63 protein-coding genes and 1 tRNA gene (2 of these 64 cut by a window edge) are annotated in these 54,569 nt (G+C 73.0%); 35 read left to right on the top strand and 29 right to left on the bottom strand.

Annotation, left to right across the window (positions count from 1 at the left end; all coding sequences use genetic code 11):
• Positions 1-54, bottom strand: the start of a protein-coding gene (argS, locus tag ASG88_RS16285) for an arginine--tRNA ligase (protein ID WP_056888487.1). It extends 1,617 nt beyond the left edge of the window; 54 of the gene's 1,671 nt are visible here — the first part of the coding sequence; its start codon is at positions 52-54; the stop codon falls past the left edge of the window.
• Positions 55-159: 105 nt separating this feature from the next.
• Here argS and ASG88_RS16290 point away from each other — a divergent pair.
• Together ASG88_RS16290 and ASG88_RS16295 are read left to right on the top strand one after the other, a co-directional pair.
• Positions 160-235: transfer RNA gene (locus ASG88_RS16290), tRNA-Arg, on the top strand.
• Between the two features lie 117 nt (positions 236-352).
• A complete protein-coding gene (locus ASG88_RS16295) occupies positions 353-1,747 on the top strand; it encodes a choice-of-anchor P family protein (protein WP_056888488.1) in 1,395 nt (464 codons plus the stop codon).
• A 14-nt stretch (positions 1,748-1,761) separates the two neighbouring features.
• Here ASG88_RS16295 and ASG88_RS16300 read toward each other — a convergent pair whose 3' ends face one another.
• Together ASG88_RS16300 and ASG88_RS16305 are read right to left on the bottom strand one after the other, a co-directional pair.
• Complete coding sequence (locus ASG88_RS16300; RefSeq protein ID WP_056888489.1) at positions 1,762-2,667, bottom strand: LCP family protein; 906 nt, start codon at positions 2,665-2,667, stop codon at positions 1,762-1,764.
• Positions 2,664-3,278 carry a hypothetical protein gene (locus ASG88_RS16305; protein ID WP_056888490.1) on the bottom strand — a complete coding sequence of 205 codons (615 nt, stop codon included), beginning with the start codon at positions 3,276-3,278 and terminating at the stop codon, positions 2,664-2,666. Before ASG88_RS16305 ends, ASG88_RS16300 begins: the two co-directional genes overlap by 4 nt.
• 230 nt (positions 3,279-3,508) lie before the next feature.
• Between ASG88_RS16305 and ASG88_RS16310 the strand changes: the two genes are divergently transcribed.
• The gene (locus tag ASG88_RS16310; protein ID WP_200956484.1) at positions 3,509-7,258 is read left to right on the top strand and encodes a multifunctional oxoglutarate decarboxylase/oxoglutarate dehydrogenase thiamine pyrophosphate-binding subunit/dihydrolipoyllysine-residue succinyltransferase subunit; all 3,750 of its coding nucleotides are present in this window, start codon (positions 3,509-3,511) and stop codon (positions 7,256-7,258) included.
• 9 nt (positions 7,259-7,267) lie between these two features.
• Positions 7,268-7,444, top strand: a complete 177-nt coding sequence (locus ASG88_RS23570; RefSeq protein ID WP_199907450.1) for a DUF6104 family protein — start codon at positions 7,268-7,270, stop codon at positions 7,442-7,444.
• A gap of 17 nt (positions 7,445-7,461) precedes the next feature.
• Here ASG88_RS23570 and ASG88_RS16315 read toward each other — a convergent pair whose 3' ends face one another.
• Entirely contained in the window at positions 7,462-7,668 is a 207-nt protein-coding gene (locus ASG88_RS16315) for a hypothetical protein (protein WP_056888492.1), read from the bottom strand.
• A gap of 90 nt (positions 7,669-7,758) precedes the next feature.
• Between ASG88_RS16315 and ASG88_RS16320 the strand changes: the two genes are divergently transcribed.
• Together ASG88_RS16320 and ASG88_RS16325 are read left to right on the top strand one after the other, a co-directional pair.
• Positions 7,759-8,403 (top strand): TetR family transcriptional regulator, encoded by a 645-nt coding sequence (locus tag ASG88_RS16320; RefSeq protein ID WP_056888493.1) that lies wholly within the window; start codon positions 7,759-7,761, stop codon positions 8,401-8,403.
• Between the two features lie 21 nt (positions 8,404-8,424).
• On the top strand, positions 8,425-8,943 hold the full coding sequence (locus ASG88_RS16325; RefSeq protein ID WP_056888494.1) for a nitroreductase family deazaflavin-dependent oxidoreductase: 519 nt from the start codon (positions 8,425-8,427) through the stop codon (positions 8,941-8,943).
• Positions 8,944-8,956: 13 nt separating this feature from the next.
• Here the strand turns inward: ASG88_RS16325 and ASG88_RS16330 are convergent, their stop codons facing one another.
• From ASG88_RS16330 to ASG88_RS16350, 5 genes are all read right to left on the bottom strand, one after another.
• Positions 8,957-9,652 carry an SDR family oxidoreductase gene (locus ASG88_RS16330; protein WP_056888495.1) on the bottom strand — a complete coding sequence of 232 codons (696 nt, stop codon included), beginning with the start codon at positions 9,650-9,652 and terminating at the stop codon, positions 8,957-8,959.
• A complete protein-coding gene (locus ASG88_RS16335; protein WP_056888496.1) occupies positions 9,649-10,617 on the bottom strand; it encodes a zinc-binding dehydrogenase in 969 nt (322 codons plus the stop codon). The genes ASG88_RS16330 and ASG88_RS16335 overlap by 4 nt, the downstream gene beginning before the upstream one ends.
• 107 nt (positions 10,618-10,724) lie before the next feature.
• Positions 10,725-11,726, bottom strand: coding sequence for a serine hydrolase domain-containing protein (locus tag ASG88_RS16340; RefSeq protein WP_056888497.1), 1,002 nt, complete (start codon positions 11,724-11,726; stop codon positions 10,725-10,727).
• A gap of 32 nt (positions 11,727-11,758) precedes the next feature.
• Positions 11,759-12,934 (bottom strand): NADP-dependent malic enzyme, encoded by a 1,176-nt coding sequence (locus ASG88_RS16345; protein ID WP_082600572.1) that lies wholly within the window; start codon positions 12,932-12,934, stop codon positions 11,759-11,761.
• A gap of 19 nt (positions 12,935-12,953) precedes the next feature.
• Positions 12,954-13,346, bottom strand: a complete 393-nt coding sequence (locus ASG88_RS16350; RefSeq protein WP_235534885.1) for a S24/S26 family peptidase — start codon at positions 13,344-13,346, stop codon at positions 12,954-12,956.
• 50 nt (positions 13,347-13,396) lie between these two features.
• Here ASG88_RS16350 and sodN point away from each other — a divergent pair, with 50 nt between their 5' ends.
• From sodN to ASG88_RS16365, 3 genes are all read left to right on the top strand, one after another.
• A complete protein-coding gene (gene sodN, locus ASG88_RS16355; RefSeq protein WP_056888499.1) occupies positions 13,397-13,798 on the top strand; it encodes a superoxide dismutase, Ni in 402 nt (133 codons plus the stop codon).
• A gap of 118 nt (positions 13,799-13,916) precedes the next feature.
• The gene (locus ASG88_RS16360) at positions 13,917-14,351 is read left to right on the top strand and encodes a hypothetical protein (RefSeq protein ID WP_056888500.1); all 435 of its coding nucleotides are present in this window, start codon (positions 13,917-13,919) and stop codon (positions 14,349-14,351) included.
• A gap of 97 nt (positions 14,352-14,448) precedes the next feature.
• Positions 14,449-15,201 (top strand): RNA polymerase sigma factor SigF, encoded by a 753-nt coding sequence (locus ASG88_RS16365; protein WP_235534886.1) that lies wholly within the window; start codon positions 14,449-14,451, stop codon positions 15,199-15,201.
• A gap of 18 nt (positions 15,202-15,219) precedes the next feature.
• Here ASG88_RS16365 and ASG88_RS16370 read toward each other — a convergent pair whose 3' ends face one another.
• Positions 15,220-15,600 (bottom strand): hypothetical protein, encoded by a 381-nt coding sequence (locus ASG88_RS16370; RefSeq protein ID WP_056888501.1) that lies wholly within the window; start codon positions 15,598-15,600, stop codon positions 15,220-15,222.
• A gap of 205 nt (positions 15,601-15,805) precedes the next feature.
• On the opposite strand from ASG88_RS16370, the gene ASG88_RS16375 reads away from it, so the two are divergent.
• Positions 15,806-16,057 carry a WhiB family transcriptional regulator gene (locus tag ASG88_RS16375; RefSeq protein ID WP_056888502.1) on the top strand — a complete coding sequence of 84 codons (252 nt, stop codon included), beginning with the start codon at positions 15,806-15,808 and terminating at the stop codon, positions 16,055-16,057.
• Between the two features lie 4 nt (positions 16,058-16,061).
• Here ASG88_RS16375 and ASG88_RS16380 read toward each other — a convergent pair whose 3' ends face one another.
• Entirely contained in the window at positions 16,062-17,531 is a 1,470-nt protein-coding gene (locus ASG88_RS16380; RefSeq protein ID WP_056888633.1) for a sensor histidine kinase, read from the bottom strand.
• 68 nt (positions 17,532-17,599) lie between these two features.
• Here ASG88_RS16380 and ASG88_RS16385 point away from each other — a divergent pair, with 68 nt between their 5' ends.
• Genes ASG88_RS16385 through ASG88_RS16400 form a run of 4 tightly spaced genes read left to right on the top strand, consistent with a single transcriptional unit; the run spans position 17,600 to position 21,040 of the window.
• Positions 17,600-18,454, top strand: coding sequence for a DUF2785 domain-containing protein (locus tag ASG88_RS16385; RefSeq protein ID WP_056888503.1), 855 nt, complete (start codon positions 17,600-17,602; stop codon positions 18,452-18,454).
• Between the two features lie 15 nt (positions 18,455-18,469).
• The gene (locus ASG88_RS16390) at positions 18,470-20,179 is read left to right on the top strand and encodes an acetolactate synthase (protein WP_082600573.1); all 1,710 of its coding nucleotides are present in this window, start codon (positions 18,470-18,472) and stop codon (positions 20,177-20,179) included.
• Between the two features lie 13 nt (positions 20,180-20,192).
• On the top strand, positions 20,193-20,675 hold the full coding sequence (locus tag ASG88_RS16395; RefSeq protein ID WP_056888504.1) for a GNAT family N-acetyltransferase: 483 nt from the start codon (positions 20,193-20,195) through the stop codon (positions 20,673-20,675).
• Positions 20,672-21,040, top strand: coding sequence for a thioesterase family protein (locus ASG88_RS16400; protein WP_056888505.1), 369 nt, complete (start codon positions 20,672-20,674; stop codon positions 21,038-21,040). The genes ASG88_RS16395 and ASG88_RS16400 overlap by 4 nt, the downstream gene beginning before the upstream one ends.
• A gap of 62 nt (positions 21,041-21,102) precedes the next feature.
• On the opposite strand, the gene ASG88_RS24230 is transcribed toward ASG88_RS16400, so the two are convergent.
• From ASG88_RS24230 to ASG88_RS16425, 6 genes are all read right to left on the bottom strand, one after another.
• On the bottom strand, positions 21,103-21,177 hold the full coding sequence (locus ASG88_RS24230) for a 50S ribosomal protein bL37 (protein ID WP_369759046.1): 75 nt from the start codon (positions 21,175-21,177) through the stop codon (positions 21,103-21,105).
• Positions 21,178-21,276: 99 nt separating this feature from the next.
• The gene (gene rsrA / locus ASG88_RS16405) at positions 21,277-21,546 is read right to left on the bottom strand and encodes a mycothiol system anti-sigma-R factor (protein WP_056888506.1); all 270 of its coding nucleotides are present in this window, start codon (positions 21,544-21,546) and stop codon (positions 21,277-21,279) included.
• Positions 21,543-22,187 (bottom strand): sigma-70 family RNA polymerase sigma factor, encoded by a 645-nt coding sequence (locus ASG88_RS16410; RefSeq protein ID WP_056888507.1) that lies wholly within the window; start codon positions 22,185-22,187, stop codon positions 21,543-21,545. Before ASG88_RS16410 ends, rsrA begins: the two co-directional genes overlap by 4 nt.
• A gap of 127 nt (positions 22,188-22,314) precedes the next feature.
• A complete protein-coding gene (locus ASG88_RS16415; RefSeq protein ID WP_321163830.1) occupies positions 22,315-22,968 on the bottom strand; it encodes an alpha/beta family hydrolase in 654 nt (217 codons plus the stop codon).
• Complete coding sequence (locus ASG88_RS16420; protein WP_056888508.1) at positions 22,965-23,726, bottom strand: SOS response-associated peptidase; 762 nt, start codon at positions 23,724-23,726, stop codon at positions 22,965-22,967. Before ASG88_RS16420 ends, ASG88_RS16415 begins: the two co-directional genes overlap by 4 nt.
• 63 nt (positions 23,727-23,789) lie before the next feature.
• Entirely contained in the window at positions 23,790-24,536 is a 747-nt protein-coding gene (locus tag ASG88_RS16425; protein WP_157559787.1) for a hypothetical protein, read from the bottom strand.
• Between the two features lie 163 nt (positions 24,537-24,699).
• On the opposite strand from ASG88_RS16425, the gene ASG88_RS24090 reads away from it, so the two are divergent.
• From ASG88_RS24090 to rsgA, 4 genes are read left to right on the top strand one after another with little or no spacing between them, the layout of a single operon-like run.
• Positions 24,700-26,541 (top strand): sigma-70 family RNA polymerase sigma factor, encoded by a 1,842-nt coding sequence (locus tag ASG88_RS24090; protein WP_162259861.1) that lies wholly within the window; start codon positions 24,700-24,702, stop codon positions 26,539-26,541.
• A 52-nt stretch (positions 26,542-26,593) separates the two neighbouring features.
• Positions 26,594-27,124, top strand: a complete 531-nt coding sequence (locus ASG88_RS16435; RefSeq protein ID WP_056888511.1) for a DoxX family protein — start codon at positions 26,594-26,596, stop codon at positions 27,122-27,124.
• Between the two features lie 20 nt (positions 27,125-27,144).
• Positions 27,145-28,425 carry a 3-phosphoshikimate 1-carboxyvinyltransferase gene (gene aroA / locus ASG88_RS16440; protein ID WP_056888512.1) on the top strand — a complete coding sequence of 427 codons (1,281 nt, stop codon included), beginning with the start codon at positions 27,145-27,147 and terminating at the stop codon, positions 28,423-28,425.
• Positions 28,422-29,423, top strand: coding sequence for a ribosome small subunit-dependent GTPase A (gene rsgA / locus ASG88_RS16445; protein ID WP_056888513.1), 1,002 nt, complete (start codon positions 28,422-28,424; stop codon positions 29,421-29,423). The genes aroA and rsgA overlap by 4 nt, the downstream gene beginning before the upstream one ends.
• Before the next feature lie 6 nt (positions 29,424-29,429).
• Here rsgA and ASG88_RS16450 read toward each other — a convergent pair whose 3' ends face one another.
• The gene (locus ASG88_RS16450; RefSeq protein WP_056888514.1) at positions 29,430-29,897 is read right to left on the bottom strand and encodes a DUF2231 domain-containing protein; all 468 of its coding nucleotides are present in this window, start codon (positions 29,895-29,897) and stop codon (positions 29,430-29,432) included.
• A 41-nt stretch (positions 29,898-29,938) separates the two neighbouring features.
• On the opposite strand from ASG88_RS16450, the gene hisN reads away from it, so the two are divergent.
• The 3 genes from hisN to ASG88_RS16465 all read left to right on the top strand — a co-directional run bounded on the left by hisN (position 29,939) and on the right by ASG88_RS16465 (position 31,743).
• The gene (hisN, locus tag ASG88_RS16455) at positions 29,939-30,838 is read left to right on the top strand and encodes a histidinol-phosphatase (RefSeq protein ID WP_056888636.1); all 900 of its coding nucleotides are present in this window, start codon (positions 29,939-29,941) and stop codon (positions 30,836-30,838) included.
• Between the two features lie 82 nt (positions 30,839-30,920).
• Positions 30,921-31,352 carry a CBS domain-containing protein gene (locus tag ASG88_RS16460; protein ID WP_056888515.1) on the top strand — a complete coding sequence of 144 codons (432 nt, stop codon included), beginning with the start codon at positions 30,921-30,923 and terminating at the stop codon, positions 31,350-31,352.
• Positions 31,353-31,374: 22 nt separating this feature from the next.
• Complete coding sequence (locus tag ASG88_RS16465; RefSeq protein WP_107765253.1) at positions 31,375-31,743, top strand: FKBP-type peptidyl-prolyl cis-trans isomerase; 369 nt, start codon at positions 31,375-31,377, stop codon at positions 31,741-31,743.
• A gap of 25 nt (positions 31,744-31,768) precedes the next feature.
• On the opposite strand, the gene ASG88_RS16470 is transcribed toward ASG88_RS16465, so the two are convergent.
• The gene (locus ASG88_RS16470; protein ID WP_056888517.1) at positions 31,769-32,050 is read right to left on the bottom strand and encodes an RNA-binding S4 domain-containing protein; all 282 of its coding nucleotides are present in this window, start codon (positions 32,048-32,050) and stop codon (positions 31,769-31,771) included.
• Positions 32,051-32,054: 4 nt separating this feature from the next.
• Positions 32,055-33,326: a DUF445 domain-containing protein gene (locus ASG88_RS16475; protein WP_056888518.1), complete on the bottom strand. Its 1,272-nt coding sequence runs from the start codon at positions 33,324-33,326 to the stop codon at positions 32,055-32,057.
• 86 nt (positions 33,327-33,412) lie between these two features.
• Here ASG88_RS16475 and ASG88_RS16480 point away from each other — a divergent pair, with 86 nt between their 5' ends.
• The 3 genes from ASG88_RS16480 to ASG88_RS16490 are packed head-to-tail and all read left to right on the top strand — an operon-like array spanning position 33,413 to position 36,945.
• Complete coding sequence (locus ASG88_RS16480; protein ID WP_056888519.1) at positions 33,413-33,808, top strand: adenylyltransferase/cytidyltransferase family protein; 396 nt, start codon at positions 33,413-33,415, stop codon at positions 33,806-33,808.
• A gap of 51 nt (positions 33,809-33,859) precedes the next feature.
• Complete coding sequence (locus ASG88_RS16485) at positions 33,860-35,311, top strand: MXAN_6640 family putative metalloprotease (protein WP_056888520.1); 1,452 nt, start codon at positions 33,860-33,862, stop codon at positions 35,309-35,311.
• A 44-nt stretch (positions 35,312-35,355) separates the two neighbouring features.
• Positions 35,356-36,945 (top strand): MXAN_6640 family putative metalloprotease, encoded by a 1,590-nt coding sequence (locus tag ASG88_RS16490; protein ID WP_157559788.1) that lies wholly within the window; start codon positions 35,356-35,358, stop codon positions 36,943-36,945.
• Between the two features lie 9 nt (positions 36,946-36,954).
• Here ASG88_RS16490 and ASG88_RS16495 read toward each other — a convergent pair whose 3' ends face one another.
• A complete protein-coding gene (locus ASG88_RS16495; RefSeq protein ID WP_157559789.1) occupies positions 36,955-37,551 on the bottom strand; it encodes a TetR/AcrR family transcriptional regulator in 597 nt (198 codons plus the stop codon).
• 28 nt (positions 37,552-37,579) lie between these two features.
• Between ASG88_RS16495 and ASG88_RS16500 the strand changes: the two genes are divergently transcribed.
• The 5 genes from ASG88_RS16500 to ASG88_RS16520 are packed head-to-tail and all read left to right on the top strand — an operon-like array spanning position 37,580 to position 42,132.
• On the top strand, positions 37,580-38,830 hold the full coding sequence (locus ASG88_RS16500) for an acyl-CoA dehydrogenase family protein (protein WP_056888522.1): 1,251 nt from the start codon (positions 37,580-37,582) through the stop codon (positions 38,828-38,830).
• Between the two features lie 49 nt (positions 38,831-38,879).
• Entirely contained in the window at positions 38,880-39,644 is a 765-nt protein-coding gene (locus ASG88_RS16505) for an SDR family NAD(P)-dependent oxidoreductase (RefSeq protein WP_056888523.1), read from the top strand.
• Positions 39,641-40,723: a phosphotransferase family protein gene (locus ASG88_RS16510; protein ID WP_056888524.1), complete on the top strand. Its 1,083-nt coding sequence runs from the start codon at positions 39,641-39,643 to the stop codon at positions 40,721-40,723. Before ASG88_RS16505 ends, ASG88_RS16510 begins: the two co-directional genes overlap by 4 nt.
• Complete coding sequence (locus tag ASG88_RS16515; RefSeq protein WP_056888525.1) at positions 40,720-41,376, top strand: histidine phosphatase family protein; 657 nt, start codon at positions 40,720-40,722, stop codon at positions 41,374-41,376. The genes ASG88_RS16510 and ASG88_RS16515 overlap by 4 nt, the downstream gene beginning before the upstream one ends.
• A 9-nt stretch (positions 41,377-41,385) precedes the next feature.
• Positions 41,386-42,132 (top strand): SDR family oxidoreductase, encoded by a 747-nt coding sequence (locus ASG88_RS16520; RefSeq protein ID WP_056888526.1) that lies wholly within the window; start codon positions 41,386-41,388, stop codon positions 42,130-42,132.
• 85 nt (positions 42,133-42,217) lie between these two features.
• Here the strand turns inward: ASG88_RS16520 and ASG88_RS16525 are convergent, their stop codons facing one another.
• The 5 genes from ASG88_RS16525 to ASG88_RS16545 form a co-directional block, all read right to left on the bottom strand.
• Positions 42,218-43,057 (bottom strand): glycosyltransferase family 2 protein, encoded by an 840-nt coding sequence (locus tag ASG88_RS16525; RefSeq protein ID WP_056888527.1) that lies wholly within the window; start codon positions 43,055-43,057, stop codon positions 42,218-42,220.
• On the bottom strand, positions 43,054-44,091 hold the full coding sequence (locus tag ASG88_RS16530) for a glycosyltransferase (protein ID WP_056888528.1): 1,038 nt from the start codon (positions 44,089-44,091) through the stop codon (positions 43,054-43,056). Before ASG88_RS16530 ends, ASG88_RS16525 begins: the two co-directional genes overlap by 4 nt.
• Positions 44,088-45,167 (bottom strand): glycosyltransferase, encoded by a 1,080-nt coding sequence (locus tag ASG88_RS16535; RefSeq protein WP_056888529.1) that lies wholly within the window; start codon positions 45,165-45,167, stop codon positions 44,088-44,090. The genes ASG88_RS16530 and ASG88_RS16535 overlap by 4 nt, the downstream gene beginning before the upstream one ends.
• Positions 45,164-46,270 (bottom strand): glycosyltransferase, encoded by a 1,107-nt coding sequence (locus ASG88_RS16540; RefSeq protein ID WP_235534887.1) that lies wholly within the window; start codon positions 46,268-46,270, stop codon positions 45,164-45,166. The genes ASG88_RS16535 and ASG88_RS16540 overlap by 4 nt, the downstream gene beginning before the upstream one ends.
• Before the next feature lie 63 nt (positions 46,271-46,333).
• Positions 46,334-48,466 carry a DEAD/DEAH box helicase gene (locus ASG88_RS16545; RefSeq protein ID WP_056888530.1) on the bottom strand — a complete coding sequence of 711 codons (2,133 nt, stop codon included), beginning with the start codon at positions 48,464-48,466 and terminating at the stop codon, positions 46,334-46,336.
• A gap of 322 nt (positions 48,467-48,788) precedes the next feature.
• Here ASG88_RS16545 and ASG88_RS16550 point away from each other — a divergent pair, with 322 nt between their 5' ends.
• The gene (locus ASG88_RS16550) at positions 48,789-49,601 is read left to right on the top strand and encodes an MBL fold metallo-hydrolase (RefSeq protein WP_056888531.1); all 813 of its coding nucleotides are present in this window, start codon (positions 48,789-48,791) and stop codon (positions 49,599-49,601) included.
• Between the two features lie 51 nt (positions 49,602-49,652).
• Here ASG88_RS16550 and ASG88_RS16555 read toward each other — a convergent pair whose 3' ends face one another.
• Positions 49,653-50,678, bottom strand: a complete 1,026-nt coding sequence (locus ASG88_RS16555) for an NADP-dependent oxidoreductase (RefSeq protein ID WP_082600578.1) — start codon at positions 50,676-50,678, stop codon at positions 49,653-49,655.
• Between the two features lie 69 nt (positions 50,679-50,747).
• Between ASG88_RS16555 and ASG88_RS16560 the strand changes: the two genes are divergently transcribed.
• Complete coding sequence (locus tag ASG88_RS16560; RefSeq protein ID WP_056888533.1) at positions 50,748-51,215, top strand: PPOX class F420-dependent oxidoreductase; 468 nt, start codon at positions 50,748-50,750, stop codon at positions 51,213-51,215.
• A 135-nt stretch (positions 51,216-51,350) separates the two neighbouring features.
• Entirely contained in the window at positions 51,351-51,791 is a 441-nt protein-coding gene (locus ASG88_RS16565) for an SRPBCC family protein (protein WP_157559790.1), read from the top strand.
• Between the two features lie 23 nt (positions 51,792-51,814).
• On the opposite strand, the gene ASG88_RS16570 is transcribed toward ASG88_RS16565, so the two are convergent.
• On the bottom strand, positions 51,815-52,501 hold the full coding sequence (locus ASG88_RS16570; protein WP_056888535.1) for a VC0807 family protein: 687 nt from the start codon (positions 52,499-52,501) through the stop codon (positions 51,815-51,817).
• A 206-nt stretch (positions 52,502-52,707) separates the two neighbouring features.
• Here ASG88_RS16570 and ASG88_RS16575 point away from each other — a divergent pair, with 206 nt between their 5' ends.
• The 3 genes from ASG88_RS16575 (at position 52,708) to ASG88_RS16585 (ending at position 54,392) form a co-directional block, all read left to right on the top strand.
• Positions 52,708-53,094, top strand: a complete 387-nt coding sequence (locus ASG88_RS16575) for a hypothetical protein (protein ID WP_056888536.1) — start codon at positions 52,708-52,710, stop codon at positions 53,092-53,094.
• Positions 53,091-53,834 carry a dienelactone hydrolase family protein gene (locus ASG88_RS16580; RefSeq protein ID WP_200956476.1) on the top strand — a complete coding sequence of 248 codons (744 nt, stop codon included), beginning with the start codon at positions 53,091-53,093 and terminating at the stop codon, positions 53,832-53,834. Before ASG88_RS16575 ends, ASG88_RS16580 begins: the two co-directional genes overlap by 4 nt.
• A 138-nt stretch (positions 53,835-53,972) precedes the next feature.
• A complete protein-coding gene (locus ASG88_RS16585) occupies positions 53,973-54,392 on the top strand; it encodes a hypothetical protein (RefSeq protein WP_056888537.1) in 420 nt (139 codons plus the stop codon).
• Here the strand turns inward: ASG88_RS16585 and ASG88_RS16590 are convergent.
• Positions 54,365-54,569 carry the 3' portion of a hypothetical protein gene (locus tag ASG88_RS16590; RefSeq protein WP_056888538.1) on the bottom strand. It continues 446 nt past the right edge of the window, so the window shows 205 of its 651 coding nt (coding positions 447-651); the start codon falls outside the window, past its right edge; its stop codon occupies positions 54,365-54,367. The two genes, ASG88_RS16585 and ASG88_RS16590, sit on opposite strands and share 28 nt — an antisense overlap.

Genomic DNA, 54,569 nt, shown 5'->3' on the forward strand with positions numbered 1-54,569 from the left:
CACGAGGGACTCGAGGGCGTCGACGATGGTCAGGGAGAGCTGGCCGGGATTCACCGCGCCAGACTATCGGCGGGCAGGGGGGCGACCCGAACCGGTTTCACGGCTGCCGGTGCGATGTCACGGGGGCGGCACCGGGGTTGTAGGGTCTCCTTCGCGCACGCCTCCGTAGCTCAGGGGATAGAGCACTGGTTTCCGGTACCAGGTGCCGCAGGTTCGAATCCTGCCGGAGGCGCCATCCGATCAGTGGGGAACATCCGCCGGCCCAGGCCGGGCAGATGTTCCCCACTGTCGTTCCCGACAGTCCTCGCGAGACAGGTTCCAGCACGGCGCGTTTGGTGTAACACTGCGTTACATGAGCACGCTGATCTCGGGCCTCGCCCTCTCCCTCGCCTCCGCCGTGGCCGCCACGCTGGTCGCCTCCCCCGCCGTCGCCTCCCCCGCCGTCGCAGCCCCCGACTCGAGGCAGGCGCCGCAGCTGACCGACTTCGGCTACCGGGCCGACGTCTACGGGGTCAAGCTGGTGGCCGACAACGTGGAGGCCTTCGACGTCAAGGACGCCCACGCCCAGCTCCGCTGCACCCGCGCGGTCGGGCAGTCGGTCCGGCGGTCGTCCGCCGTGAGCGTGCCGGGCAACCCGCTGGTCCACGTCGCCGCGAGCACCAGCCGCACCGACACCTACAAGGTCGGCAACCGCCACGGCGTCCGCGGGGTCAACACGATCGGCGACATCCGGATCGGTGGCACCGTCAACGGCATCGCCACGCCCAGCCTGGTGATCGAGGGCCTGACCACCACGGCCGACGCCTTCCACACCCCGCAGGGCTTCGGCCACGCGGAGTCCTTCGACTTCGCCCGCATCCGCCTCGAGCTGCTCGCGGGCACGCCGCTCCAGGGCACCCCGCTCGAGCAGCTGCTCGCGCCGCTGGACCAGGTGACCACCACCGTCTTCGAGGGCACCGGCGACGCCGCCGACCAGGTCTTCGACGTGCTCCGCTCGGCCACCGCGCCCATCCAGGTCCCCGGTCTCGGGTCGATCGCGCTGGGCAAGGTGCGCGGCAACGCGTCGTCCAAGCGCGCCACCTCCGAGGCCATGGCCCTCGAGATCGTCGTCGACGCCGGCGGCAGCCGCCAGCTGGTGGAGATCGGCGCGGCCAACGCCCGCATCGGGGCGCCCGCGCCGGCCGGCGTCTTCCGCGCCGGTGGCACCGCGCTCGACTTCCAGGCCCTGCAGGGCGCCCTCCGGTTCGGCGGGGTCCAGCACAAGTCCCTGCCCTGCGAGGGCACGCTGGGTCGCACCCAGACGTTCCGGGTCCCCTCCGCGTCCGTGCTCTTCGGCCTGCTCGCCGACCTCCGCGACGTGACCTACACCCACCGCGGCAGCCAGGACGCGAGGCGTGACTTCGCCAAGGGGCTCACGGGCACCCGCATCGAGACCGTGTCGGTTCCCACCGTCGGGCTGGAGATCCGAGGCGTCGAGAGCTCGGTGCGGATGCGCGGCAAGGAGCGCAGGCCGGTGCGGGCGCGGGTCGCGACCACCATCACGTCGATCACCATGAACGGTCAGCCGGTCGCGGTCCCCGCCCCCGGTGGCACCACCGAGCTGCCGGGCGGCACCGGGCTGGTCCAGCGCGAGCTGGTCAGGCGGAGCCGGTACGGCGCGCGCGTCATCGCGCTGCGGGTCCAGCTCTTCGAGCAGGCCGTGGTGATGGACCTCGGCCTGTCCGACGGGCACATCTACCCGCGCTGAGCCTCGCCCTCAGGTCAGCACCCGCGCAGGGTGGCGTCGTCGCGGGCAGCGTCACCCAGCCGGCGGGCCTGGGCCACGTCCGGGAAGACCACGCTCTGCCCGGCGGCGGTGCCGATGCGGCCCCGGATCACGCAGGTGGTGATCCGGCCGGGCTCGACCTGGGCCACGGCCTGGGCGAGCTCGTAGATCTCCGCCGGCCCCAGGTCGGTGGACAGGTGCTTCATCACCGTCATCACGCCGCGCTCGATGAAGCCGGGACGGTCGGCCTCCGAGCGGATCCGGGCGTGGATGCCGCGCAGGGTGCGCTGCTGGTTGGCCGACCGGTCGAAGTCCCCGCCCGGGAGGTCGTAGCGGATCCGCGAGAAGGCCATCGCGTCGTACCCGCCGAGGCGGATGCGGCCCTGAGCGAAGCCCTCCTTCTTGAGGTTGGGGTCGGTGAAGCGGCGCGGGTTGCTGACCGTGATGCCGCCGATGTCGTCGACCATGTCCTCGAAGAACGGGAACCGGGTCACCATCACGTAGTCGGGGGTGATGCCGACGAGGTTGCGCATCGCCCCGGCCATGCCCTGGGGGCCGCCGAAGTAGAGCGCCGCGTTGATCTTGTTCATCCCGTGGCCGGGGATCGAGACCCACGAGTCGCGGGGCACGCCGATGGCGGTCGCGGCGTCGGTGCGGGTGTTGATGCCGATGAGCTGGAGGGCATCGCCCCGGGACCGCAGCATGTCCTGGCCGGGACGGGCGTCCGAGCCCACGGCCAGGATCCACACCACGTCCGGACCGACCGAGACACCACCGGCGCGCTTGACGCGCACCAGCTCGACCCCGGTCGGCTCGACGGCCGAGTCCGGGACGACGAGCGCGGCCACTGTGAGGACGGCGGCCAGCGTGACCGCGCGCAGGGAGCGGGAGAGGCGCGTCATGCCAGCCAGCCCTTCGTGACGTCGTAGCCGAAGACCCGCCACCCGGCGGGCTGGCGGGTGAGGAACACGCGACCGCGCACCTGCAGCCGGCGGCTCGGGGCGTCCGCGCCCGCGAGGTCGACCCGCATCCGCAGGTCGAAGCGCGCGGTCACCGACCGCACCCGGCGGTCCACGGCCAGCAGGTCCAGCCGCGCCTTGCGCATCAACGGGGTCACCGACACGACACGGTCGCCGATGTCGGCGTTGGACATGAGGTCGCGGTCGTACGTCGCGCGGCGGGTCGCGCCGGGCGTGAAGCCCGGGTAGCGGCCGAAGTCGGTGCGGGGGTACTCGCCCCCGACGTACGCCGCGTCCCACCAGCGGTCGAGGACGTCGGTGACCTGGACGCGCACGGCCTTGCGGCGGGTGCCGGGCAGCCGGCCGACCACGGTGCCGATCTCGGCCCGGGTGGTCAGGGGGGCGGGGCCGGACACCGACGTGGTGGTGGCGGTCTCGGTGGTGCCGGGGTCGGGGCTGGTGCTCGGGGCGTCGCTGCTGCAACCGGTCGCCGCGAGGACGACGGTGAGGGCGAGGACGAGAGCTCCGGGTCGGCTCCGGAAGGGGGTGCTCATCGGGTCTCCAGGGGTGTTTCGTGTGGCGCTCGTGACACCTTGCATCAAGGGGCGGTCGCGCCCCTGCATTTGCGGGCGTGTACGACTAGCCTTTGGGAGAACCAACTCCCCATCACGTGCCCAAAGTGGAAGAGGCGAAGCAACTCGTGGCGCAGTCACAGGCCGACCAGTCCGGATCAACCCCCGCACCGTCCGCGGATCTCGGAGCCAACGAATGGCTCGTGGAGGAGATGCGCGAGCAGTACGACAAGGACCCCGGCAGTGTGGGGCCGCAGTGGGCGGCCTTCTTCGGCGGGACCAGCAACGGCTCCAGCAACGGCACGGACGCGAAGGCCACGACCGCCCCGGTGAAGACCGCTCCCCAGGCGTCGAAGGGCCCCGCCAAGGCGCCCGCCGCCACGCAGCAGTCGGCCCCCGCCGCCACGAAGGCGCCCGAGCCCGCTGCGAAGCAGGAGTCCGCTTCCGCCGCGAAGCAGGAGTCCGGCTCCTCCGCCAAGCCCACCGCCAAGCCGCGCCCCGCGAGCGAGGCGGCCGAGCCCGCCAAGGGCACCAGCAAGCCGGTCGCCAAGGACGCCGCGCCCGCCGCGCCCGCTGCGGCGAGCGACGAGCCGACGCACACCACCCTGCGCGGCATCCCGGCGGCCACCGCCAAGAACATGGACCTCTCGCTGACCGTGCCGACGGCGACGTCGATCCGCACCCTCCCGGTCAAGCTGCTGTGGGACAACCGCACCGTCATCAACAACCACCTCGCCCGCGCACGCGGCGGCAAGGTCTCCTTCACGCACCTGATCGGCTACGCGCTGGTCAAGGCCCTGCGGTCGATGCCGGAGATGAACAACCACTACGCCGAGGTCGACGGCAAGCCCACGATGGTGGCGCCGGCGCACATCAACCTCGGCCTCGCCGTGGACCAGCAGAAGAAGGACGGCACCCGCCAGCTCGTCGTCCCGTCCATCAAGGGCTGCGAGACGATGGACTTCGCCGGCTTCTGGACGGCGTACGAGGAGGTCATCCGGCGCGCGCGTGACAACAAGCTCACGATGGACGACTACTCCGGCACCACGATGAGCCTCACCAACGTCGGCGGGCTGGGCACCAACCACTCCGTGCCGCGCCTGATGCCCGGCCAGGCCGTCATCGTCGGCGTCGGCGCGATGGAGTACCCCGCCGAATGGCAGGGCGCCTCGGACGAGGCCCTCAACCGCAACGGCGTCAGCAAGGTCATGACGATCACGTCGACCTACGACCACCGCGTCATCCAGGGCGCGCAGTCGGGCGAGTTCCTGCGCCGCGTCCACCAGCTGCTGCTGGGCGAGGACGACTTCTACGACGACATCTTCCGCTCGCTGCGGATCCCCTACGAGCCGATCCGCTGGGCCAAGGACATCGTCGCCAGCCACGACGACGACATCGTCAAGCAGGCCCGCATCCTCGAGCTCATCCACGCCTACCGCGTGCGCGGCCACATGATGGCCGACACCGACCCGCTCGAGTACCGCCAGCGCAGCCACCCCGACCTCGAGGTCGAGTCGCACGGGCTGACCCTGTGGGACCTCGACCGGGAGTTCGCGACCGGCTCCTTCGGGGGCGAGGGCCGCCGCTTCATGAAGCTGCGCAACATCCTCGGCATCCTGCGCGACTCCTACTGCCGCACCACCGGCATCGAGTACATGCACATCATGGATCCCGAGCAGCGCAAGTGGATCCAGCAGCGCGTGGAGCAGCCGCACACCAAGCCGCCCCGCGAGGAGCAGCTGCGCATCCTGCTCAAGCTCAACCAGGCCGAGGCGTTCGAGACGTTCCTGCAGACCAAGTTCGTCGGCCAGAAGCGCTTCTCCCTCGAGGGCGGCGAGACCACGATCCCGCTGATCGACGAGATCTGCGAGGCCGCCGCCGAGCAGGGCCTCGACGAGGTCGCGATCGGCATGGCCCACCGCGGCCGGCTCAACGTGCTCGCCAACATCGTCGGCAAGAAGTACAGCCAGATCTTCCGCGAGTTCGAGGGCAACATCGACCCGCGCACGGTCCAGGGCTCCGGGGACGTCAAGTACCACCTCGGTGCGGAGGGCGAGTTCCTGTCCGGCCTCGGTGACCGGATCAAGGTCTCCGTCGCGGCCAACCCGTCCCACCTCGAGGCGGTCGACCCGGTCCTCGAGGGCATCGCCCGGGCCAAGCAGGACGTCCTCAACAAGGGCGCCGAGTACCCCGTCCTCCCGCTCCTCGTCCACGGTGACGCGGCCTTCGCGGGCCAAGGCGTGGTCGCCGAGACGCTCAACCTCTCGCAGCTGCGTGGCTACCGCACCGGCGGCACCATCCACGTGGTCGTCAACAACCAGGTCGGCTTCACCACCTCCCCCGGCTCGTCGCGCTCGTCGCTCTACTGCACCGACGTGGCCCGGATGGTGCAGGCGCCGATCTTCCACGTCAACGGCGACGACCCGGAGGCGTGCATCCGCGTCGCCCGGCTCGCGTTCGAGTACCGCCAGGCGTTCAACAAGGACGTCGTCATCGACCTCGTCTGCTACCGCCGCCGCGGTCACAACGAGGGTGACGACCCGTCGTACACCCAGCCGCTGATGTACGACCTGATCGAGCAGAAGCGCTCGGTGCGCAAGCTCTACACCGAGTCCCTCATCGGCCGTGGCGACATCACCGTCGAGGAGGCCGAGCAGGTCCTCAAGGACTACCAGCAGCAGCTCGAGCGCGTCTTCACCGAGGTGCGCGAGGCGAGCAGCCAGCCGTCGGAGTGGACGACCGTCCCGGACTACCCGGACAAGCCCGCCGGCGAGTTCAGCACCGCCGTGTCCCCGGAGGTCCTCAAGCGGATCGCCGACGCCTACACGACGCCGCCCGAGGGCTTCACCGTCCACCCCAAGGTCATGCCGCAGCTGCAGCGCCGGGCCGCCGCGATCACCGACGGCCCGATCGACTGGGGCACCGGCGAGATCCTGGCCTTCGGCTCGCTGCTCATGGACGGCCGCCCGGTCCGGCTCGCCGGCCAGGACTCGCGCCGCGGCACGTTCGTGCAGCGCTTCGCGACGATCATCGACCGCACCAACGCCGACGAGTGGACGCCGCTGACCAACCTCACCGAGGACCAGGCGAAGTTCCACGTCTACGACTCGTTGCTCTCCGAGTACGCCGCCCTCGGCTTCGAGTACGGCTACTCCGTGGCGCGTCCCGACGCGCTCGTCCTCTGGGAGGCCCAGTTCGGTGACTTCGTCAACGGCGCCCAGACCGTCATCGACGAGTTCATCTCCGCAGGCCAGCTCAAGTGGCGCCAGCAGTCCGGCGTCGTGCTGCTCCTCCCCCACGGCTACGAGGGCCAGGGGCCGGACCACAGCTCGGCCCGCATCGAGCGCTTCCTCACCATGTCGGCCGAGGACGCGATGGTCGTGGCGCAGCCCTCGACCCCCGCGTCGTACTTCCACCTGCTAAGGCGCCACTCGCTCGGCGAGGAGCACCGCCCGCTGGTGGTCTTCACGCCCAAGTCGATGCTCAAGCGCAAGGAGGCCGCGTCCCAGCCCGCCGACTTCGTCGGGGACACGACCTTCCGCCCGTTCATCGGTGACGAGACGGCCGACCGCGACAAGGTGGAGACCCTGCTGCTCTGCTCGGGTCGGGTCACCTGGGACCTCATGGTCGAGCGCGGCAAGCGCGAGCACGGCGACACCGTCGCCATCGGTCGCATCGAGGCGCTCTACCCCAACCCGGTCGACGAGATCCGGGCCGAGATCGCCAAGTACCCCCACCTCAAGGCGGTCCGCTGGGTGCAGGACGAGCCCCGCAACATGGGCCCGTGGCCGCACTACCAGCTCAACGTGTGGCCCACCCTCGACGTGACCGTCGAGCCCATCACCCGGACGGCCTCGGCCTCCCCCTCGGTGGGCACGATCAAGCGGCACACCGAGGAGCAGAAGGCGCTGCTCGACGCTGCCTTCCAGCAGCCGAGCGCGGCCCCGGGTCGGGACTACTGAGGCTGGGTCGTGTACTTCACCGATCGCGGCATCGAGGAGCTCGACAAGCGCCGGGGTGACGAGGAGGTCACCCTGGCGTGGGTCGCCGACCAGCTGCAGGCCTTCGTGGACCAGCACCCGGAGTTCGAGACACCCATCGAGCGGCTGGCCACCTGGCTGGCCCGCCTCGACGACCCGGAGGACTGAGCCTCCGGGTCACCCGGTCACTCGTCGGCGTCGCGCCGGGCGCGGCGTACGGACTCGCGGATCTCGAACACCTCGGTGCCGAAGGTGCCGACCGCCCGGGCCACGTCGCGCACCGCGCCGGTGATCACCGTGGCCACCGTCCCCACCGCGGTGGCCGCGGCCTCGACGGTGTCCTGGAGCGCGTCCTTGGTGATCTCGCCGTTGCTGAGCCGCTCGTGGTCCATGCCGACCAGTGTCGGGCGACCGCGGGCGGCGCGGCAAGCGGCGCCGGATCGTGGGACGTCGGGCCCGGGCGCTGGTCTACGATCGGGCCCATGGTGGGGGTCGTCGAGTCGCGCGGCGAGGCGGTCGACGACTCGCGCAAGGCCCGCAAGGAGCGCACCCGGCGCGCGATCCTCGACGCGGCCCTCGGGCTGACCGCCGACACCAGCCTCGTCGCGATCTCCCTGCGCCAGGTCGCCAAGGAGGTCGGCATCGTGCCGACCGCGTTCTACCGGCACTTCGACTCGGTCGAGTCGCTGGGTCTCGCCCTCGTCGACGAGAGCTTCGTGTCGCTGCGCGAGCTGCTGCGCGACGTCCGGACCCGGGCGCCGGAGTTCGCGGACCTCATCGACGAGTCGATGGTGGTGCTGGTCGCGCACGTGCGCGACCACCCGGCGCACTACTCGTTCATCGCCCGCGAGCGCATGGCCGGGCCCGTCCGGGTCCGTGACGCGATCCGGCACGAGATCGAGCTCATCACCCGCGAGCTCGCCACCGACGTGGCCCTGCTGCCCGGGACCGGGTCGTTCTCCCCCGCCCACCTGCACCTGCTGGCGGACCTCATCGTGTCGTTCGTCGTCACCACGGCCGAGCGGCTCGTCGACGACCCGGCCGCGGAGGACCGCATCCTGGCCGACACCCGCACGCAGCTGCGGATGCTCCTCATCGGTGCGCTCAACTGGCGCTCACGGCGCTGAGTCCTCTGGCAGCATCGGGTCATGGGACTCGCCACCGACCTCGACTATCGCCACCGTCCGGCCAACGCCGCCCAGCGCCTGGTGCAGGCCTTCGGGTCCAGCCGGCCCGGCGCCTGGGTCTTCTCCCGCACCCTGCGGCACCTCGACACCGCGGTCGCCCGGGTCTCCCGCGGTCGCCAGAGCGCCCCCCAGCTGCTCGCCGGGCTCCCGGTCCTCGACCTCACCACGACCGGTCGCAAGTCGGGCCAGCCTCGCACCAGCCACCTGATCTCCATCCCCGTGGGCGAGGACCTGGCGCTCCTAGGCACCAACTTCGGGCAGCCGTCCACGCCGGCGTGGGTGCTCAACCTCGAGGCGGACCCGCACGCGACGGTCACCTACCGCGGTCGCACGCTGCCCGTCGTCGCCCGGCCGGCGACCGACGCCGAGCGGGCCGCGGTGACCGAGCGCTCCCGCGGGATCTACGGCGGCTACGAGAAGTACCAGCAGCGCATCAACGGGCGTCGGGTGCGGATCTTCGTGGTCGAGCGCGCGACCTGAGCGCCCTGCCTGCTCAGGTCCCCGTGCGGGGCACGACCGGCCGCACGGTCACCTCGGGGATCGTCGCGTCCGACGGCAGGTCCAGCACGTGCAGGATCGTGTCCACCACGGTGTCCGGCGAGATCCAGCGCGACGAGTCGTAGGTCCGGCCCTCCTGCTCGTGGACCTTCTCCTGCATCGGCGTCGCGGTGCGGCTCGGGAACACGGTGGACACGCGGACCCCGTGCTCGACCTCCTCGGCACGCAGGGCGTCGGCGAGGGCCCGCAGCCCGAACTTCGAGGCGGCGTACGCCGACCACTCGGCGCTCGCCGACAGCCCGGCCGAGGAGTTGACGAAGACGACCGTGCCCCGGGCCTCGCGCACGTGCGGGAGGAACTCGCGGGTGAGCACCGCCGGCGCGGTGAGGTTGACGGTGACCTGCTCCTCCCACTGGTGCAGGCGCAGCCGCGACACCGGTGCGAGGTCGACGACGCCCGCCACGTGGACCAGCGAGTCGAGGGGTCCGTCGACCTGGCGGCCGAGGCCGTTGATCGTCCCGGGGTCGGCCAGGTCCGCGACGACGTACGCCGCGCGGGGCAGGTCGGCGCGCATCTGCGCGGCCCGCTCCTCCGAGCGCGCCAGCAGCACCAGGTCGTCGCCGCGCTCGGCGAGCCGGCGGGCCAGGACGAGCCCGATGCCCGACCCGGCGCCGGTGAGGAGGTGCCTCACCGCTCGAAGACGATCTTGCCGAAGACGTCACCCGCCGCCATCGCGGCGAAGCCGTCGCGGGCGTCGGCCATCGGCAGGGTGCGGTCGACGAGGGGGCGGGTGCCGGTGGCGTCGAGCAGGTTGACCAGCGAGGCCAGCTCCGCACGGGTGCCCATCGTGGAGCCGATCACCTGGAGCTGGAGGAAGAAGATGCGGGTGAGCTCGGCGTCGTCGAGCTGCGGTCCGCTCGTCGTCCCGCTGATGACCACCTTGCCGCCGGGGCGCAGCGACCGGATCGAGTGCGACCACGTGGCGCGGCCGACGGTCTCCATCACGGCGTCGACCTTGACCGGCAGGCGGGCGCCGGACTCGAAGACCTGGTGGGCGCCGATCTCCAGCGCGCGCTGCCGCTTGGCCTCGTCGCGGCTCGTGGCCAGCACGGTGAGGCCACCCGCACGCGCGAGCGTGATGAGTGCGGTGGCCACGCCACCGCCGGCGCCCTGCACGAGCACGGTGTCGCCGGGCTTGAGGCCGCCCTGGGTGAAGAGCATCCGGTAGGCCGTGAGCCAGGCCGTGGGGAGGCATGCGGCCTCCGCGAAGCTCATCGACGCCGGCTTGGGCACCAGGTTGCCGCGCGGCACGACCACCTGGTCGGCAAAGGTGCCCTGGTGGCGCTCGGACAGCAGCGAGCGACGCGGGTCGAGCGTCTCGTCCCCGGACCACGCGGGGTCGCTGATCACCGCGTGCACGACGACCTCGTTGCCGTCCTCGTCGAGGCCGGCGGCGTCGCAGCCGAGGATCATCGGCAGCGCGTCCTCCTTGAGCCCGACGCCACGCAGCGACCACAGGTCGTGGTGGTTGAGGCTGGCGGCCTTGACGGTGACGGTCGTCCACCCGTCGGGCGGGGTGGGATCGGGTCGCTCCCCCACCACCAGGCCGCTGAGCGGGTCGTCGGAGCTGAAGGACTCGGCGTAGACAGCGAACATGTCCCGACCCTAGCGGGGCACGACGCAGGAGTGCCTCGCGTGGGTCGGGAGGTTGAGCAAGCCTGCGGCCGAGCCTGCGAGGGCGCAACGGCGCGCCGAAACCATGGCTAGCGGGGGCCCTCCGTGCCGAGCCCCAGCGTCCGGAGCCCCAGCAGGTCCACGCTCCGGGCGTGGTTGCTGAGCACCACCACCGCCGTACGCCGCGTGGGCACGAAGCCGGCGAAGGAGCGGAAGCCGCCGGTGCCGCCGTTGTGCCACCAGAGCGGGTCGGGCCCGTCGTTGCGCAGCCACCCCAGCCCGATGGGCTGCCGGCCCTCGACCCGGGGCTGCTGGGTGAGCCGGACGGCGTCGGCCAGGGGCGTGGAGTCGGGCTCGAGCTGGGCCGCCAGGTAGCGGAGCACGTCGTCCGCGGTCGAGCGCAGCGCGCCGGCCCCGGGCAGCCCGTCGAGGGGCCAGGACGCAGCCGGTCTGCGTCGGCTGCGGTGCCCCGGCGCGAGGCGGGCCCGCTGCTCGTCGGTCAGCCGGTCGTGGGTGGCGGTGTCGACGAGGCCCAGCGGGCGACAGACGCGCTCCTCGACCAACGCGGCGTACGACGTGCCCGCGGCGTGGGCGAGCGCCTGGCCGAGGACGCCGACCCCGAGGTTGGAGTAGTGCACACCGCCGGTCCCGGGGGTGCGGGCCAGGGTCGCGCCGGCCAGGGCCGCGAGGAGCCCGTCCGGGGTGAGCCGGGCGTAGGGGTCGCGCCCGCGCAGCATCTCCACCGACCCCCGCAGCAGTGGGATGGGCGCGTTCGGCAGTCCCGAGGTGTGCGTCGCCAGGTGGGCGAGCGTGATGTCGGCGCCGTCGCGGGTCGGGACGACGGTGCCGGGCGGGAGCAGTGCCCGCACCGGGTCGTCCAGCGACCACTCCCCGCGCACGACGCCGTCGGCCAGCAGCAGCGAGGTGAAGGTCTTGGTGATCGAGCCGATCTCGTGGAGGGTGCGTCCGTCCGGGTCCGGCCCACCGTGGGCCCGCCCGACCACGGTCGTGTCGTCACCGCGACGTACGCCGACGACCAGGCCGGCGCGGCGTCGTACGGCCCGCTCCACCAGCTCCTCGATCTCGCGCACCCGCTCAGGGTAGGGAGCGAGGCGAGGACCGCTCAGCGGCGCGCGACCCCGTCGCGGCGGGCGGCCGTGGCGACGGCCTCGCGGACGGCCCCGGGCACGCGCGGGTCGAACGGCGACGGGATGACCAGCTCCTCGGTCAGGTCGTCGCCGACCAGGTCCGCGAGCGCGTGGGCGGCGGCGAGCTTCATCCCCTCGGTGATCGCCGTGGCGTGCACGTCAAAGGCACCGCGGAAGATGCCCGGGAACGCCAGCACGTTGTTGATCTGGTTGGGGTAGTCCGAGCGACCGGTGGCCACGACGCGGGCGTACTTGTGGGCGAGGTCGGGGTGCACCTCGGGCGTGGGGTTGGCCAGTCCGAAGATGATCGCGTCGGGCGCCATGCTCGCGACGATCTCCTCGGGCACCGATCCGCCCGAGACGCCGATGTAGACGTCCGCGCCGGCCATCGCGTCGGCCAGGCTGCCGCTGCGGCCGAACTTGTCGGCGGTGTCGCGGGCCAGGGCCGCCTTGACGGGGGTGAGGTCCGAGCGCCGGGAGTTGAGCACCCCCTGGCGGTCGATGACGGCCAGGTCCTCGACGCCGGCCTCCAGCAGGATGCGGGCCACGGCCACGCCCGCGGCACCGGCACCGGAGATCACCACGCGGGTGCCCTCGGCGGTGCGACCGGTGAGGCGCAGGGCGTTCTTGAGGGCGGCCAGCACGACCACCGCGGTGCCGTGCTGGTCGTCGTGGAAGACGGGGATGTCGAGCATCGCCTTGAGGCGGTCCTCGATCTCGAAGCAGCGGGGGGCCGAGATGTCCTCGAGGTTGATCCCGCCGAAGCTCGGCGCGAGCCGGGCCACGGTCTCGATGATCTCCTCGACGTCGGTGGTGTCGAGGCAGATCGGGACGGCGTCCACGCCACCGAACTGCTTGAAGAGGACCGCCTTGCCCTCCATCACCGGCATCGCGGCGGCCGGACCGATGTCGCCCAGGCCCAGCACGGCGGTGCCGTCGGTGACGATGGCGACGACGTTGGGGACCCAAGTGTAGTGCTGGGTCATCGAGGGGTCCGCCGCGATCGCCTCGCAGACCCGGGCCACGCCCGGCGTGTAGGCCAGCGAGAGCTCCTCGCGCCCGGTGAGGGCGACCGTGGACACGGTTTCCATCTTGCCGCCCACGTGGAGGTCGAAGACGGGATCGCCGGCGTGCGGGTGCTGCGGTTCCATGCCGCGATACTGGCACAGCTCAGCGAGGCGTCAGGTGCCGTCCCAACCGTGGGGAGGGCCACACCCGGGCCAGCACGACGCCGCGCACGTCGGCGTCGGCCACCGGACCGCGGTGGCGGGAGTCCACTCCCTGCGCCGGGTTGTCGGAGAGCAGCCACCACCCGGGATCCCCGGTGCGCAGCTCCCGGCGCTCCGCGGCCCGCTTGACGGCTAGCGTGCCGTCGGCGAATCGGGCCACCACCAGCGCGCCGACACCGGGCACGGCGGCGTACCGCACGAGCAGCCGGTCCCCCTCGCGCAGCGTCGGCTCCATGGAGCGGCCGCGTACGACGACCATCCCCATCACGCCGCCGAGCAGGCCTGTCAGCGCCTCACCCGCACGGGCGAGACCCGCGTTCCGGGGTGTCCTCACGCGGAGTAGTGTCGCAGCGAACCGACCTCACACCCTTCGAGAGGACTGCGATGCTCCCCCAGCTCTTTGCCCGTACCGTCGAGGTCTCGGCGCACTGCGACCTGCCGTGCGGCGTCTACGACCCCGCCCAGGCCCGCATCGAGGCCGAGTCGATCAAGGCACTGATCGGCAAGGTCGCCGACAACGACGACCCCGACTTCCGCACCCGCGCGATCCTGATCAAGGAGCAGCGCTCGGAGCTCGTCAAGCACCACCTGTGGGTCCTGTGGACCGACTACTTCAAGCCCCCGCACTTCGAGAAGTACCCCCAGCTGCACACGCTGGTCAACGAGGCCACCAAGCTGGCCGGCGCCTCGGGCACCAAGGGTGAGCTCGACGCGGCCAAGGCCGACGAGCTGCTCGCCAAGATCGACGAGATCGCCGAGATCTTCTGGGAGACCAAGAAGGCCTGAGCAAGCTCAGTCCTTCTTGATCCTCACAGCGGGGCCCATCGCCACATCCGTGGCCGTGGGCCCCGTTAGTGTGTCTCCACCCCCCAGCCCTCGACCCCAGGACGGGACCCCCACGCTGATGGCCAGTCACGACAATCCCGACGGCCGGGCCGACGTCGAGCTCCGGCTGCCCGCCGACGGCGCCTACGCCTCCGTGCTCCGGACGACCACGGCCGGGTTGGCCGCCCGCCTCGACTTCACCATGGACGACATCGAGGAGCTGCGGATCGCCGTCGGCGAGGCCCTGGCGCTGGTGCTCCCCGAGGCCGACCCCGGGGCCGACCTGACCTGCCGCTTCCACCTCGGAGCCGGGACCATGACGGTGCAGGTCGAGACCCGGGCGAGCGACGACCCCCAGCCGGACTACGACAGCTTCGCCTGGCAGGTCCTCGACACGCTGGCCTCCGAGGCCGCGGTGGAGTCCGCCGGCGGCGTGTTCGCGGTGCGCTTCACGATGTCGACCCAGGTGGGGGCCACCGGGACGGCCGACGACACGGCGGGCGCCGACCGCTGAGATGACTCACGACACCACGGGGGACGGTGCGGTGGACGGGGACACCACTGGACCGACGGACATCGCGCCGACCAGCAGCGCACCGACGCGCGTCGAGGTGACGCGTGCACGCAGCGCGGAGCTGTTCCGCGAGATGCGCGACCACGACGCGTCGCACGCGTCCCGCGCCACGGCCCGCGACGGCCTGGTGCACCTGCACCTGCCGCTGGTCGAGCACTGCGCACGCCGCTTCCGCAACCGCGGGGAGCCGCACGAGGACCTCGTGCAGGTGGGCACCATCGGGCTGATCAAGGCCGTCGACCGCTTCGAGACCGACCGCGGCGTCGAGTTCTCGACGTACGCGACGCCCACGATCATCGGCGAGATCAAGCGTTACTTCCGCGACAAGGGCTGGGCCATCCGGGTCCCGCGCCGCCTGCAGGAGCTGCGCATGCAGATCGGCACGGCGACGGCGGAGCTGACCCAGAAGCTCGGCCGCTCCCCCACGCCCCGCGAGCTGGCCGAGGCCATCGGCTGCACCGTCGAGGAGATCATCGAGGGGATGGAGTCGAGCAACGCCTACTCCACCTTGTCCCTCGACGCGTCCGACAGCTCCGACGACGGACCGCCGAGCATGCTGGACACCCTCGGGGTCGACGACGAGGGCCTCGAGCACGTCGAGATCCGCGAGTCGATCAAGCCACTGCTCGAGGGCCTCGGTGCCCGGGAGAAGCGCATCCTGCTGCTGCGCTTCTTCAAGAACATGACGCAGTCCCAGATCGCCGAGGAGATCGGGGTCTCGCAGATGCACGTGTCCCGCCTGCTCACCAAGACGCTCACCCAGCTCCGCACCTCGCTCGAGGCGGAGTAGCCCGGCCGAGCGGGCCGCTCAGCGCTGCGACTCGAGCGCCTCGATGCTCTGCGGGTGCACGATGCCGGCGATGGCGACCAGCGCGACGATCCCGATCACCACGGCGACCAGCGTGGTCTCACCGCCGCGGAGGTTCCACGCGAGGCCGAGCTGGATGAGCTGGGCCAGCAGGATGGGTCCGCGGGCCCAGGCCCCGCCGTGGGTGATCGCCCACGCGCAGACCAGCAGCAGCCCGCCGTACGCCGCGAAGAACAGCGTGGTGGTCAGCCCCATGGTGAGCCGGCCGCCGGTCAGGGAGGCGATCTCGAGGACCGCCAGCAGGAGGATCACGACGCCCTCGAGCGCGGCGAGCGACGCCGAGGTCACGAGCGGGGCGGGGCTGGCGGGGCGCTGCGTCACCCCGACAGCCTAGGTGGCGACCCCTGTTGTGACGGAAGCGACCATGCAGGGGGTTGTGTTGGGCCCCAACTCTTGCCAGTCTGGGGGGTGCGCTCACGGAGGAGTTCACTTCGTGGTGCCCACAGGTGGGCACTTCCCCGAGCGCCCGGGCTCCGCTGACTGCCCGCACACAGCCACACGCGTGAAGAAAGAGGAACCCCCTGCCATGGATTGGCGCAGCCGTTCAGCTTGCCTCGACGAGGATCCGGAGCTGTTCTTCCCGATCGGCAACACCGGTCCTGCCATCCTCCAGATCGAGGAGGCCAAGCAGGTGTGCCGTCGCTGCGAGGTGCGCGACCAGTGCCTCGCCTGGGCGCTCGAGGCTGGTCAGGACCACGGCGTCTGGGGCGGCCTCAGCGAGGACGAGCGTCGCGCGCTGAAGCGCCGCAACGCCCGCGCCCGCATCCGCACGGCCTGATGGCCTAGGCCGGCAGCTCGATCCGCACCCGGGTCCCGCCGCCGACCGCAGGCCCCATCTCCAGGGTGCCTCCCAGCTCGGACTCGACGAGGGTCCGGACGATGGACAGGCCCAGGCTGGTCGACGCGGCGAGGTCGAAGCCCTCGGGCAGCCCGCGGCCGTCGTCGGAGATCGTCACCACCAGGCGTCCCGGCGCCGTGACGGCCTCCAGCTCGATGGTCCCCTCGCGCGCCGAGGCCGGGTCGGGGTAGCCGTGCTCCACGGCGTTCTGGAGCGCCTCGGTGATGACCATCGCCAGCGGCGTGGCCGTCTCGGAGGCCAGGACGCCGAAGCTGCCACGGCGTACGACGCGGACGGCGGCCCCGACGACCGCGACGTCGGTCACCATGCGGCCGAGGCGGTCGGCGATCTCGTCGAAGTCGACGTGCTCCTCGACCGCCTGGCTCAGGGTCTCGTGGACGATCGCGATCGAGCCGACGCGGCGTACGGCCTCCTCCAGCGCGGCCCGCGCCTCGGGCTGCTGGATCCGACGCGCCTGGAGCCGGAGCAGTGCGGCCACGGTCTGCAGGTTGTTCTTCACCCGGTGGTGGATCTCGCGGATCGTGGCGTCCTTGGTGACCAGCTCGCGGTCGCGCCGCCGCAGGTCGGTCACGTCACGGAGCAGCACCAGCGCCCCGATCCGCTCCCCCGTCGGCCGCAGCGGGATGCTGCGCAGGATGAGGCTGACCTGGTCGGTGCCGACCTCGGTGTCCCGGTCGGCGCGCCCGGAGAGCACGACGCTGAGGGTCTCCTCGTCGGGGCGGCGTCGCGGCGGCACCAGCTCGCGGGTCAGGTCGGCCAGCACGAGGTGGGTGAGGTCCCCGCTGAGCCCCAGGCGGCGGTAGACCGACAGCGCGTTGGGACTGGCGTAGACGACCCGGCCGGCGTCGTCGAGGCGGATGAAGCCGTCGCCGACCCGCGGGGAGTCGGCGTGGTCGCTGCGCTGGCCCTCCTGGGGGAACCACCCGCCGGCGATCATCTGGGTCAGCTCGGCGGCGGTCTGGAGGTAGGACAGCTCGAGGCGGCTCGGGGTGCGGACGCCCAGGAGGTTGGTGTTGCGGGCGACCAGGGCGATGACCCGGTCGCCGCGGCGCACGGGGATGACCTCGACCCGCACCGGCACGTCGTCGCGCCACTCCGGGTCACCCTCGCGCACCAGCCGCCCGGTCGCGTGCGCCTCGTCGAGCATGCGGCGCCGCCCCGCCGGGATGAAGGTCCCCAGGACGTCGTCGGTGAGCGCGGTGGGACCGGTGGTCGGGCGCATCTGGCCGCCCGCCCAGAACCCGCGCCCGTCCCGGTCGGGCAGCCAGAGGACGAGGTCGGCGAAGGACAGGTCCGCGATGATCTGCCAGTCCGCCATGAGCCGGTAGAGCCAGGCGACGTCGGCGTCGTCGAGGTCGGTGTGGGCTCGGGCGAGCTCCTGGAGGGACGGCACGGGCACAGCCTAGGTGCCGGGGCCGGGCCGGTTCGCCGTCGTCGGAGGCGGCTGGCAGGATGGCCCGCATGCCCACCGGCTACTGGCAGAGCGTCGTGAAGCAAGGCCTCGAGGTCCCCTCCGACCGCCCCCTCGACGACCTCACGGCAGAGCTGACCGCGATGCTGGGGTCCCCCGATCCCGAGCAGCGCGACGGCATCGCCTATCCCGCGCTCGCGACGTGGGTCGACCGCGGCGTCTACGACGACCTGCTGGTCGGGCTGGGCGACGGGATGGCCGCGGGCCTCACCGTCGGCCTCGGCGAGGACGGCACCGACTCGGTGTTCCGCCGGGCCTTCTCGGTGCTCGTGCTGGCCGAGTGCCTCGAGCGCGGCACCGGGCAGCACCTCCTGACCTCCGGCAAGGTCCTCCAGTGGGGCGACCAGATCGCGACGTGGTACCTCCGGGAGCGCGACACCCGCGGCTACGTGCCCACCAAGGGCTGGGCGCACACCGTGGCCCACGGCGCCGACGCGATCGGGGTGCTGGCCACCTCCCCGCACCTCGCCGCCAACGAGCTGACCGTGCTCCTCGACGTGCTGGCCGACCGGCTGCTCGCCCCCGGCACCGGGCTGCTGACCTGTGGGGAGCCCGACCGGATGGCGCTGGCCACGATGCAGGTGCTGCGGCGCAACGTCGTGAGCCTCAAGGTGCTCGAGCCGTGGATCAACCGGATCGCCGCCGCGGCCTCGTCGCTGGGCAGCACCCAGGACCGCGACCCGTTCCTCGACAGCGGCAACCCCCAGGCGTTCCTGCGAGCGCTCTACCTCCAGCTCAGTCTGGCCGCCGACCCGCCGCAGGTGCGCCCCGACCTCATCCTGGTGCTCGTCGAGGTGCTCCGCGCGACCAACCCGCACTATCTCGGTCCGCACCACCCCGCGTGAACTAGCCTGCGCTCCATGAGCGACGAGACCACAGCCACCGAGACGCCCGCCGCCGGACGGGGGGCCCACCAGCCGGGCGACGAGATCGCCGGGCACAGCGGCGAGCTGGCGGTGGCCGCCGCCCGGGCCCACGGCGTGGAGACGATGTTCACCCTCTCCGGCGCCCACGTCTTCCCGATGTACGACGGCGCGGTCAAGGCCGAGCCGCCGATGCGCCTGCTGGACGTGCGCCACGAGCAGACGGCGGCGTTCGCGGCGGAGGCGACCGGCAAGCTGACCCGGGTGCCCGGCCTGGCCGTGCTCACCGCCGGTCCCGGCGTCACCAACGGCGTCTCTGCGATGGCCCAGGCCCAGTTCAACGGCTCCCCCATGGTCGTGGTCGGCGGACGCGCCCCGGCCAACCGGTGGGGCTCCGGCGCCCTCCAGGAGATCGACCACCTGCCGATCGTCGACTCCATCACCAAGCAGGCCCGCACGCTGCACACCGCCGCCGAGGTCGCGACCGGGATGGACGACGCCTTCACCGTGGCGCGCTCGCCGCACCGCGGGCCGGTCTTCGTCGACATCCCGATGGACGAGTTCTTCAGCTCCTCGACCGGCCCGGCCTCCGCCGGCGCCCCGGCGCCCCGGCTGGAGCCCGACGGCGACGACCTCGCGGCCGTGGCCACGGCGCTCGCCGCGGCCACGCGGCCGCTGCTGATCCTCGGCACCGACGTCTGGGCCGACCGGGCCGAGGAGGCTGCGCTGCGCTTCGTGGAGGCCCTGGGCATCCCCACGATCACCAACGGCATGGGTCGCGGCATCGTGCCCGGCGGGCACCCGCTGCTCGTCACCAAGGCCCGCGGGGCGGCCATCAACGGCGCCGACCTGGTCGTGGTCGTCGGCACGCCGCTCGACTTCCGCCTCGGCTACGGCGTCTTCGGCGGCAAGGACGGCGCCACGCCGGCCCGGGTCGTGCACGTCGCCGACTCCCCCGGCCAGCTCTCCCCGCACGCCACGCTCGCCGCCTCGGTGGCCGGCGACCTCTCGTCCGTCTTCGACGGGCTGCTGGAGCCCGTGCAGCGCGGACGCCGCGGCGACTGGTCGACGTGGGCCTCCGAGCTCGCCGACGTGGTCCGGGCGACGGTCGCGCGCGACAGCGAGATGCTCACCGCCGAGGCCGATCCCATCCACCCGGCGCGCATCTACGGCGAGCTGGTCCCCCGCCTCGCGGACGACTCGGTCGTGATCGGCGACGGCGGCGACTTCGTCAGCTTCGCCGGCAAGTTCGTCGAGCCCAAGCGGCCCGGCGGCTGGCTCGACCCGGGCCCCTACGGCTGCCTCGGCGCCGGGCTCGGCGCTGCCATCGCGGCTCGTCTGGCCCGTCCCTCCGCCCAGGTCACCCTGCTCCTCGGCGACGGCGCCGCCGGCTTCTCGCTGATGGACGTCGACACCCTGGTCCGCCACGACCTGCCCGTCGTGATGCTGATGGGCAACAACTCCGCCTGGGGGCTCGAGAAGGGCCCGATGCAGATGCTCTACGGCTACGACGTGGTGGCCGACCTCGCCCAGCGCACGGCGTACGACCAGGTCGTCAGCGCCCTCGGCGGCGCCGGCGAGACGGTGACCGACCCGAAGCAGATCGGTCCGGCCCTCGACCGGGCGTACGCCGCGGGCGTGCCCTACCTCGTCAACGTCATCACCGACGTCGAAGCGGCCTACCCGCGCAGCACCTTCGGCATCTGAGCCGGTGCCGGGGATGGAGCTGAGGCGTGCCCGTCCCGACGAGCTCGCCGCCGTCGGCGAGCTCACCGTGGCGGCGTACGCCGACTTCACCCTCGGCCCCGGCGACCCCTACGTCGAGCGGCTGCGCGACGCGGTGTCGCGCGACGCGCAGGGCGAGCTGTGGGTCGCGGTCGAGGACGGCGAGCTGCTCGGCTGCGTCACCTGCTGCCCGCCCGGCTCCCCGTGGCGGGAGCTGGCCGGCGAGCACGAGGGCGAGTTCCGGATGCTCGCCGTCGCGCCGGCCGCCCGGGGCCGCGGGGCGGGGGCCGCCCTCGCCGCGCTGTGCGAGGAGCGGGCCCGCGAGCACGGGGCGACGGCGATGGTGCTCTCGTCGCTGCCGGACATGACGCACGCGCACCGCATCTACACCCGGCTCGGCTACCGCCGCGACCCGTCGCGCGACTGGGACCCGGTCCCGGGTGTCCACCTCATCGCCTTCGCCAAGGAGCTCCCGTGACCGGATCCGCCACCCTGACCTTCACCGTCGGCGAGGACGACACCGCCCTGGCCGTCGGCAGCGGCTCGCTGCCGGTGCTCGGCACCCCACGGCTGCTCGCCTGGTGCGAGGCCGCCACCTGCGCGGCCGTGGAGGCGGACCTCGCGGAGGGCGAGACCAGCGTCGGCACCCGCGTCCAGCTCGAGCACCTCGCCGCGAGCGCGGTCGGCGCCCGGGTCGAGGTCGCTGCCACGACGTCGTACGCCGACGGGCGGCTGCGCCGGTTCACCGTGAGCGCCCGGGACCTCGGGACCGGCAAGGTGGTCGCCGCCGGCGAGGTCACCCGGGTGGTCGTCGACGCCGAGCGGTTCCTCTCCCGCCTCTGACGGCCCCAGCCTGAAATGCAGCGAGCCCCCGGCCAATGGCCAGGGGCTCGGTGTCTCAACGCTCAGGCGTTGGGGCGCTTTCCGTGGTTGGCGCCCTTCTTCTTGCGAGCGCGGCGCTTGCGACCGGTCTTGCCCATGATGGTCCTCCAGAAATCGTGTTGCCCTGACGGGTGCCCCGTACAGGGCTCCGAGCATCCTCTCAAAAGCCGGGCAGCGGGGCCAATCAGCCCCCCGGCTCAGCCCTCGGAGATGCGGATCTGGACCTCGCGGATCTGGACCCTGACCCGGGCGCGCAGCGAGTCGGGGGCCGACTCCGAGGAGCACGATCGGGCGACGACGGCCTTGACCGTGCGCTGGAGGTCGTACTTCTCCAGGCAGGGACCGCACTCGTCGAGGTGCACCCGCACCGCCGAGCAGTCGGCCTCGTCGAGCTCGTTGTCGAGGAAGTAGACGATGCGCTCGAGGTAGTCGGCGCAGTCCTCGTTGCTGTGTCCGTGCTCGCTCACGAGTCGCTCCTCCCGCCGGTGGTGCCCGTCGGCAGCAGGTCGTGGGCCCGCACGTGGTCGGCCAGCATGTCGCGCAGCTGGCGGCGACCCCGGTGGAGCCGGGACATCACGGTGCCGATGGGGGTGTTCATGATCTCGGCGATCTCCTTGTAGGGGAATCCCTCGACGTCGGCGAGGTAGACCGCGAGCCGGAACTCCTCGGGCAGCCGCTGGAGGGCGTCCTTGACCTGCGAGTCGGGCAGGTGCTCGAGGGCCTCCATCTCGGCCGACTTGAGGCCGGTCGAGCTGTGGGACTCGGCCCGGGCGAGCTGCCAGTCCTCGACGTCCTCGGCCATCGACTGCTGGGGCTCGCGCTGCTTCTTGCGGTAGGTGTTGATGTAGGTGTTGGTCAGGATGCGGTAGAGCCAGGCCTTGAGGTTGGTGCCGGGCTTGAACTGGTGGAACGCGGAGTAGGCCTTGGCGAACGTCTCCTGCACCAGGTCCTCGGCGTCGGCGGGGTTGCGGGTCATCCGCATCGCAGCGCCGTACAGCTGGTCGAGGAGGGGCAGGGCGTCGCGCTCGAAGCGCAGGGCGCGCTCGTCCGCGGTCTCGGTCTCGAGGTCGACCGCGGGATCCCCGCCGGTCTGGAGTGATTCGGTCATCGTCTCCCAGACTACTGCGGTCTCGGCTGGACCGAGGCTCGAGCGTCGGGTCGGACGGCTGGGGGCCGGACGCTGGACTGTGGCGATCACGAACGTCTCAACACGACGGACTGGCCGCTGATTCCCGCTACCGGCTCCCGACGACCTCGCGCACCAGCCACTCCAGCGTGGACTCGACCACGATCTCCATCGCCTCGTCCTGGCTGAGGGGGGCGCGGGCGGGGACCTTGAGACCGTGGTCGGCGGCCGGGACGACCGCCATGTCGAGGTCCGGCAGGTCGGCCGGGAACTCCTCGGGCCGACCCATCGGGTCGCGCTCCCCCTGCACCACGAGGACCGGCACGCCGGCGCCGGCGAGCTCGTCGGCCCGCGACTTCTCCGGCCGCCCGGGCGGGTGGAGGGGGAAGGAGAGGGCCAGGCAGCCGACGGCACCGAGGGAGCTGGCGCACCGGGCGGCCGACCGTGCCCCCGCGGACCGGCCGCCGACCACGAGGGGGGTGCGGGACCGCACCGCGGCGGCGCCCGCGCGCAGGCCGGCGTCGAGCGAGGCCGGCGGCGTGGCGATCTTGCGCCCCGCCACCCGCCAGGGCTGCTCGAGGAGCAGGACGCTGATGCCCTGTGCGGGGAGCGCCGCGGCGAGGGCGACCAGGTCGCGGGCCTCGACGCCCCCGCCGGCCCCGTGGCTCAGCAGCAGCGTGGCGATCGGCCGGTGCGCGCGGCGTACGTGCAGGCGAGCCTCGCCGTGGGGGGTCTCGACGGACCGGACGGTCGGTGTGATCACGACGGCGCCCCCTCGAGGGGGACGTCCTCGAGCGGCAGCGGCTCGACCAGCTCGGGGCCGTTGTTGCGGACGTTGCCGACGGCGGCGGAGACGGGGTAGGCCTCGAGGCTGCCGGGAGCCGCCGGGACCAGGAGGGACAGCTCACCGCCGACGCGGGGATCGAGCCACTGCGGCCACCGGTCGCGCTCGACCATCAGGGGCATCCGGTCGTGGATGTGCCCCAGCGAGTCCTCGGCCTGCGTGGTGAGCACCGTGCAGGTCCAGCGGAAGCGGCCCGGGTCGTCCTCGGCCAGCGTCGGGTCCCGCCAGATCTCGTAGAGGCCGGCCATCGCCAGCACCCCGCCGTCGGCGGGCCGGATGAAGAAGGGCTGCTTGACCGGCTTGCCGGCCTTCGTCGTGCGGGCGGTGGGGTACCACTCGAAGTAGCCGTCGGCCGGCAGCAGGCACCGGCGCACCGCGAAGGCCCGTTTGTACGCCGGCTTGTCGGCCACCGTCTCCATCCGTGCGTTGATCATCCGGTTGCCGATCGAGGGGTCCTTGGCCCAGGACGGCACGAGTCCCCACGTGAGCGTGCGCAGCTGCCGCTCCGGGGGATCGGGGCTGTCCTTGGTGGGCGGCCGCTCGACGACTGCGTAGACCTCCTTGGTCGGCGCGACGTTGTAGTCGGCCGCCAGCGGAGCGGGCGTGCGGTCGGCGACGACCTCGAACTCCTCGATGAGGTCCTCGGGGCGTCGCGACGAGGCATACCGTCCGCACATGGCCCCAGCGTAGTGACCGGGACGGACGTCCGGGCCGCGTCGACCCGCCCGGGCGTGCCCGGGTCAGCCCCGGGCGAGCTCGTCGAGCAGCTGCGAGGCAGCAAGGTCGGTGGCCGGCAGGCCTTCGATCCACACCCGCGGCGGGTCGTCGGTCAGTCCGGCGACCAGGGACCGCAGCAGGCGCACCCGGGTGCCCAGCCGATCACCGCGGCTCGCCACGACGACCACCCGGTGCGGCGCCAGCCGGCCGACGGTCTCGCCCCCGGCGAAGACCGTCCGGGCCGCCTCGCCCACGCGGGAGAGCCGCAGGGACCGGGCGAGCCGGTGCCCGGCGTCGAGCTCCCCGCCGGCCGGGGCCTCGCCGGTCAGCTCGCACACCACGAGCGCCCAGGCCGTGTTGACGTCGGTGGCGCCGTGCTGGCGATAGAGGTCGCCGAGCCGGCTGCGCACGTGCACCCGCGTCGCCAGCCCGGTCATCGGGTCCTCGCACGACAAGGCGTGGAAGTAGGACAGGGCCGCCTCGCTCCAGCCGACCAGCAGCGCCGAGGTGGCGTCGTACGACGGGTCGCAGCCCTCCAGGGCCCGCCACGTCTGGCGCAGCCCGGCCATGGTGTCCTCGAGCGAGGAGCCGTCGAGGGCCAGGTCCCGACCGACCACCGAGCAGGCGTCGCAGGGATCCGATCCCGAGACGAGTGCCTCCGCCACTGCCTCGAACCGGCGTGGCAGCCCCATCTGCACACCGGGTGACAGCAACCCACTCGTCCCGGGACCGGCCGTGGGACGCCGCGCGCGCAGTGCGAACAGTCCCACGGTGCTCCCCCTTGCTGATGACGGTCCTTGCGTGTTCGTCGTACGGGGGTTGGACGGCGGCCGACGGGAGGCATGACGCCGAATAGGTGAAATGTCTGCACCACCGGCCCGGACGGGGCCTACAGTGGCGTCACGTTCAGCCCCCCGAAACGGTGTGGTCACCATGAGCACGACGACGCAGGTGGAGGCCCCGGGCGACGCCGAGCTCATCGCGTCCGTCCGAGGCGGGGACACTGACGCCTACGGACAGCTCTTCGAGCGCCACGTCGGGGCCGCCCGGCGGCTCGCCCGCCAGCTCGTCTCCGCCGGTGACGTGGAGGACCTGGTGTCCGAGGCGTTCGTCAAGGTGCTGCAGGTCCTGCAGCGCGGTGGCGGTCCCGACGTCGCCTTCCGCGCCTACCTGCTCACCGCCGTACGCCGCCTGCGCGTCGACCGCCTGCGCGCGACGTCGCGCCTGCACACGACCGACGACATGGAGATGTTCGACCCCGGCGTCCCGTTCCGCGACACGGCCGTCGAGGGCTTCGAGAGCGCGACCGCCGCCCGGGCGTTCTCGTCGCTGCCCGAGCGGTGGCAGCTGGTCCTGTGGCACACCGAGGTGGAGGGCCAGAAGCCCGCCGACGTCGCCGTGCTGCTGGGGATGAGCGCCAACTCGGTGTCCGCGCTCGCCTACCGGGCGCGTGAGGGGCTGCGCCAGGCCTACCTCAACGAGCACGCCTCCGAGCTCGACGACGAGAGCTGCCAGTGGACGCGGGACCACCTCGGCGCCTACATCCGCAACGGCATCTCGCGACGCGACGCCGGCAAGGTCGAGGACCACCTCGGCCACTGCCGCAGCTGCGCGGCGATCTACCTCGAGCTCAGCGAGGTCAACTCCAACCTCGGCGCCATCCTCGCCCCGCTGCTGCTGGGCGGTGTCGGCGCGGCATACGCCTCGGCGGCCACCGGGATCGCGGCCCCCGTCGGCGCGGCCGGGGTGCTCGGCCGCGTCCGCGACGTGGTCGCCGCCAACTCGCAGGCCGTCGCGGTCGCGGGGGTCACCACGGCGGTGGCGCTGGGCGGCGGCGGGTTCCTCGTGTGGCAGGACTCGCAACCCCCGGCGATCGTCTCCGGCGAGGTCGCCGGTGCCGGGCTCCCCGGCGGTCCCGCTGCCGCTGGCACGGACTCCCCGACCGACGCCGCTGCCGGCACCGGGCAGCGCACGGCGCCGGCCCCCGGCTCCGACGGCGCAGACGGTGCCGGGCCCACCACGCCGGTCGACGGCGCGGTCCCGGTGACCGCCACGGCCCCCGTCACGGTGCCCACGTCGGCGGCGCCCACCACCCCACCCGTCTCCCCTCCCACCGAGGACCCACCGGCCACGGCGGGGCCGACCACCGCACCGACGCGCGACCCCGTCACCACCTCCGGCCCGACGCGGGATCCGGGGCCGACCGTGGACACCACATCCACCGCGGTCCCGACGACCGAGCCCACGACCGGTGGCGTCCCGACCGCACCGCCCACCCTCGTCCCGCCGCCCACCGCCGACCCGTCGCCGCCGGCGCCCGACCCGGTCCCGGCGCCCGACCCGGTCCCGGATCCCGACCCCGTGCCTGACCCCGACCCGGTGCCGGACCCTGACCCCGTCCCGGATCCTGACCCCGTGCCCGACCCCGACCCGGTGCCGGATCCTGACCCCGTGCCCGTCTTCGGCATCTCCCTCGAGGGGTCGAGCGTCTCCGGGAGCCAGGCAGACATCGAGGTCAGGATCCTCGGCATCCCGGCCGGCCTGTCGGCCACGGTCGAGATCAGCGGTGCCCGCCGCCTCATGACCCGCGACCCGGCTTCGGACGCGCGGTGCGGTGCCGAGAACGGACCCACGCTGACCTGCAAGGTCTCCGATGGCTCACCGCTCCTCGTGCACGCGGTCCGGGCCAACGCCGTGGTCCCGGCACTCGTGGTGACGGTGACCCTGGCCAGTGACCCGACGGCCACGGTGGTCGAGACCCTGCCGTGGCCCTGACCGCCTCCGGTGGGGTGGGCCGGTGCTCGCCCGGGTCGTGTAGGAATGACCCATGACCGTCTCAAGACTGATCGCACGCCCGATGCTGGCCTCGATGTTCGTCGTCGGCGGGATCAACGCCCTCAAGAACGCCGACGCGCTGGCGGCCAAGGCCCAACCCGTCGCCGACCGCTTCGTGCCGGTGGCGCAGAAGGCCGTGCCCCAGGCCCCCATCCCCACCAACGCCGTGACGCTGGTGCGCCTCAACGCCGTCACCCACATCGCTGCCGGGCTCGCGCTGGCCACCGGGCGTGCCCCGCGGCTGGCCTCGACGGTCCTCGCGGCCTCCCTGGTGCCGACCACGCTGGCCGGCCACCGCTTCTGGGAGGAGTCGGACCCCGCGGCCAAGGGCAACCAGCAGGTCCACTTCTTCAAGAACGTCTCGATGATGGGCGGCCTGCTGCTCGCCGGCGTCGACACCGACGGCAAGCCCGGGCTCGCCTGGCGTGCCCGCCGCGCCGCGTCCGACGCCAAGCGTGAGGCGCGCCAGCTGGCCAAGGACGCCCGTCGCGAGGCCCGTCTCGCCAAGGCACAGCTCACCTGAGCGATCGATAGGGTGCGCGGGTGACCGACTCCTGGCCCGCACCCCGTCCGACCGGCCCGGTGGCGAGCGTGATCTCGCTGCCGGGCAGCAAGTCGTTGACCAACCGCGCCCTGGTGCTGGCCGCGATCGCGGACGGGCCGAGCGTCGTACGACGTCCGCTGCGGTCCCGCGACACCCTCCTCATGGCCACCGGACTGCGGGCCATGGGCGTCGGGGTGGAGGACCGGGACGACGACTGGCTGGTCACCCCGCGTCCGATGGTGGGTGACGCCGTCGTCGACTGCGGCCTCGCCGGCACCGTGATGCGCTTCGTCCCGCCCGTCGCCGGGCTGGCGACCGGCCGCATCGACTTCGACGGCGACCCCCACATGCGCAACCGTCCCGTGGGCGAGGTGCTGACCGCCCTGGCCGCCCTCGGCATCCGCGTGGACGACGGCGGGCGCGGCGCGCTGCCGTTCACCGTGGTCGGGTCGGGCACCGTCCCGGGCGGCACCGTGGTGATCGACGCGAGCGCCTCGTCCCAGTTCGTCTCCGCCCTGCTGCTGGCCGGGGCGCGCTACGAGCACGGGGTCGACGTGCGCCACGACGGCAAGCCGGTGCCCTCGCTCCCCCACATCGAGATGACGGTCGCGATGCTCCGCGACCGGGGCGTGCAGGTCGACGACTCCGACGCCAACCGGTGGGCGGTCGCCCCGGGCCCGGTCGAGGCGATCGACGAGGCGGTCGAGCCCGACCTGTCCAACGCCGCACCCTTCCTGGCCCTCGCGGCCACCACCGGCGGCACCGTCACCGTCCGGGACTGGCCCACGCGCACGACCCAGCCCGGCGACGCGCTGCGCGACGTGCTCACCCGGATGGGCTGCGCCGTCGAGGACGTCACCGGACCCGACGCCGGCCTGCGGGTGACCGGCGGCGACCGCATCGCCGGCATCGACCTCGACATGCACGACATCGGCGAGCTCACCCCGGCCGTCGCCGCCCTCTGTGCGCTCGCCGACTCCCCCTCGCACCTGCGCGGCATCGGCCACATCCGCGGCCACGAGACCGACCGGCTCGCCGCCCTGGCCACCGAGCTGGGGGCGCTGGGCGCCGACGTCACCGAGCACGCCGACGGGTTGTCGATCCGGCCCGCGACGCTGCACGGCGGCACCTTCCACACCTACGCCGACCACCGGATGGCGCACGCCGGGGTCATCATCGGCTCCGCCGTCGACGGCGTGCTGGTGGAGGACATCGAGACCACCAGCAAGACCTTCCCCGACTTCGCCCCCTTCTGGACCTCCGTCGTGGGGCCGGCGTGAGCGGGCGCTACGGCGAGCACGACCACGAGCACTACGAGCGACCGCGGCGGCGGACCCGTCCCCGCACCAAGGACCGGCCCAGCTACGACGACGCCGTCGACGGCGTCGTCGTCACCGTCGACCGCGGGCGCTTCACCCTCCTCATCGACGGCGCCACCGTGATGGCGATGAAGTCCCGCCCCCTGGGCCGCAAGGGGGTCGTGGTGGGTGACCGCGTGCGCGTCGTCGGCGACACCTCCGGCGCCCCCGGCTCGCTGTCCCGGATCGTCGAGGTGGTCGAGCGCACCACCACGCTTCGACGCACCGCGGACGACGACGACCCGGTCGAGCGGGTCATCGTCTCCAACGCCGACCAGCTCGTCGTCGTCACCGCCCTCGCCGACCCCGAGCCCCGGCCGCGGCTGATCGACCGTGCGCTCGTCGCGGCGTACGACGCGGGCATGTCGCCGCTGCTCGTCCTCACCAAGGCCGACCTCGCCGACCCCGAGACCCTGCTCTCGACCTACCGCTCCCTGGGGGTGCCGTGGGTGGTGACCCAGCGGGGAGGCGACCTCGAGGAGGTGCGCGCGGTGCTGCGCGGTCACACCAGCGTGCTCGTCGGGCACAGCGGCGTCGGCAAGTCGACCCTGGTCAACGCGCTCGTCCCGACGGCGCACCGTGACGTCGGCATCGTCAACGCCGTCACCGGGCGCGGCCGGCACACCTCCACCTCGGCCTACCTGCTCGCGCTGCCCCGCACCGACGAGGGGGACGACGGGTGGATCATCGACACCCCGGGCATCCGGTCCTTCGGGCTCGCCCACGTGCAGCCGGAGGACCTCATCGGGGCGTTCCCCGACCTCGAGGAAATGACCGAGGACTGCCCGCGCGGGTGCACCCACGGCACCGACGAGCCCGAGTGCGGCCTCGACGTGGCCGTGACCGAGGGCGAGGCCGACCCCGACCGGGTGCAGTCGTTCCGGCGGCTGCTCGCCGCCCGGTCCCACGACGACTACTGAGGCCCGTCAGCCCCAGACGGCCCGCGCACCGGAGTCGCCGGCGAGGAACACCAGCACCAGCAGCGCCACGGCGCCCACGGCGATCAGCACCGTGGCGATCATGCCGACCACGGGATTGGTGTCGCGAGCCCCGCGACCCGAGGCGAGGGCCGACGGACCGCCCAGCGCCCAGGCGCCCAGCGCGGCCGCGGCGGCGTACGCGAGGGACGCCGTGCGGAGCAGCTCGCCCCAGTCCTCGTGCTCGTCCACCAGCGGCTCCAGCTCGGGCCGCGCGTCGAGCAGGGACTCGCCCGCGGAGGTGGCCACGACCGCCGTGACCGCGGTGACGAGGGCGAGCGCGACGAGGGGCCAGCGGAGCAGCCAGCGCCACCGGGGCACGGACGCGTATGCCAGCCCGGTGAGGGCGGCGAGCGGGCCGAGCACGACGACGGCGTGCACGACGAGGGGGTGCAGCGGAAGTCCGTTGATCTCCATGGATGCACGGTAGAGCGCAACGCTGGCAATAACCTGTGGACATGCCCATCTCCGGACCCGGCCACCAGGACTACACAGACGACCTCAGGCTGGCCCACGTCCTGGCCGACGACGCCGACTCGCTGACCCAGGCCCGCTTCAAGGCGCTGGACCTGCACGTGATGAGCAAGCCCGACCTCACGCCGGTGACCGACGCCGACGAGGCGGTCGAGGAAGGGATCCGGCGCACCCTGTCGCGGGTCCGCTCGCGGGACGCGGTGCTCGGCGAGGAGCACGGGTCGTCCGGGCACAGCCAGCGGCAGTGGATCGTCGACCCGATCGACGGCACCAAGAACTTCGTCCGCGGCGTGCCCGTGTGGGCGACCCTGATCGCGCTGGCGGTCGACGGCGAGGTCGTGCTCGGGGTCGTGTCGGCGCCGCAGCTCCAGCGCCGCTGGTGGGCGTCGAAGGGCCACGGCGCGTGGACCGGCCGCTCGTTGCTCAAGGCGACGCAGTGCCAGGTCTCCGACGTACGCCGCCTCGAGGACGCCTCGTTGTCCTACAGCTCGCTGTCGGGCTGGGACGAGCGCGACCGGCTCTCCGACTTCGTCAACCTCACCCGCCGCTGCTGGCGCACCCGGGCCTACGGGGACTTCTGGTCCTACATGCTCCTCGCCGAGGGCACCGTCGACATCGCCGCCGAGCCCGAGCTCGCGCTCTACGACATGGCGGCGCTCGACGTCATCGTGCGCGAGGCCGGCGGTCGGTTCACCTCCCTCGACGGCACCGACGGCCCGTACGGCGGCAACGCGCTGGCCACCAACGGGCACCTCCACGAGGCGGCCCTGTCCTTCCTCGGCTCGCTCCCCGACGACCTCGACGACCCGGACTACCGGCCGACGGGGCACGGCTCGGTGCACGACCTGCGCGCCCGGCAGACGCCGCCCACGGTCGCGGACTGAACCCACCCTCGTCGCCCCTGTCGCTCAGCCTCCCGAGTGACTAGCGTGGTCGAGCACCAACCGCGACTCCCGGAGGTGGCGCATGCGCATCCACGACATCCTCACTGCCAAGCCGAGCCAGGGGGTCGTGACGATCAGTCCCGACGCCCCGGTGCGTGACCTGGTCGCCCACCTCACCGAGCACAACATCGGTGCCGTCATCGTCAGCTCCGACGGCGAGACCGTCGACGGCATCGTCAGCGAGCGCGACGTCGTACGCCGCCTCGGCTCCGACCCGGCCGTCCTCGACGCCCTCGTCGGCGACATCATGACCGCCGACGTACAGACGTGCAGCGGCGACGACCACCTCACCGACCTCATGAAGACGATGACCGAGCTGCGCATCCGGCACCTCCCGGTGGTGGCCGACGGGAGGCTGACCGGCATCATCAGCATCGGTGACGTGGTCAAGCACCGCATCGACGAGCTCGAGTTCGAGCGCGACCAGCTCGACCACTACGTGCACCAGACCTGACAGGCGAATGAGAGGCAGTGACATGGACAAGCCCGACGTCGACCCGCACATGGGAGACGCACCCACCGAGCTGGAGGTCACCGACCTCTCCGAGGGTGACGGCGCCGAGGCCACGAGTGGATCGACGGTGTCGGTCCACTACGTCGGAGTGGCCCACTCGTCCGGCGAGGAGTTCGACGCGTCCTACAACCGGGGCACCCCGCTGCAGTTCCGCCTCGGCATCGGCCAGGTCATCCAGGGATGGGACGAGGGCGTGCAGGGCATGAAGGTCGGCGGCCGCCGGCGCATCGTGATCCCGCCGCACCTCGGCTACGGCGACCGCGGCGCCGGGGGCGTCATCAAGCCCGGCGAGACGCTGATCTTCGTGGTGGACCTGCTCGAGGTCCGCTGACCCGGACCACCGGATCGCCGCACGGCTACCAGGGGACGTCGATCTCGGCGTCCCCTGTGGTCACCCTGGAGGACGCCGGCCCCAGGGTGACGACGTCCCCGGGGACGAGCTGCCTGCCCCGGCGGGTCTCCACCTCGCCGTTGACGGTGACCTGCCCGTCGGCCAGCACCGGCTTGGCGTCGGAGCCGCTCTCGACCAGGTTGGCGAGCTTGAGGAACTGACCGAGCCGGATCGTCTCGTCGCGGATCGGGACGTCCACGACACCGTCGGGGACGGGTCCGGAGGGGTCGGCAGGGGTCTGGTTCATGCGCTCAGTGAACCAGCAGCGAGATCGCGTGGATCAGCACGCCGACGAGCCCGCCGACGATGGTGCCGTTGATCCGGATGAACTGGAGGTCGCGGCCCACGTGCAGCTCGATGCGACGGGCGGCCTCCTTGCCGTCCCACCGCTCGATGGTGTGGGTGATGACTGCGGTGAGCTCCTCGCCGTACCGCGAGACACCGAAGACGACCACGTCGGCCGCGGTCCGGTCCATGCGCTCGCGCAGCGACGCGTCGGTGCGCAACCGCTCCGCGAAGCTGTTGAGCTCCTCGAGCAGCCGCTGGCGCACGGCGCCGTCGCGCTCGCGGACGCTGGTGAGCAGCGCCGCCCGCATGGCCTTCCACAGCGAGATGGCCGTGGTGACCACCTGCGGGTGGTCGAGCAGCCGCTCCTTGAAGCGCTCGGCCCGGTCCTGGGTCGCGGCGTCGACCAGCAGGTCGTGGCCGAGCTGGGTGAGCATCGAGTCCAGCGCGGCCCGGGCGTGGTGGTCGGGGTTGTCGCGGATGTCCTCGATCCAGCGGACCGCCTCGACGTGGATGCGCTGGGTGACGGCCTCGTTGAGCCGCGGCGGTGCCCACCAGGGGGCCCGCTCGCTGAGCACCTCCACGAAGGTGTCCGGGTTGTGCACCAGCCACCGGTGCATCTCGTCCAGGCAGAGGTCGACCACGCCGTGGTGCAGGTCGTCGCGCACCATCTCGGACAGCAGGGAGCCGAGCAGTGGCGCGATGGGCTCCTCGCGGAAGCGCGGCACGAAGGCGTTGCTCACCAGGTCGGCGATGTGGTCGTCGCGGACCTTGCCGAGGGCGATCGCGGTGACGTCGGCGACCTCGTCGACGACGCGCCGGGCGTTGGCCGGGTCTGAGAGCCAGTCCCCGACCCGTGCCGAGATGGTCGCCGCGGCCACCCGGTCGCGGATGATGTCCTCCTGGAGGAAGTTCTCCCCCACGAACTCCTCGAGGCCCTTGCCCAGCTCATCCTTGCGCTTGGGGATGAGCGCGGTGTGCGGGATCGGCACCCCGAGCGGGTGCTTGAAGAGCGCGGTCACCGCGAACCAGTCGGCGATGGCACCGACCATCGACGCCTCGGCGCCGGCGTTGACGAACCCCCAGAAGCCGTCCTGCCCGAGCGTCGCGACGTACACGACCGCGGCGAGGACGAGGAGGGACACCGCGACGGTCCGCATCCGGCGCAGGCCCCGCCGGCGCGCCTCGTCGGCACCCGGGTCGGGGGTGATGAGCGGGAGCACGGTGGAGACAGCCATGCGCCGATCCTCCCCTGCCGTGCCACACGGGGCCACACGACGCACCCCGGCGCCCACCCGGAAGGGCGGCGGATACATTGACGCCCATGTCTCGCACGGTCATCACCTTCGGCACGTTCGACGTGTTCCACGTCGGGCACCTGCGCGTGCTGGAGCGGGCCGCGGCGCTCGGCGACCGCCTCGTCGTCGGCGTGTCGGCCGACGCGCTCAACATGCGCAAGAAGGGCCGGGCGCCCGTCTTCAGCGAGCGTGAGCGCCTCGAGATCGTGGCCGCCCTGCGGGTCGTGGACGAGGTCTTCGTCGAGGAGAGCCTCGAGCTCAAGCGTGACTACGTCCTCGGGCACCGGGCCGACGTGCTGGTCATGGGCGACGACTGGGCCGGCAAGTTCGACGAGCTCTCCGACGTGTGCGAGGTCGTCTACCTCCCGCGGACCCCCGCCATCTCGACGACGGCCATCATCGAGCACATCGCCGATCTCTGACCGCCGCCCCGGAGTCTGTAGCCTGTCGGGAATCCACCCCGGAAGGCCTCAGTGACCGACAACCCGGTGCGCGCCCTCGCCACCCTCGCCCTCGCGGCCTGCCTGGCCCTCGGTCTGCTGACCGTGGCCGGTCCCTCGACCGCCGCCCAGGCCCCCACCCGAGCCACCGGCACGGACCCCGGCGCGGACACCCTCGAGCTCCGTGACCAGTTCTTCGGTGCCGGTGCCGGGACCGCCGGCGAGCGCCGCTACTCCGCCCGCGCCGCGGTGCCGCGGCCGGCATGGGACGCGGCCCTCCCCCAGGGCCGCGAGTGCACCGACATCGTCTGCGTGCACTACGTCGGCGCGTCGGGCGACGCCCCGCCGATGGCCAGCAGCACCGGCGGCGCCCCCGACTGGGTGGCCCTGACGCTGCGCACCGCTTACGACTCCCTCCTCCGGATGTCCCAGCTGGGCTGGCCGCTGCCGCCGAGCGACCGCGGCGCCGGCGGCACGGCCCAGTTCGACGTCTACCTGCAGGACCTCGGTCGGCGCGGCCTCTACGGCTACTGCGCGCCCGAGCAGATGGTGCCCGGCGAGCGCAACGTCGCGTCGTCCTACTGCGTGCTCGACAACGACTTCGCCGAGTTCCCGCTGCCCCCGACCCCCAGCATGCGCGTCACGGTGGCGCACGAGCTGTTCCACGCCGTCCAGTTCGGGCTCGACGCCCGCGAGGACGGCTGGCTCCTCGAGGCGACCGCCACCTGGATGGAGGAGCAGATCACCGACGACGTCGACGACAACCGCCAGTACCTCGTCCACGGGCAGCTCGGCGACCCGCGCACCCCGCTCGACACGTTCGACAGCGGGCTCGGCTCCTACGGCAACTGGATCTTCTTCCAGCGCCTCACCCAGCGCTTCGGCAGCGACGCGGTCCGGCAGGTCTGGGCCCGCGCCGACGGCCACGTCGGCCGGCGCAACCACTTCTCCGTCAAGGCCGTCAAGCGGTACGTCGAGTCGCGCGGCGTCTCGTGGCCCCGCTTCTACGCGGGCTTCGTCGCCGCCAACCGCACCGCGCGGGCGTCGTACGCCGAGGGGTCGGCCTACCGCCCCACGTCGCCGCAGAGCCGGGCCCTCCTCGGTCGCGGACGCCGCAGCTGGACGCGGACGGTGTCGCTCGACCACCTCACCGGCCACGTCGCCTCGCTGCGACCGGCCCCCGGCCCGAGGCGTGGTCGCCTGCGCATCTCCGTCGACGCGGGCCGCCGCGCCACGGCCCCGGGCGCCCACGTGGTCCTCATCGGTCGCAAGGGCGTCATCGGGCGCAGCCCGATCCGGCTGGACCGCAGCGGCCACGGCACCCGGGTCGTGACGTTCCACCGCCCGCGCGTGCGCCGCGTCGAGGTGGTGGTCGCCAACGCGTCGACCCGCTACACCTGCAACCGCGGCTCCCAGTTCGCGTGCCACGGCAAGCCGCGCGACGACCGTCGTGGCTTCCGGATCACGGCCCGGGTCCTGCGATGACCCGACGGCACCACCCCGCCCGCCAGGCCACGAAGGGACCCCGCGTGCGCTCCACCCTCGTCCTCCTGTCCTTCCTCGCGAGCACGGCCACCGCGCTCGCCCTGGTGCCCGCCGTGCCGGCCACCGCGGCGGACGACCGCGGGCCCGACCGTGACCGGGCGACGGTGGCACTCCCGCCGGTGCAGCGCTCCGCACCGGTGTCACTCCCCGAGCAGGCCTCCCCGCGCGCGACCCTGGAGGCCGCGGGCCGGGTGCTCGACGGTGAGGCCCGGACGGCCGACCCGTCGGCCACCGTGGCGCTGCGCGACCTCTGGCTGGCCCGGCCCGATCTCACGGGCGCCGAGGCCGTCGAGGCCGAGGCCCTCCTCTCCCGCCCGACCGACGGCGCCAAGGACCCGTTCGACAACGGCTACACGGTGCCCTCGACCCGCACCTGCGGCGAGCACGTCTGCGTGCACCACGTCCCCTCGACGGCCGACGCCCCGCCGAGCGCCGACTGGGTCGACCTCACCCTGGCCACCCTGGAGAACACCTACGCCGTGGAGGTCGACCAGCTCGGCTACCGCGCCCCGCTCGGCGACCGCCGCCTCGGTGGCGACGACCGGCTCGACGTCTACCTCAAGGACCTCGGCACCGGTCTCTACGGCTACTGCGCGGCGGAGTACCGCAAGAAGGGCCGGACGGCGAGCGGCTTCTGCGTGCTCGACAACGACTACGCCCCCGCCCAGTTCCCCTCCGGCACCTCCCCGCAGGACAACCTCACCGTCACCGCCGCGCACGAGTTCTTCCACGCCGTGCAGTACGCCTACGACTACGCCGAGGACCCCTGGATGATGGAGTCCACGGCCACCTGGGTGGAGGAGCGGGTCGCCGACCACATCGACGACAACCGCCAGTACCTCCGCTACAGCCAGCTCCAGGCGCCGTTCGTCCCGCTCGACGCGTTCAGCTCGACCTACGGCTTCCAGTACGGCAACTGGATCTTCTGGGAGTACCTCACCCAGCAGTACTCCCAGGGCCTGGTCAAGAAGGCCTGGAGGGCCGCCGGGAGCCTGAAGAAGGACGGCAGGCGCTACTCCGTGCAGGCCGTGCAGTCGGTGCTGCGCAAGAAGGGCGGCCTCGCCAAGGTCTACGCCGACTTCGCGGCCGCCAACACGGTGCCGGGCCTCGTCTACGAGGAGGGCGCGGCCTACGGGGTCGCGACCCCGGCCGACGCGGCCACCCTCACCCGGGCCGCCCGGTCCTGGAAGAAGGCCGTCCGGCTCGACCACCTGGCGGGAGACTCCGTGCGACTCGCCCCCGGGGCCGACCTCAGCGGCGGCAGGTGGCGCCTCGAGGTCCGCGTCGACGGCCCCTCCCGGAGCGCCTCCCCCGCGGCGACGGCCGTCGTGCACAAGCTCGACGGCACCGCGAAGACGATGCGCGTCAGGCTCGACCGACGGGGCAAGGGCGTCTCGACCGTGCCCTTCAACGCGGCCACCGTGGCCGCCGTGACGGTGTCGGTGGCCAACGTCTCGACCCGCTACCGCTGCGGACGCAAGACGTCGCTGGCCTGCGCCGGGGAGTCCCGGGACGACGACCGCAAGTTCACCGTTCACACCACGGCGGTCAAGAAGCAGAAGCGCGGCCGCTGAGCCTCGCCCTCAGGCACCCTGGGCGCAGAGCGCGGCCAGGGCCCGCTCGCAGTGGGCGACCAGGGCCTCGAGGGTGTGCGGCCGCGCGTCCGGCGGGGCAGCGCTCCAGGTGAGCGCGCGGTCCTCGACGTAGGCCCACCAGGCGTGCACGACCTCGTGCAGCCCGGGGTCGAGCCCCAGCGCCGCGACCACCCGGTCGGTGGACACCGAGCGGACGCTCTCGTGCACCTCGGCCAGCCGCGGGTCGGCGACGCCACTGCCGTGCACGAGCGTCAGGTAGAACTCCCGCCGACGGTCGATCTGCTCGACCATCGCTGTCACCATCGTGCGCACCTGCACCGGTCCGTCGTCCCCCTCGGCGGGCGCGGTGTTACGCAGGATCCGGCGCCCGGCCGCGGCGATGCACGCGAGGTAGAAGTCGGTCTTGGTCGGGAAGTAGTGGAACAGCAGGCCTCGGGAGATGCCCGCCTCGGCCGCGATCTGGTCCATGGACAGGTCCTGGATCGGTGTGTCCACGATCCGCGAGAGGCCGATGCCGACGAGCTGCCGGCGCCGGTCCTCGGCGCTCAGGCGGCGGCGTACGGCGTCGGACACGCTATTGAGCATTGCTCAACAATGTGCGTAGGGTCAACCCATGGACTTCTCCCTCTCCCCCCGGGCCAGCGACCTCCAGACGCGCGTGCGCGACTTCATCGCCGCGGAGGTGGAGCCGATCGAGGCCGACGTGCACGCCGGCATCACCGAGCGGCGCGAGAGCGGCGGGGACAGCTGGACGCCCGACCCGCGGATCGCCGGGCTCCAGGCCAAGGCCCGCGAGCAGGGCCTGTGGAACCTCTTCCTGCCGATCGAGCACGCCGGGGCCTACGCCGCGGACTTCGGCACCGACGGCGGCGTGGGGCTCAGCAACGTCGACTACGCCCCATTGGCCGAGGCGATGGGCGGCTCGTTCCTCGCCCCGCTGGTCTTCAACTGCAACGCCCCCGACACCGGCAACATGGAGGTGCTGCTCCGCTACGGCACCGACGAGCAGCGGGCCACCTGGCTGGAGCCCCTCCTGCGCGGCGAGATCCGCAGCGCGTTCTGCATGACCGAGCCCGACGTGGCCTCCTCCGACGCCACCAACATGGCCGCGACCGCGGTCGTCGACGGCGACGAGGTCGTCGTCAACGGGAGCAAGTGGTTCTCCACCGGCATCGGCAACCCGGACTGCAAGATCCTGGTCTTCATGGGGCTCACCAACCCCGACGCCGACCGGCACTCGCGCCACACGATGGTGCTCGTGCCGCGCGACGCCCCCGGTGTGAAGGTCGAGCGGATGCTCTCCACGATGGGCTACTACGACGAGCCGCTCGGGCACGGCGAGGTGTCCTTCGACAACGTCCGCGTCCCGGTCGGCAACATCCTGCTCGGCGAGGGGCGGGCCTTCGAGATCGCCCAGGGCCGCCTCGGCCCCGGCCGCGTCCACCACTGCATGCGGGCCATCGGGCTGGCGGAAAAGGCCCTCGCCCTCGCCTGCCGCCGGGCGTCCGACCGGATCGCCTTCGGCAAGCCGCTGGCCAGCCTCGGTGGCAACCGCGAGCGCATCGCCGACGCCCGGATCGCCATCAACCGCTCCCGGATGCTGGTGCTGCACGCCGCCTGGCTGCTCGACCAGGGCCTGTCCGCCGAGGCGATCTCCGCGGTCAGCGAGATCAAGGTCGAGGTGCCGCGGATGGCCCTCGACGTCATCGACATGGCCATCCAGATCCACGGCGGTGCCGGCATGACCGACGACTTCCCGCTCGCGGCGGCGTACGTCGGGGCGCGCACGCTGCGGCTGGCCGACGGGCCCGACGAGGTGCACCGCAACGTCGTGGCCAAGATCGAGCTGGGCAAGCACCGATGAGCACCCCACGAAATTGCTCGCTGCACTCGCACTTCCGCGGGGACCCCGCATGAGCCGCCGGGTCCTGGTGACCGGGGCCGCGTCCGGCCTCGGCGCCGCGCTGGTGGCCGCCTTCCGCGCCCGGGGCGACGACGTCCTCGCCACCGACCGGGTGGCGGCCGACGGGATCGACCTGGTCCTCGACATCACCGCCGGCGACGACTGGGCGGCCGCGGTGGCCGCGGTCGAGCAGCGCTGGGGCGGCCTCGACGTGCTCGTCAACAACGCAGGTGTCGCGGGCGGCGGCCGGATCGACCGCTGCACGATCGAGGAGTGGCGCCAGATCACCGAGGTCAACCTCTTCGGCGTCGTCCGCGGCGTGCAGGCCTTCACCCCGATGCTCAAGGCCCAGGGGTCCGGGCACGTCGTCAACGTCGCCTCGCTGGCCGGGCTCGTGCACCCCGCCGGGATGGGCTCCTACAACGCCACCAAGGCGGCCGTCGTGGCCTTCACAGAGACGTGCGGCCACGAGCTCGCCGGCTTCGGGATCCGGGCCAGCGCCGTGTGCCCGTCGTACTTCCGGACCCACCTGATGGACTCGATGCAGGGCAGCGACACCGCCCTCGGCGAGATCGTCAAGGGACTGGTCGAGCGCTCCCGGATCACCGCTGACGACATCGCGGCCGCGGTGCTCGCCGGCATGGACGCTGGCGAGGACGTGATCGTGCCGGACGAGCCCGCCCGCCAGGCCTACTTCCTCAAGTGGGCCGACCGTCCGGCGTACGACGCGGTGATGCGCGCGCAGGCCACCAAGCTCCAGCAGGTCGACGCGTGAGCGAGGTCGCCGGCGCCCGGCCGGTCCGCGACGAGGACTCCTTCGACGTCGAGGCCGTGGCGACCTGGCTGCGGGCGCACGCCGGTGACGCCACCGGGCTGGACGGCACCCCCGAGGTCCGGCAGTTCTCCGGCGGGGCGTCCAACCTGACCTACCTGCTGAGGTACCCGACCCGGGACCTGATCCTGCGCCGCGCCCCGGCCGGCACCAAGGCCCGGGGCGCGCACGACATGCACCGCGAGTTCGTCATCCAGTCGGCGCTGGCGCCCGTCTTCTCGTACGTCGCGCCGATGGTCGCGTTCTGCGACGACCCGGACGTGATCGGTGCCGACTTCTACGCCATGGAGCGGATCGACGGGGTCATCCCGCGCAGCGAGTGGCCCGCCGACGTGCCCCTCTCCCCCGAGCAGGCCCGCGAGCTCTGCCTCGGCGCGATCGACGTGCTGGTCGAGCTGCACAGCGTGGACGCGACCGCCGCGGGTCTCACCGACCTGGGCAAGGGTGCGGGCTACGTGCGCCGGCAGGTCGAGGGGTGGTCGGTGCGCTACCGCAACGCCCGCACCGACGACGTCCCCGACTACGAGGACGTGATGGCGTGGCTGGCCGAGCACCAGCCCGACGACGTGGCCACCTGCGTCATCCACAACGACTACAAGCTCGACAACCTCGTGCTCTCACCCGACGACGTGACCCGCGTGGTCGGCGTCCTGGACTGGGAGATGGCCACCCTCGGCGACCCGCTGATGGACCTCGCCGGCTCGATGGCCTACTGGGTCGAGGCCGGCGACGACGACGGCTGGCAGATGATGCGCCGGGTGCCCACGCACCTGCCGGGGATGCTCACCCGCGACGAGATCGTCACGCGTTACTGCGAGCGGATGGGACTCTCCGTCACCCCCGAGCAGTGGCGCTTCTACGAGGTGTTCGGGCTGTTCCGGCTGGCCGTCATCGCCCAGCAGATCTACTACCGCTACGTCGCCGGGCAGACCACCAACGAGGTCTACGGCCTCTTCGGCGAGGCCGTGCGGATGGTCGGCACCCGGGTCGACGGGCTGCTCGTCGAGGACGGCAGCCGGTGAGCCAGGTCCTGCTGGTCCGGCACGGGCAGGCGTCCTGGGGGGCCGAGGACTACGACGTGCTCTCCGAGCGCGGGGTCGAGCAGTCCGCCGTCCTCGGCGCCGCCCTGGCCGCGCGCGGCGTCGAGCCCACCGTGCTGGTCTCCGGCGCGATGAGGCGCCACCACCAGACCGCGGCAGCCGCGGTGGAGGCCGCCGGCTGGGACGTCGAGGTGACGACCGACGAGGGGTGGAACGAGTTCGACCACCTCCAGGTTCTCTCGAGACACCCGGCCCCCGCGGGCGTCGACGTGATGTCGAGCCCCGGGGTCTTCCAGCGCTGGTTCGCCGAGGCCACCACCCGCTGGACCGGCGGGGTCCACGACACCGACTACACCGAGCCGTTCGCGGTGTTCACCGCCCGGGTCGAGGCCGCTCTCGCCCGCGCGGCGACCGCCGTGGCGGACGGCGGCACGGCCGTGGTCTTCACCAGCGGCGGCCCGATGGGCTGGGCCGCCACCTCGGCGCTCGAGGGCGACGGCGCCCTGTGGCTGCGCCTCAACCAGGTGACCGTCAACACCGGCGTCACCAAGCTCATCAACGGCACCCGCGGGATCACCTTGCTCAGCGTCAACGAGCACTCGCACCTGTCCCCCGACGCCGTCACCTACCGATAAGGAACCCCCATGTCGACCATCCTCATCACCGGCGCCTCGTCGGGTCTCGGCGCCGAGATGGCCCGCCAGTTCGCCGCCCTGGGGCACGACCTGGCGCTGTGCGCGCGGCGTACGGACAACCTCGAGGCGCTCCGCGCCGAGATCGCGGCGTCGCACCCGGCCGTCCGCGTCGAGGTCCGGGCGCTCGACGTCAACGACCACGACGCCGTCTTCAGGGTCTTCGGCGAGTTCCGCGACCTCTTCGGATCCCTCGACCGGGTTGTCGTCAACGCGGGCCTCGGGAAGGGCCAGCCGCTCGGCACCGGGCGCTTCGACGCCAACCGCGACACCGCGCAGACGAACTTCATCGGCGCCCTCGCGCAGACCGAGGCCGCCGCGGAGGCCTTCCGGGCGCAGGGCTCGGGCCACTTGGTGATGATCTCGTCGATCTCGGCGATGCGCGGGATGCCCCGCAACATCACGACGTACGCCGCGTCGAAGGCCGCCGTCGCCCACCTCGCGGAGGGCTTCCGGGCCGACGTCATGGGGACCCCGATCAAGGTGACCGTGCTCTACCCGGGCTACATCGTCTCGGAGATGTCGGCGACGTCGAAGGCCACCCCGATGGTCGCATCGACGGAGCGCGGCGTGCGCTCGATGGTCGCGGCGATCGAGAAGGAGAAGGCCTCGGCCCGGGTCCCGGGCTGGCCGTGGGAGCCGGTCGGCTTCGCCCTCAAGCACCTGCCTCTGCCGATCGCCCGCCGGCTGATGGGCTGAGCCGCGTAGTTGGGGACGATCTGGTAGGCCACCCACCGGGCCACCCACCAGGTCGTCCCCAACTACCGGGCGTGAGACGAGGCCCTCAGGCCCGCGCGGTCTGCCGGCCGGACGGCGTCAGCCGCCACTCCCCGTCCTCGCGCTCGACGAGGCCCATCCGCTCGAACTCCCGCAGCCAGCCCTCCATCGGCCACCGCCCCCACCGGCGCCGGAAGAGTGCGCCGTTGTGCAGGATGTCGGCGAGGTGCTCGACCGGCGGCGAGGACGTCGGGTGGTGCTGGTGGTAGGCGCGGGCACCCCCGAGCCAGCCCAGGGTGAGGCCGGCCGACGTGGCTGTCGCGGCGAAGTCGGTGTCCTCGGCTCCGTAGCCGACGTAGCTCTCGCAGAAGCCGCCGGCGCGTCGCCACCCGTCGGCGTGCACCGCGAAGGACAGCGACCAGAAGAGGTCGGGGTCGCCGCCCAGCCGGCGCTCGCCGGGCGCGGGTGCGGGTCGTGAGGGGTGCGGGTCGTCGAGGGCGTCGAGCCCGTCGAGCGGGTAGCCGTCCGGGCCGGCCGCGGGCAGGTAGGTGACCGGCCCCGACCACAGCACGTCGGGTCGGTCGCGGGCGGCGTCGGCGTAGGCCTGCACCAGCGCCGGTCCCGCGAGGCAGTCGACGTCGAGGAAGACCAGCACGTCGGCGCCGCGCTCCAGGGCCCGGAGGGCGGCTGCGTTGCGGGCGGCCGCCAGCGGCAGCAGCCCCGCCTGCACCGGGACCTCGACGACGTCCGGGGTGGGCGGGACGGCCGGGTGCCAGGCACGCACCGTGTGGTCCCCCATGGCGGCGACGACGTAGTGGTCGGGCACGACCCCGCGCGCCAGGCTGGCGTGCTGCATCCGGAGGTGGGCCGCCCGCCCGTGGACGAGGGTGACGACGGCGACGGTCACGATCCGGCCGCCGGGGCGCTCACGAGGGACGCACTGTCGGAGCCCGCCGCCACGGCGTGCACGACGCCGACAAAGCGGTGCACCGCGCGCCCGTCGCACCACGTGGCCCACTGCTCGCCGTCGAGGCGGGCGGTGCGGTCGAGCCGGGCGCCCCAGCCCGCGTCGGGCCAGGTCTCGCGCACGCTCACCGGCCAGCCGCCCCGGGCGAGGACCCCGGCGGTGGTGCGCTGCTCGTCGTGCGGCCGGTCCTGGGGCACCACGACCGCCGGTCGGCGCGCGGCCGCCACCTCGGCGAGCGCGTTCTGTCCCGCGTGGGTCACGACCACATCGGCCCCCCGCAGCGCCGCCGTCGGGTCGGCCACCCACGTCCCCGAGGGCCCCCCGAGCACCTGCCACTCCCAGCCGGGCGACGTGGCGCGGGCCCGGTCGAGCTGGTCGGCGGTGGGCCCGCCGCCGCCCGACCCGTTGAGCACCACGACGCGTCGTACGCCGTCGTCGGGCCGCCCGCCCGACAGCTCGTCACGGCCGAAGCGGGACAGCGCGCCGAGGCAGCGCAGCCGCGCCGCGTCGGCGGGCGCGAGACCGCGCACCATGCCCCGGGCCGAGGGCGGCCAGAAGGACACCAGCTCGCTGGAGAGGCCGAGCCCGGCCCGGTGCGGCGCGTCACCACGCTCGCCGGGCAGCACGACCGAGACGACGGGTACGCCGTGCAGCCGGGCCAGCATCGCCACCTCGACCGACACGTCCGAGACCATGACCGAGGGACGTTGCTCCGCGATCCAGGCCGAGATGCTCGCCATCCGGGAGCGCAGCCCGTCGTCGTCGAGGGGCGCCCAGTGCAGCTGGCCGCGGGCGGCGGCGTCGCGCGGGCCCGGGTCGTCGTCGTCCCGCTCGAGCCGCACCCACTCCCCCGTCCACTCCGCGGGCCGCGGCAGCGAGGAGAGCCCGACGACCGGCAGCCGGCACGCGTCGGCGAGCACGATGGCCCGGTGCAGGTGGCCGTGCCCGTGGTGGTGGACGTAGTAGCCGATCACGCGACCTCCCGCGGCCGCTCGAGGGCCTGCTCGTAGACGAGCTCGTAGGCGTCGACCATCCGCTCCAGCGAGCAGCGCGCCACGGCGGTCCGCCGCACCCGCCCCCGGTCGAGCCGGGCAGCGGTGAGCATCGCCGTGGCCAGCGCCGCGGGGTCGCGCGGGTCGGCGAGGACGCCGCCGCCGTCGACGACCACCTCGCGCATCGCACCCCGGTCGAGGGCCGCGACGGGGGTGCCGCACGCCATCGCCTCGGCGGCGACGAGCCCGTAGGGCTCCTCCCACTCGGGGGTCACCACGGCCACGCTGGCGCTGCCGACCAGCTCGCACAGCGCCCGCTGGTCGAGGTGCCCGACGTGGCGGACGTCGTCGCCGAGCCGCGGCCGGATCTCCCGGTCGACGTACGCCGCGTCGAGGACCGGTCCGGCCAGCAGCAGCGGCATCCCCGCCCGGCGCGCGGCGTCGATGGCCAGGTGCGGCGCCTTCTCGGGGACGAGGCGACCGCTCCAGACGGCGGGCCCACCACCGGGCCCCGGGACCCAGCGCTCGGTGTCGACGCCGTTGAGGATCGCCCGGCTGGCCACCGTCCCCGCCCAGGCGTCGGAGGTGCAGTTGCTGACCGCGACGAACACGGCCCGCGGTGAGGCGTGCACGAGGGCGGACCTCAGCCACGGGGTCGGCGGGGTGTGCAACGTGGTCACCATCGGCACCGGCACGACGTCGGCCATCGCGACGGGCAGGTGGTGGGTGCTGTTGTTGTGCACGACGTCGAACCGATCGTGCGCCGTGCGCATGAGCTCCAGCATGAGCCCCTGGTAGGCGTGGTGCTCCTGCATCCACCAGTGCGGCGGGATCGAGGTGTCGGGTCGCTCGCCGGGGTCGGGCTCCATCTGCTCCACGGCGAGCTCCCGAAGACCCAGCGACGGGTCGGACCCGGGCGCGGCGAAGAGGGTCACCTCGTGGCCGCGCTCCGACAGCCGCCGGGCCAGTGCGTGGGTGTGCGCCTCCAGGCCCCCGGCGAACGGCTCCCGGATCGGGAACCGGCTGGAGCCGATGATGCAGATCCTCAGCGGCCTCACCGGAGCAGCCGTCGGTAGAGCTCGCGGTGCGCGGTGGCGACCTCGTCGCGCTGGCGGCCCCGGGCGTCGAGGTCCGCCGGCGGCGGCGGGTCGGTGCGGGCCGTGCGCAGCGCGGTGCGCAGCGACGCGGCGTCGTACCGGCCCTCGCCCATCGCGTAGGTCAGGACCGGCCCCTGGTCGGCGAAGTAGCCGCAGTCGGGCACCACCACCGTGGTGCCGAGGTCGCGGCACGCCTCCAGCCACCCGGAGTGGGTGCCGAAGCGGTAGGGCAGGACCGAGACGTCGAGCCGGGCGAGGTAGTCCCAGAGGTCGTCGTCGGAGAGGTAGTCGTGGACGTGCAGCTCGAGGTCGCCGCGGCGCTCCGCGTCCCGGAGGTACGACGCCAGCCCGGCGTCGTGGCGCGACCCACCATCGGCGAGGACGTCGCGGTGCCCGTTGACGAGCAGCCGTGCGTCGGGCGTCGCCCGGACCTCCTCGACGAGCGTCGGCAGGATCGCGAGGGGGTCCATGCTGGCGCGCAGGCTCTTCACGTGCAGGCCGACCGTCCAGGGGCGCTCCGCCGGGCGCTCCCGGAGGGCGCGGGCCACGTCGAGCTCGACGACGTGCGGGTGCGGCACGACCAGCGCCTCGACCCCCCAGCGCCGGGCGATCTCGGAGGCCGCGCCGCGGGTCAGGGTCACCACCGCGTCCGCGGACGGGAGCAGCACGTCGAGCTGCGCGTCGTGCTCGCGGCGGTCGGCGTGGTGGGGGTTGCGCAGGTCGTGCACGGTGACGACCAGCGGGATCCCGCGCCGGCGCAGCACGCCCACGAGCTCCCGCAGCCCGTCGGGGGTGCACGTGTCGAAGCCGAACTGGACGTGGAAGACGTCGACGTCCGCCGTCTCGGCCCACTCCGGGCGCAGCATCACCGGCGGCCACCACCGCTGCTCGGCGGACCGGCGCGGGTCGTCGGGATGGGGGTCGGGCAGCCGCTCGACGCCGTCGTCCCCGTCCATTGGCGACAGGTGTCGGACGTAGACATGACCGGACGGCACGCTCGCGATCCGCAGCACGTCGCTGCCGGACCGGGCGTCCCTCCCCAGGGCCTCCCTCGTGATGCTCACGAGGGTGTCGTACCCGCTGGGGCGGGCACATGCGCCGGGGCCACCCCTAGGGGCAGCCGCCGGTCACCGGCCGCGGGCCTCCAGCGCCTCGTCGAGCAGGCCGACCAGGGCCTCGAGCTGGACGTCGACCGACGACGCCACCTCGTCGGCGCCGTCGAGCGCACGGGCGGCGAGGCCGGCCTTGCTGTCGATGAGCTCGGCGATCTTGGAGTCGATGGTCTGGGCGGCGATGATGCGCCAGGCCGTGACCGGCTCGGACTGGCCGATGCGGTGGATGCGGTCGATGGCCTGGGTCTGCTCGGCGTCGGTCCACGAGAGCTCGGCGAGCACCATGTTGGACGCGACCTGCAGGTTGAGGCCGACGCCCGCAGCGGTGAGCGAGCAGACGACGATCGAGGTGTCGGGGTCCGTGGTGAAGGACTCGATGGCCGCGGCCCGCGCCTTGGCGCTCTGGTCGCCGCGGATCGAGACGTAGCTGATGCCCCGACGGGCGAAGCTCTCCTCCGCCTCGTCCATCACGTCGACGTGCTTGGCGAAGAACACCACCTTGCCGACGCTGCGGGCCAGCTGGGCGGTGTAGTCGGCGGCCAGGCCGGCCTTGGCACGGCCGATGCGGCGCATCATGGAGAAGACGTTCTCGCCGTCCTTGGCGGCCTCCATGTCCTCGCGCTCCCACTTGGCGACGCGGCGTACGAGGTCGTGGTCGATGCCGTCGACGACCTGGCCGGACGTGCGCGCCTCGAGCGCGGCGTCGTACCGGGAGACGAGGCGGCGGGCGAGCTCGCGCTCGGCCTCGCGGATGGAGCGACCCTCCGCACCCTCGAGCTCGACCGGCAGGTCGGCGACCCGGCGGGCGGGGATGTCGGCGGCGACGTCGATCTTCTTGCGCCGCACGATGCCCATCTCGATGACCGAGCGGCGGGCGTTGGGGTAGAAGCCCGGCTCGCCCGGCATCAGGCCGGTGTCCTCGAGCTTGTTCATCAGCTCGGCGAGCGGCTTCTGGTCGTCGATCCAGCCCAGGAACTGCCAGATCGCGCGAAAGTCCTCGATGTCGTTGATCAGCGGCGTGCCGGTCAGCGCCATCAGCAGCGGGCGTGCGACCCGGGCCCGCAGGCGCTGGGACAGCTCGAGCACGTGCTGGCTGCGCTGCGAGGACTTGTTCTTGATGAAGTGGGCCTCGTCGACGACCATCCCGCGGAAGCCGTGGTCCCCGAGCCAGCCGACGTGGCGGTCGAGCACCTCGTAGTTGACGATCACGATGTCGGCGAAGCCGTCGACCTGCTCGCCGTCGCCGTGGATGACGGTGACGGTGCGGTGCGGCGTCCAGAGGCTGACCTCGTGGGCCCAGTTGGCCTTGACGACGTTGGGGACGACGCACAGCAGCGGGTAGGCGTCGGCGGCCTGCGCGGCGATCAGGGCCTGGGCGGTCTTGCCGAGGCCGGGCTCGTCGGCGAGCAGGAAGGTGCGGTGGCCCTGCGCGGCCGCCGCGACCAGCTGCTTCTGGTGCGGCATCAGGGCGACGCCCGGGGTGCGGGCCGCGTCGGGGGCGGGCAGCGTCATGCAGGCGGACGCGCCGCCGCCGACGTACTCGAAGGACTTGAAGAGGGGCTCGAGGAGCTCCCAGTTGGCCAGTCGGCGGGCCATCGGCCGGTTGAGCTCGGCGGCGGAGAAGTCGGGCACGAGGAACGGGTTGGCGAGCTGGCGCGCGATGACCGACTGGGGCACGACGCGGCGCGGCGACGAGGTCGCGCTCCCCTCGGGCTTGGGCTGCTCGACCTCCTCGGGGGCGTCGATGCCGGCCTGCTTGAGCATCTGGCGGCGCAGGGCGCGGGCGCCCTCGGAGACCTGGGAGTCCTCGGCGAGCAGCTGCAGCAGCGAGGTGTCGCGGGCGGCGGTCTTGGCCAGGATCGTGGCGATGCCGTCGAGGCGCTTGAGCTGCTCGCCCTTGCGACCCTCGGCGATCTCGGTGTCGGCGTTGATCCGGGAGCGCTCCTCACGCACCAGCAGCGCGACCACCTGGAAGGTCGCACGCCCGTGGGGCATGACCTTGCCGCGCTCGGCGGCCTGCTCGACCTCGCGCACGGCGCGGGCCAGCACGGGGATGATGCCCTCGTTGTCCAGGCGCTTGACCTTGGTGCTCCCACCCCGTTGCCGGGACTGGCGCTGTGCGGTCTGGCGTCGGCCTCGCTGAGCCACTCACGTCCTCCTCGGATGCCCGACGTGCGTACGCCGGACAACGTCGCCGCACGCGGTCTGCTCGGTGCGACGCTGTCATCCCCGGGCCGTGCGGTGGTGACAGAACGTCACGCGTCGCAAGCGAATGCCGGGGCTCCACCACCCGAATCAGGCCGGATCAGGCCCGATCGAGCAGCGGAGTGCTCCCCATGTTACCTCCGTCGCCCGCGAAAGCGTGCACCGGCGGGTCGAGCAGCCGCATCGGTTCGCCGGGACCCCGGACCGGTCCAGTCAGCCCGGGTCGACAGTGGCGCCCACCGGTCCGCGCCCCGATGCTGGGTCCGTGAAGGTCCACCACCTCAACTGCGGCACGATGCGCCCACCCCTGACCCCCGAGCTGGTCTGCCACGTCCTGCTCGTCGAGGGGCCCACGGGCCTGGTGCTGGTCGACTCCGGCTTCGGGCTCGAGGACGTCCGTGACCCGGCCCGTCGCCTGGGCTCGTCCCGGCGCCTGGTCAGGCCGGTCCTCGACCCCGGCGAGACCGCGCTGCGGCAGGTCGAGGGCCTCGGCTTCTCCCCGCACGACGTGAAGGCGATCGTGCTGACGCACTTCGACTCCGACCACGTCGGCGGCCTCGCCGACTTCCCGCGGGCGACCGTGCACGTCACCTCCAACGAGCTCGGCGCCGCCCTCACGCCCCGGACCCGGACCGAGCGGCACCGCTACCGCGCGGCCCAGCGGGCGCACGCGCCGACGATCATCGAGCACTCCCCTGCCGCCGGCGACTCGTGGCGGGGCTTCACGGCCGTGGAGCTCGAGGGCATCGCCCCCGGCATCGTGCTGATCGCCCTGCCCGGGCACACCCGCGGCCACGCGGCGGTCGCCGTCGACGCCGGCGAGCAGTGGGTGTTCCACGCCGGTGACGCGTTCTACCACCACGGCCAGGTCGACGGCTCCGGGTCGGCGCCGGCCACCCTGCGCGCCATGGAGCGCGCGGTCGCCCACGACTGGGCCATGGTGCGGGCCAACCACGCCCGGCTCGCGGGCATGTACGGCGGTCGCGAGCCCGGCGTGCTGCTCGTCAACTCCCACGACCCGGCGTTGCTCGAGCAGGCCCAGCGGGCCAGCGGCGGCAGGCACGCGCGGCGTACCTGACGCTCCTGCGAGGCTTGAAGCCCCGGCCCCCGGAGGCCCGAGGCCCCGAGCTCAGGACTCGGGCGCGACCCGGACCAGCAGCTTGCCCACGTTGCGGCCGACGAGCAGCCCGCGGAACGCCTCCGGGGCGGCCTCGAGGCCCTCGACGACGTCCTCGCGGTGGCGCACCGAGCCGTCGGCGACCCAGGCGGTCATGTCGCGCAGGAAGTCCTCGTGGTGGGTGGGCACGAACTCGTCCTGGATGAAGCCGCGCACGGTGAGGCTCAGGGACAGCACCTTGCCCATGAAGGCCGGCAGCTGGTCGGGCCCCTCGGGCGCGCTGGTGGCGTTGTAGCCGGCGACCAGCCCGCAGACCGGGATCCGGGCGAAGCGGTTGAGCCGGCGGGTGACCGCCGCGGCGACGGCGCCGCCGACGTTCTCGAAGTAGACGTCGATGCCGTCGGGCGTGGCCGCGGCCAGGTCGTCGACGAAGGTCGGCGACCGGTGGTCGACGGCCGCGTCGAAGCCGTAGTCCTCGACGAGGATGCGGCACTTCTCCGCGCCACCGGCGATGCCGACGGCGCGGGCGCCCTTGACCCGGGCGATCTGGCCGACGGCCGAGCCCACGGGGCCGGCAGCGGCGGCCACGACCACCGTCTCACCCGGCTGCGGACGGCCCAGCTCGAGCAGACCGGCGTACGCCGTGAAGCCCGGCATGCCGAGCACGCCGAGCGCCGTGCTGACCGGGGCCGCCTCCGGGTCGAGGCGGCGGGTGTGCCGGGCGTCGGCCACGGCGTGGGTCTGCCACCCGGCGAAGGCGAGCACGACGTCGCCGACCTGGCGCGACTCCGCACGCGTCTCCACGACCTCGCAGACGGTGCCGCCGAGGATGACGTCCCCGATCTCGAGCGGGGCGGCGTAGGACTTCGCGGCGCTCATCCGGCCGCGCATGTAGGGGTCGAGGGAGAGGTAGAGAGTGCGGAGCAGCACCTGGCCGTCCGCCAGCTCGGGCAGCTCCTCGGTGGTGACCTCGAAGTCGCTGTCGGCCGGCTCCCCGACGGGACGGGCGGCGAGACGGATCTGGGTCGATGTGGTCATGCACCCATTCAAGGCCATGGGTGGGCGTGCCACGATCGGGGGGCGAGACACCCATCGAGGAGGAACCCCATGGCTCCCAAGATCGCCACCAACACCCGCGTGGAGCGCGACGAGCTGCTCGACTTCGTGCGCCCCCGGCACCGGATGATCCTCATCACCCGCCGCCGCGACGGCAGCCCGCAGGCCTCGCCGGTGACCGGCGGAGTCGACGACTCCGGGCGCCTCGTCATCTCCAGCTATCCGCAGCGCGCCAAGACGCGCAACGTGCGCAGCCGGCCCGAGGTCAGCGTCGTCGTCGTCTCCGACGAGTGGGACGACCCGTGGGTGCAGGTCGACGGCACGGCCGAGGTCATCGACGCGTCCGACGACGTGGAGCCCTTCGTGGAGTACTTCCGCAACATCGCCGGCGAGCACTCCGACTGGGACGAGTACCGACGGGCCATGCGGGACCAGGGCAAGTCCCTCATCCGGGTCACCCCCGAGAGCTGGGGCCCGGTCGCGACGGGCGGCTTCCCGTCGGAGTCCGCCCGCGACTGACGGTCCCGCCAGGGCCACCGGGTCCGGGACCGTCGTCCCCGGAGTCGGACCGGAGGACCCTCCCCCCCGCCCCGGTCCCGTGCCACCGTTGAGGTGGGGGCAGGAGCAGGACGCAGCACGGGAGCGGTGGACGTCATGGTGCGCATCGTCGGAGACGTCGTCATCGCGGCACCGCTCGAGGACGTGTTCGACATGGTCGCCGACGAGCGCAACGAGCCGACGTACAACCCGCGGATCGTCCGTGCGGAGAAGACCAGCGTGGGGCCGGTCGGCCGCGGCACGACCTTCGTCGCGGAGCCCAGGGGTGCGGGCCGGCTGGGCGAGATGACCGTCGAGATCCTCGTCTACGACCGTCCGCACCGTCTCCGGACCTACGTGACGTCGTCGTCCTTCGAGGTCGCCGGCCTGGTCACCTTCTCCGCTGTGCCGGACGGCACCCGGCTGCGGTGGGACTGGGACATGCGGATGCACGGCCCCTTCCGGCTGCTCACCCCGGTCCTGCGCGTCGTCGGCCCCCGGTGGGAGCGACGCAACTGGCTCGACCTGAAGCGGCACCTGGAGCAGGGCCCCGCCTGAGTCGTCCCGCCCGGGTCACTGCGTCAGGCGGTGACGGGCACGAGCTCGCGCGCCGGGCCCATCAGGCCCTCCTGGCGCGCGACGAGGGCAGCGAGGCCGATCGTCGCGAAGGCCGCCAGGACGTTGATGGCCAGCATCGAGATGCTCTTCACCAGGATGAAGGTCGCGAGCGACTGCGACTCGAGCAGCCACAGGGTGGCCGTGGCCTTGGCGAGGCCCAGCACCGCCCACATGATCGTCAGGTTGCGGAAGAGCCGCTGGATGCGCGGGCGCGACGCCAGGTCGTGGTCCATCGGGTAGAAGTCCCCGGCCAGCCGCGCCACCATCGGCCGGGCACTGGCGAGCGACAGCAGGAACAGCATGGCGACGGCGCCGTCGCTGATGACGGGCTGCAGGAAGTAGAGCCACGTGCTGTCCGCCAGCACCGAGAGCAGGGTCCGGCCGGTCAGCAGGAGCGCGGCGAGGACGAGGAGACCCGACGTACGACGCCCGGTCAGGGCGCGCCAGGCGATCGCGCCGTACGACCACACGAGGGCGGCGGCCATGGCGGCCCAGACCCCCGCCACGACGAAGGCCGCGTAGAAGACGACGGCGGGGACGACCACCGCGACGAGCAGGCTCACCGAGACCCGGCGGACGACGGTGAGCAGGCCGGGCCGGTGGTGCGGCGCGGCGGTCGGGGTCAGGGACGCGGGCTGGGCGTGGGGCACGGGGACCGGTTCTGCCGGCGGGGGCCGGGCGTGATCGTCGTACGCCGTGAAATGACGGCGGGACCACGACGTCTGCGGGTTCCTCGGCCGGGCCAGTCTACGCCCGACGGCGCGCCGGGACCCCCGATTCGTCGTAACGGGGACCTTCGTCCCTGTGCGCACCCCGGGCGTTCGGCAAGCATGGAGGCAGACGAAGGAGTCCCTTGATGCCCACCGACGACGTGCTCGAGGTCCACCTGGAGGAGCTGGGACAGCACTCCTGGTGGAAGGCCCTGGCCAACACCCTGTCGGGCAGCTACGGCAGCGCGCAGTTCCGCTTCGTGGCGCGACCCCCCGGACCGGACGACACGACGGACGACCACGTGCTGGGGGCCACGTTCCCGGTCATGCGGCTGCAGGACCTCGACGACCTGCGCGAGCCCAACGCGTGGGTCGACACCGCGCAGGACCGCCTGCGCGAGCTCGACGCCCTGCTGGTCGGCGAGGGGTGGGAACGCACGTGGGAACCGAGGGACACCCCGCGCGCGCACTGGTGGTCCCTCGCCTACGCCCGTCCCCACGACACCGCACCTCCGGCCCGGCGGACGCCGTGAGCACCGGGGGTCAGGTGGACATCGACACCGGCCGCGGACCGATGCCGGTCTACTGCGCCGTGCCGTCGTCACCGCCGCCCTGGCCCGGGGTGGTCGTCGTCCACGACTTCACCGGGATGAGCAGCGACCTGCGGGCGCAGGCCGACTGGCTGGCCGGCGAGGGCTTCCTCGCCGTGGCACCCGACCTCTACCACTGGGGCAGCCGGCTCCGCTGCCTGCGCACGATCATGCGCGACATCGGGGAGCGGCGCGGTCGCACGTTCGACGACATCGAGGCCGCGCGGTCGTGGCTGGCCGGGCAGGACGGCTGCACCGGTCGGATGGGCGTCATCGGGTTCTGCATGGGAGGGGGTTACGCGCTGGCCCTCGCGCCGGGCCACGGCTTCGCCGCCTCGAGCGTCAACTACGGCGGCTGTCCCGCTGATGCCGCCACGTGGCTCCCGTCGGCCTGTCCCATCGTGGGGAGCTTCGGCGGCGCGGACCGCTCGCCGCTGGGCGCGGAGGCGGGCCGGCGGCTCGGCCGTCTCCTCACCGAGCTGCGGGTCCCCCACGACGTCAAGATCTACGCCGGCGTCGGCCACGGCTTCCTGAACGACCACGACCCGGCCGACGCCACGCTGATGCTCCGCTTCCTGGCCCGCGTCTCGGGGACCCGGTTCGACCCCGAGGCGACGGTCGACGCCCGACGGCGCATCGTGGCGTTCTTCGACCAGCACCTGCGCGACGAGCGCCGTCCATGACGTGGCAGGAGCCGGCGCCGTACGCCGACGGTCTCGGCCGGCTCCTGTCCCCCGGCTCCGACGGGACCAAAGGCACTACCTCGCACGACGGCGGCGGAGGACTGTCGGGAGGACCGGTGGTCGTGGTCGACTCGACGCGTGGAGGTGGTGGAGATGGCGCCGTGGCGTCGTACGGGCAGGCACGAGGGTGACGAGCGGGTCGAGGCTCCCCGGGGCGTGGTGCAGGTGCACCTCGAGGAGCTCGGCAAGCACGCGTGGCCGGAGGCCCTGCTGGGGGCGGTGCTCGGGGCGGGTGGCGGCCCCCTGTTCCGGTTCGTGGTCGCCGCGCCGGACCCCGACCACGAGGCCTCCGAGCACGCGGCGGCCGGGGAGCGGTTCCCGGTGGTGCGGTTCAGGGACCTCGACGACAGCGCCGCGCCCGACGAGTGGAACGACCTCGCCCACCGACGCCTCGACGAGCTGGAGGCCGAGCTGGTCGCGCTGGGGTGGCGACGGCGACCCGACACCGGGCCCTACTGGTGGTCCCGCCGCTACGAAGCGCCGGCGAGCCGGGGCTGAGCCGAGCTCGGCGGGATCGGGTCGAGGAGCCGACCCGAGCGCCACGACCGCTGGACGACCACGGCGGCGACGAGGGCGCCGAGCACGCCGAGGGTCAGGTCGCCCAGCGTGTCGGCGTAGGCGAACTCGCGCTCGACCGACTTGCTCAGGAACGCGACGTACTCCCCCAGCTCCCAC

The sequence above is a fragment of the Nocardioides sp. Soil777 genome (assembly GCF_001428425.1).
Classification (GTDB): domain Bacteria; phylum Actinomycetota; class Actinomycetes; order Propionibacteriales; family Nocardioidaceae; genus Nocardioides; species Nocardioides terrigena.

Coding starts and splice junctions, on each gene's coding strand:
- ASG88_RS16295 (WP_056888488.1), top strand. CDS start 353: ATGAGCACGCTGATCTCGGGCCTCGCCCTCTCCCTCGCCTCCGCCGTG.
- ASG88_RS16300 (WP_056888489.1), bottom strand. CDS start 2,667: ATGACGCGCCTCTCCCGCTCCCTGCGCGCGGTCACGCTGGCCGCCGTC.
- ASG88_RS16305 (WP_056888490.1), bottom strand. CDS start 3,278: ATGAGCACCCCCTTCCGGAGCCGACCCGGAGCTCTCGTCCTCGCCCTC.
- ASG88_RS16310 (WP_200956484.1), top strand. CDS start 3,509: ATGCGCGAGCAGTACGACAAGGACCCCGGCAGTGTGGGGCCGCAGTGG.
- ASG88_RS16315 (WP_056888492.1), bottom strand. CDS start 7,668: ATGGACCACGAGCGGCTCAGCAACGGCGAGATCACCAAGGACGCGCTC.
- ASG88_RS16320 (WP_056888493.1), top strand. CDS start 7,759: ATGGTGGGGGTCGTCGAGTCGCGCGGCGAGGCGGTCGACGACTCGCGC.
- ASG88_RS16325 (WP_056888494.1), top strand. CDS start 8,425: ATGGGACTCGCCACCGACCTCGACTATCGCCACCGTCCGGCCAACGCC.
- ASG88_RS16335 (WP_056888496.1), bottom strand. CDS start 10,617: ATGTTCGCTGTCTACGCCGAGTCCTTCAGCTCCGACGACCCGCTCAGC.
- ASG88_RS16345 (WP_082600572.1), bottom strand. CDS start 12,934: ATGGAACCGCAGCACCCGCACGCCGGCGATCCCGTCTTCGACCTCCAC.
- sodN (WP_056888499.1), top strand. CDS start 13,397: ATGCTCCCCCAGCTCTTTGCCCGTACCGTCGAGGTCTCGGCGCACTGC.
- ASG88_RS16360 (WP_056888500.1), top strand. CDS start 13,917: ATGGCCAGTCACGACAATCCCGACGGCCGGGCCGACGTCGAGCTCCGG.
- ASG88_RS16375 (WP_056888502.1), top strand. CDS start 15,806: ATGGATTGGCGCAGCCGTTCAGCTTGCCTCGACGAGGATCCGGAGCTG.
- ASG88_RS16385 (WP_056888503.1), top strand. CDS start 17,600: ATGCCCACCGGCTACTGGCAGAGCGTCGTGAAGCAAGGCCTCGAGGTC.
- ASG88_RS16390 (WP_082600573.1), top strand. CDS start 18,470: ATGAGCGACGAGACCACAGCCACCGAGACGCCCGCCGCCGGACGGGGG.
- ASG88_RS16395 (WP_056888504.1), top strand. CDS start 20,193: ATGGAGCTGAGGCGTGCCCGTCCCGACGAGCTCGCCGCCGTCGGCGAG.
- ASG88_RS16410 (WP_056888507.1), bottom strand. CDS start 22,187: ATGACCGAATCACTCCAGACCGGCGGGGATCCCGCGGTCGACCTCGAG.
- ASG88_RS16420 (WP_056888508.1), bottom strand. CDS start 23,726: ATGTGCGGACGGTATGCCTCGTCGCGACGCCCCGAGGACCTCATCGAG.
- ASG88_RS24090 (WP_162259861.1), top strand. CDS start 24,700: ATGAGCACGACGACGCAGGTGGAGGCCCCGGGCGACGCCGAGCTCATC.
- ASG88_RS16435 (WP_056888511.1), top strand. CDS start 26,594: ATGACCGTCTCAAGACTGATCGCACGCCCGATGCTGGCCTCGATGTTC.
- ASG88_RS16450 (WP_056888514.1), bottom strand. CDS start 29,897: ATGGAGATCAACGGACTTCCGCTGCACCCCCTCGTCGTGCACGCCGTC.
- hisN (WP_056888636.1), top strand. CDS start 29,939: ATGCCCATCTCCGGACCCGGCCACCAGGACTACACAGACGACCTCAGG.
- ASG88_RS16460 (WP_056888515.1), top strand. CDS start 30,921: ATGCGCATCCACGACATCCTCACTGCCAAGCCGAGCCAGGGGGTCGTG.
- ASG88_RS16465 (WP_107765253.1), top strand. CDS start 31,375: ATGGACAAGCCCGACGTCGACCCGCACATGGGAGACGCACCCACCGAG.
- ASG88_RS16470 (WP_056888517.1), bottom strand. CDS start 32,050: ATGAACCAGACCCCTGCCGACCCCTCCGGACCCGTCCCCGACGGTGTC.
- ASG88_RS16475 (WP_056888518.1), bottom strand. CDS start 33,326: ATGGCTGTCTCCACCGTGCTCCCGCTCATCACCCCCGACCCGGGTGCC.
- ASG88_RS16480 (WP_056888519.1), top strand. CDS start 33,413: ATGTCTCGCACGGTCATCACCTTCGGCACGTTCGACGTGTTCCACGTC.
- ASG88_RS16495 (WP_157559789.1), bottom strand. CDS start 37,551: ATGCTCAATAGCGTGTCCGACGCCGTACGCCGCCGCCTGAGCGCCGAG.
- ASG88_RS16500 (WP_056888522.1), top strand. CDS start 37,580: ATGGACTTCTCCCTCTCCCCCCGGGCCAGCGACCTCCAGACGCGCGTG.
- ASG88_RS16505 (WP_056888523.1), top strand. CDS start 38,880: ATGAGCCGCCGGGTCCTGGTGACCGGGGCCGCGTCCGGCCTCGGCGCC.
- ASG88_RS16520 (WP_056888526.1), top strand. CDS start 41,386: ATGTCGACCATCCTCATCACCGGCGCCTCGTCGGGTCTCGGCGCCGAG.
- ASG88_RS16555 (WP_082600578.1), bottom strand. CDS start 50,678: ATGACCACATCGACCCAGATCCGTCTCGCCGCCCGTCCCGTCGGGGAG.
- ASG88_RS16560 (WP_056888533.1), top strand. CDS start 50,748: ATGGCTCCCAAGATCGCCACCAACACCCGCGTGGAGCGCGACGAGCTG.
- ASG88_RS16565 (WP_157559790.1), top strand. CDS start 51,351: ATGGTGCGCATCGTCGGAGACGTCGTCATCGCGGCACCGCTCGAGGAC.
- ASG88_RS16575 (WP_056888536.1), top strand. CDS start 52,708: ATGCCCACCGACGACGTGCTCGAGGTCCACCTGGAGGAGCTGGGACAG.